The following is a 57,671-nucleotide window of genomic DNA, read 5'->3' as shown; positions in this document are numbered from 1 at the left end:
CGGTCCGCCGGGCCGCGGCTCAAGCACGAGCGCGGTCCCGGCGGACTCGATGTGGACGATGGACGGTGTGCTGACAGCGGTCTGGTCGGTCACGTCATCCCTTGGTCGCACCGAGCGTCAGCCCGGCGACGAAGTGTCGTTGGAGCACGAAGAAGATCACCGGGGTCGGGATCGCGATGATCATCGACCCGGCGGCGACGAGGTTGTTGTCGGTGAAGAACTGGCCGCGTAGGTTGTTGAGCGAGCTCGTCACCGGGAACTTGTCGCCCTGCTGGAGCAGCACCGTGGCCCAGAAGAACTCGTTGTAGACCCACGTGGTCTGGAGCACCGCGAGGGCGGCCAGGGCCGGGCGGCAGAGCGGCAGCGTGATCTGGAAGAACTGCCGTGTGACGCTCGCACCGTCGATGACGGCCGACTCGTAGAGCTCCTTCGGCAGCGCCTTCATGTAGTTGCTGAGCACGAAGGCGCAGAAGCCGGTCTGGAAGGCCACGTTGACGAGGATCAGGCCCTGGAAGCTGTTGAGCAGCGTGCCCGACTCGCTGAACCAGAACGGCACCTCGATCGACCGGAACATCCGGTACACCGGGATGAGGAGCGCCTGCGGCGGCAGCAGGTTCGCGGCCATGAAGAAGCCGAGCAGCGCGACGTTGATCTTCCACGAGAAGCGCGCGACGACGAACGCGACGCAGGCCGAGAGAAAGAGCGTCAGCAGCACGGCAGGGACCGTGATGATCGCCGAGTTCCAGAAGTGCAGGCCGAAGTCGCCCTGCTCCCAGGCGTTCTTGTAGTTGTCGAGCGTGAAGCCGCCCCACGAGATGTAGCCGTTCTTCGCCGTGTACGCGTAGTCGCGGAAGGAGTTGACGAGCGCGAGCAGCAGCGGGAACAGCCAGATGAGCGAGACGATCGTCAGCACGACCGGCAGCAGCCAGCGGCGGCCCGACCGGGCACCGCCCTCGCGCGGCCTCAGCAGCGCCGCCTCCCGTGCGTGCACGGGATCGACCGGGTTGGACGTCAGTGTCTGGTCGGACATCTCAGTCCTCCTTCATGGCGATGCGCAGGTAGACGAAGACGAGCACGCTCGAGATGAGCAGCATGATGGTCGCGAGCGCCGACCCGAAGCCGATGCGGCTCGCCTCGCCGACGACGTTCTGGGTGACGAGGGTCGAGATCAGCTCGAGGCCGTTGCGGCCCTTGTTGATGACCCACACGAGGTCGAACGCGCGGAGCGACTCGATGAAGGTCACGACGAGGACGATGATGTTGATCGGGCGCATGACCGGCAGCACGACCCGGAAGAAGGTCGTCGTCTCGCTCGCGCCGTCGACCTTGGCCGCCTCGCGCAGCGACGGGTCGACGCCCTTGAGGCCGGCCAGGTAGAGCAGCATGATGTAACCCGAGTGCCGCCAGCTGGCCGCCAGGAGCGCGGCCCACAGGTTGACGTTCGGGTCGCCGTACCAGTCGGTCGACCCGCCCGTGATCGCGTTGAGCAGGCCTTGGTCACGGGAGTAGATGAGCTGCCACACGAAGCCGATGAGAGCCAACGAGAGCACGACGGGCAGGTAGATGCTCGTCTGATAGAACCGCGTGCCCACCGCGCCGCGGTCGATGAGCACCGCGAAGAACATGCCGAGCGGGGTCGCGATGAAGAACATCACCGCGAGCCAGATGAGGTTGTGCTGGATCGCCGGCCAGAACGGCGGGTAGATGGTCGCGATGTCCTGGTAGTTCTTGAGCCCGACCGTCTTGATGCCGGAGAGCGGCCCGATCCCGTCCCAGTTGGTGAACGAGAGCAGGACCGAGCCGATCGCCGGGAGCCAGACGAGCCACAGGACGATGAGGGTGGGCACGACCACCATCAGGGCGACGACGATCTTGTCACGTCCTGATAGATGGTCGATCCCCTTGTACTTTCGGGTGGTCGCCATGGCGTGCCTCCTCAGGACGTGAAGATGCTCTTCTTCTGGGCCTCGATCTTCGTGAGGAGGCCGTCGATGTCCTTCGGGTTCTTGATGAAGTCCTGGATGGCGGGGATCATCACGGTCGAAGCGAAGTCAGGGCGCGTGTCGCGGTCCATGAACTGGGCGATCGACTTGGCGGACTTCACGAACTCGACCGACTTCTTCTGCAGGGCGGTGTAGCCGCTCGTGTCGGCCTTGTCGTTCGTCGCGATGACGCTCGGGTCGGCCTTGAGGGCGAGCAGCTGTGCCTCGGGCTGCGAGATGTACTGCAGCAGCTTCTTGGCCGCGGCCTCGTTCTTCGGGCGGGCGCTCATCATGTAGCCGTCGATGGGAGCCTCGATGGCGTCGGTGCCGATCGTCGAGTCGACCTCGGGGAAGGTGAAGAAGTCGAGGTCGTCCTGCTCGGCGCCCTTGGTGAACTGCTGGGCGACGAACGCACCGAGCAGATACATGCCGGACTTCTTCTGCTGCAGCGACTGCGCAGCCTCCTGCCAGGTGCGGCCCAGCGAGTCGGCCTGGTGCAGCGGGAGGATCCCGGCCCAGGTGTCGAAGACCTTCTTGACCTTGGGGTCGGTCCAGGACTCCTTGCCCGCCATCAGGCTGACGTGGAAGTCGTAGCCGTTGACGCGCAGGTTGATCTGGTCGAAGGTGCCCATGGCCGGCCAGCCGTCCTTGTCGCCGAAGGCGATCGGGTCGAGGCCGTCCTTCTTCATCTGGGCGCCGAGCGCGTTGAGGTCATCGAGGGTCTTCGGGACCTCGTAGCCCTTCTCCTTGAAGAGGCTCTTGCGGTAGAAGATCGCCCAGGGGTAGTTGGTGATCGGCACGAAGTACTGCTTGCCGTCCTCGGCCGTCGACGCCTTCTTCATGGCGTCGCTCATGCCCTGCATGTTGGCCCAGACGTCCGAGATGTCGCCGACGAGGCCCTTCTGGGCGAAGAACTGCATGCGGTAGCCGGCGAACCACGTGAAGACGTCGTCGGGCGAGCCCTGCAGGTAGTTGTTGATGTTCTCCTGGAACGTGTTGTGGTCGACGGTGTTGATCTTGACCGTCGTGCCCGAGTTGGCCTTGGAGAAGGCGTCCATGTACGCCTTGACGGCGGCCTTCGGCACGGCGTCGGACTGGTTGGAGCCGACGGTCACCGTGCCGGTCACGGCTCCGGTCGGGACACCCTGTCCGCTGGTGCCGCCGTTGCCGCAGGCCGCGAGGCCACCTGCTCCGAGAAGGGCTCCGACGCCGAGTGCGCCGCGCAGCAGGGTCCGACGGTCGACGCCGCGGACGGAGGGGGGAACCATGCGCGCGAGGTACTCGGCCTCGCTCGTGGGGCGGGTCATTGCGGTCTCCTTTGACGCTGTGCCGGGAAGGTGTCGAACGCTCCATGGCGACGGATTCCAACATCCGCCATCAGAAACCTCCAACAACAAACAGAGAATGTCGAGGGGCACCACCCCCTGTCAAGAGATCGGTGGAAGGTCGCGGCGTCCGAGATGCAACCGAGACCATGATCGCCACCTGACGTGCAGTTTTACACCGTTGCAAAGAGATTCGCGGGCCATGGCCGACCCGGACGAAGCGCCCCAATCAGGCGCAACCCGCCTCTGGGCACGACCAGATCGGTCGCGGGTCGGGGTGTTCGAAATTGTTGACATCGGGCGTCGCGGGCCGACACTCTGTGTGCCATGCGTTCATGGCCGACGAAGACCCTCGCACTCGGTGGCGACTACAACCCCGAGCAGTGGCCCCGATCCGTGTGGGACGAGGACGTGGAGCTCATGCAGCGCGCGAACATCTCGTTCGTCAGCCTCGGGATCTTCTCGTGGAGCTGGCTCGAGCCCGCCAAGGGCGAGTACGAGTTCGAGTGGCTCGACACCATCATGGACAAGCTGCACGCGGGTGGCATCGCGGTCGACCTCGCGACCGCTACGGCCACCCCTCCCCCGTGGCTCTCGGCCGCGCACCCCGAGATCCTGCCCGTCGACGTCGACGGCCACACGCTGTGGCCGGGCAGCCGGCAGGCGTGGTGCCCCACGTCGCCGGTCTTCCGCGAGTACGCCGTCGCCCTGACCCGGCAGATGGCGACGCGCTACCACGAGCACCCGGCGCTGGCGATGTGGCACGTCTCCAACGAGTACGCGTGCCACAACCTGCCCTGCTACTGCGACGAGTGCGCGCGCCACTTCCGCACCTGGCTCGAGCGCCGCTACACGAGCCTCGACGCGCTCAACGACGCCTGGGGGACGGCCTTCTGGAGCCAGCGCTACACGGCGTGGGACCAGGTGCTGCCGCCGCGCCGTTCGACGACCTTCAACAACCCGACCCACGTGCTCGACTACAAGCGCTTCTCCTCCGATGCGCTGCTCGACCACTTGCGGGCCGAGACGAGCGTGCTCGCCGAGCTGTCGCCGGGCGTTCCCGTGACGACGAACTTCATGACGCTCGACCACTTCCGCCACCTCGACTACTCGCAGTGGACCCCGCTGGTCGACGTCGTCAGCACCGACCACTACATCGTCGACGCCCTCAAGCACCCGCGGTCCGAGCTCGCGTACAGCGGTGACCTGACCCGCGGCCTCGCCAGCGGCGCGCCGTGGATGCTCATGGAGCACTCGACGAGCGCCGTGAACTGGCAGCCGACCAACCACGCCAAGGCTCCCGGGCAGACGATCCGCGACGCCGTCGCCCACGTCGCGCGCGGTGCCGACACCATCGGCTGGTTCCAGTGGCGCCAGTCCCGGGCCGGGTCCGAGAAGTTCCACAGCGCGGTCGTGCCCCACGCCGGCGCCGACAGCGCCCGGTTCCGCGAGGTCGAGGAGCTCGGCCGCATCGCCGGCCGTCTCGGTGAGCTCGTCGGCAGCCGCGTCGAGGCCAGGGTCGCGGTTCTCCATGACTACCAGGCGATCTGGGCCGCGGAGGGCCCGTGCATGCCGAGCTCCGAGCTCGAGGCGCTGCAGGCGGCGTCCACGATCCACCGCCTGCTCCACGACCGCGGCGTCACGGCTGACGTCGTGCACCCGTCGGCCGACCTGACGGCATACTCCGTGGTGGTGGTGCCGCAGCTCTACCTCGTCACCGACGCGCACGCAGCCGCCGTGGCCGCTGCCGCGGAGGCAGGCGCCCAGGTCGTCGTCACGTACTTCTCCGGCATCAGCGACGAGAACGACCACGTGCGCCTCGGCGGCTACCCCGGCGCGTTCCGCGACCTGCTCGGCGTGAGGGTCGAGGAGTTCTTCCCGCTGGGTCCCGGTGGCGAGGTCGCCCTGGCCGACGGGACGGGGACGTGGTGGAGCGAGGACGTCACGGCGCTCGAGGGCACCGAGGTGCTGACCACGTATGCCGCCGGGCCGCTCGCGGGACGACCCGCGGTCACGCGTCGCGACGTCGACGGCGGTGGCGCTGCCTGGTACCTCAGCACGCTGCCGGACGATGCCACCCTCGGGCGGCTGCTCGACAACGTCCTGGCAGCAGCCTCCGTCGACCCGGCCGTGGCAGGCCTCCCCCGTGGTGTCGAGGCGGTCCGGCGCAGCGACGGCTCGCGGTCCTGGCTCTTCCTGCTCAACCACACCGACGTCGAGCAGGTCGTGTCGGCCAGTGGGTACGACCTCGTCACCGGGGCCGTCGTCGACGGCTCCGTCCGGCTCGCCGCCGGCGCCACCGCCGTCATCAGGCAGGAGTGAACATGCTTGCCAGTCAACGCCGCTCGGTCATCCTCGAGCTCGTCGAGGAGTCGGGGGCGGTCAAGGTCTCCGACCTCGTCGAACGCCTGGGCGTCTCCGACATGACGATCCGCCGCGACATCGAACGGCTGTCGAGCGACGGGCTTCTCGAGCGCGTGCACGGCGGTGCGCTCGCCCTCAACGACTCGCGGAGCAGCGAAGAGCCCGGGTTCTCCGCCAAGTCGCTGCTCCAGCTCGCGCAGAAGCAGGCGATCGCCAGGGCCGCGGCCCGGCGTGTCGAGGCCGGCAGCGCGATCGGGATCTCGGCCGGCACCACGACGTACGAGCTGGCCCGCGCCGTCAAGGACGTGCCGCAGCTGACCGTCGTCACGAACTCCGTGCCCGTCGCGCAGCTGCTCCACGAGTCCGGCGCTCCCGGCCAGACCGTCATCCTCACCGGCGGCGTGCGCACGCCGTCCGACGCGCTCGTCGGACCCGTCGCCGTCGCGGCGCTGCGCTCGCTCCACGTCGACCTGCTCTTCCTCGGCGCCCACGGCGTCGACGACCGCAGCGGCCTGACCACCCCGAACCTCGTCGAGTCCGAGACCAACCGGGCGCTCGTCTCGTCCGCCCGGCACGTCTGCGTGCTCGCCGACTCGTCGAAGTGGGGCACCGTGGGCCTCAGCACCTTCGCCGACCTCACCGAGGTCGACCTGTTCGTCACCGACGTGGGGCTACCCGGACGGGCCCGCGAGACCCTGCGCGAGTCGGTCGGCTCCCTCGAGACCGTGGAGGCATCATGACCACCCCGAGCCGCGCCCCGAGCAGCACGAGGAGCCGCATGACGACGAGGCACCTCGCCGACGGCCGCGAGATCATCTACGTCGACGAGCCGGGCACCCCCGAGCGCACGGCGGACGACCAGCGTCCGGTGGAGCCGCGGGTGCAGTCGGGCGAGGTGCGCCACGACGCCCTGGTCGACGACTGGGTCGCCGTCGCGGCGCACCGCCAGCACCGCACCTTCATGCCGCCCAAGGACGAGTGCCCGCTCTGCCCGGCCGGGCACGGCTCGGTGCCGTCGGAGATCCCCGAGAGCGACTACCAGGTCGTCGTCTTCGAGAACCGCTTCCCGTCGTATGCCGTCACCTCACTCGGTGCCGACGTGCCCGACCCGTCCGGCATCTTCGGGACCCGCCCTGCCGTCGGGCGCTGCGAGGTCGTCTGCTTCACGAGCGACCACGAGGCGTCGTTCAAGGACCTGCCCGTCGAACGGGTGCGCACGGTCATCGACACGTGGGCGCAGCGCACCGAGGCGCTCGGCGCCATCCCCGAGGTGGAGCAGGTCTTCGCGTTCGAGAACCGCGGCCGTGAGATCGGCGTGACGCTCCCGCACCCGCACGGCCAGATCTACGCCTACCCCTACGTGCCCGACCGCACCAAGGCGCTGCTCGAGGCGGCCCGCCGCCACCACGAGCGCACCGGCCGGCTGCTCGGGGCCGACATCCTCGCCGCCGAGCAGGCCGACGGCTCCAGGGTGGTCATCTCGGGCAAGCACTGGACGGCCTACGTGCCCTTCGCGGCCCGCTGGCCCGTCGAGGTGCACCTCGCACCGCACCGCGACGTGCCCGACCTCGTGGCGCTCGACGACGAGGAGCGCGACGAGCTCGCCGTCGTCTACCGCGACCTGCTCGGCCGGCTCGACCGCTACTACGTCGCCGAGGACGGGTCGCCGGTCACGCTGCCCTACATCGCGGCGTGGCAGCAGGCCCCGGCCAAGACGGGTCGCGACGTGTCGCGCCTGCACCTGCAGCTGATGTCGGTGCTCCGCGGACCGGGCCGGCTGAAGTACCTCGCCGGCTCCGAGTCGGGCGTCGGTGGCTGGGTCAACGACGTCGCACCCGAACGGGCGGCGGCCCGGCTGCGCGAGGTGGCGTCGTGATCGACGAGCTGACGGCAGCGTTCGAGCACACCTTCGGCGCGGCCCCGACCGGCGTCTGGTCGGCGCCCGGCAGGGTCAACCTCATCGGTGAGCACACCGACTACAACGGTGGCCTGTGCCTGCCGATCGCCCTGCCGCAGAGAACGTATGCCGCCGTGTCCCGGCGCGACGACGGCGTGCTCCGCATGGCGTCGGCGCAGCAGGACGGGCTCGTCGAGGTATCGCTCGACGAGATCTCGCCCGAGCGCCCCGGCGGCTGGAGCTCCTACGTCGCCGGCGTGCTGTGGGCTCTCGCGAAGGACGGCCACGACGTCGGCGGCCTCGACGTCCTCGTCGACTCGACGGTGCCGCTCGGGGCGGGGCTCTCCAGCTCGGCCGCCCTCGAGTGCGCCGTGGCCGCTGCGGCCAGCGACCTCTTCGCGCTCGGGCTGCTCGAGTCGGCGGAGGGCCGGGCCCGCCTCGCGGCGCGCTGCGTCGAGGCGGAGAACACCATCGCGGGCGCACCCACCGGTGGCATGGACCAGTCGGCGTCGCTGCTCTGCGACGAGCGGTCGGCGCTGCTGCTCGACTGTCGCTCGGGCGACACCCGCCAGGTGCCGTTCGACCTCGGCGGCGAGGGGCACGTGCTGCTCGTCACCGACACCCGCGCCGAGCACGCTCTCGTGGACGGCCAGTACGCCGCCCGGCGGGAGGCGTGCGAGCAGGCCGCCCGCGAGCTCGGTGTCGACACGTTGCGTGAGATCGACCCGTCGGGGCTCGACGATGCGCTCGCGCGGCTCGACTCCGACGAGGTGCGCCGCCGAGTGCGCCACGTCGTCACGGAGATCGAGCGCGTGGAGGCCGCGGTCCGCGCCCTCGAGTCCGACGACCTCCGCGAGGTCGGTCGCCTGTTCGACGCCTCGCACGCCTCCCTGCGCGACGACTACGAGGTGTCGTGCGAGGAGCTCGACGTCGCCACCGAGACTGCCCGTGCCAACGGTGCGCTCGGCGCCCGCATGACCGGCGGCGGGTTCGGGGGCTCGTGCATCGCCATCGTCCCGGCCGAGGTCGCCGACGCGGTCGCCTCGGCGATCGAGGCGGCCTTCGCCGACGCGGGTTTCGCGGCGCCGCAGTCGTTCACGGTGACCGCGGCAGGCCCCGCGGCACGCGACCGCTGACACATCCGAGTCACCCAGCCGCGCGCGGTTCATTGCCGCCCGGGATTGTGGCCTACGGTCGCGAGGACTCAGCGCGCAGAGGTTCTTGTTGGCGCCCAATCCGTCCAAGCCCTTGCGAGAATCCTAGGCAGGCAGGGCCGTGAGTGCTGAGTCAGGGCGACGGGACGTGCTAACGCCTGCGTCCGGCCGCGCGTTCCTTCACTAATTGCGTGACTGCCAGCTTCGCGGATGCATGGATCTGCCCGAGCGCCTTCGAGCGTGACCTAGGAACCGCGTCGTCGCGGGACCAGAAGCAATTTAAGAGCTCAGAATACGCCGCACGATCCTCATTCCAGTCGGCAGTCACCCTTTCGCAGCGAATCCAGCGCTCGAGCATTGCCTGACCAATGGCGTTGTTCACTGTCCTAACGACGTCCATGCACGACCCCGCAGCTTGGTCAAGTTGAGGCGCGTCCAGGCGGACGACCGCGCCACCAGAACCACTAGGCGAAATGTGCCGAACATTTCTCGAGCTCAGATGCCCTCCAGAATGGACAATGGCATGACGCATTTGACATACCGGTGCATAGTTCAGTAGGGCCGCTTTCAGTGCGGGATTTGAGTCGCCATTGAAGCCCCAGTACTTCATCAGGAAGGTCCCTATTACCTTGACGTCGGTAAACGACGCCCGCTCAGTCAAGGCTGCCTCGAGACCGCGCGGATCACAATAGTCCAACGCAATGAATGGTATCGACTCCTCCTCGGCTTTGGCCCTCGTCACACTACACATCTGCATGCACACCGTGTGAACACGCTTGAAGTAGAGCTCAGTCGCAGAAACGTAGCCCAGAAGAAGTAGCTGACGCTGGAGGTCCGACTGAGCGCCAGAGCCAAGCGCAATCATTCTGAGGTCTCGATGGCGGCTATAGAATTCATCGATCGGCGGCACGCCAATTGTCGGACCCGCTGGCGCAATGCATTTCGACCAGTCAGGGGAGACCGCGGGGGCAGCCGCACAGAACGCCACATCCGCGATTCCCTTTAGCCTAGACATTGACATATTCCACCGCCAATGACGTAATGCGTCGCGACCACACGGCGCCCACGCCCTTGGCCTTTCGCAGCCGCTCACCGCCATGGTCATTCAATACATCTTCGACGGTGGAAAAGCCAACCTTCTTAATCTCCACGAGCTTATTCTTGGTCATCAACAGCTCATCCACTGACGCCTTGACGAGCTGGGCATACCTACTTTGATCCTTGAGTTCGGCACCGCAATTGAAACAGAATCTAGCTTCAATCGTAGGTCGCAACTGCCCGCAATTTTCGCACTTGCCCATCTTTAGAACGCACCGCTCCGCGACCTCTGGCGGAAGCAATTTCGCATCGGTTACTCGCTTTGATGAGTGTTGCCTAGTTTGCCGCAACCCAGCGGTAGCCCTTGCGCGCAGAGACGGGTTCTTTCCGTGCCACAGCGCACGGCGCGCCATCAGCACCGCGCTGTGAATGGCCACCCTCTCGTAGACAGACTCTCCGTAACTAACCGTCTCGCCAGTGCGCCTTACTATGCCGGAATACTCCAGCAGGGCCAGTACTTGGTTCAACTTGGGACTGATTGGCTTACGCACCGCGACCTCAACGGCCTGTTCTGAGACGGAGGTGCCGATTCGCGAGTGATTTAGGTCCCGCAGTTCGGAACATACATTCTTCTCAACCTCCAAGCCTGCCTCAATATAGTTGCTATAGGCAGGAACTTTGCGGGCGAGTTGGTTGAATGAGTGTTCAACCTGGCCAGCGTGCTCGTTGACGATGGTCACGGCCGCACTCGTCGTTCTGCCCGGCTCAGGATTGTCGTACATGAAGCGCTCAACCATGGCGAGAAAACCTCTTGGGATCCCGAAAGAGGCCACGGCGAAGAGGTCTAGACAATCGTCGGTGAGCCCGGAAGGCAAGGCCGACCCTAAACGCTTGTTCAGTAGGCCGTGCATGAATGCAAGATAATCTGGCCCGCTAGGTACCCAAGCGTCAACTTTCTTAGCGTCGTGGCCGAGATTATAAGTAGGCGAGTACTCGGTCACCCCCGGATAGATGGCCGCTTTGTACGTCACCCCGGGTGTTCGGAGACTCTGCAAGAAATCAAAGAAGATCCGCTGTTGCTCTGGGACAAATGCCTGCGCCGCATCGTCGAGGAGCAAAACAACACCCGCACGCCCCTTCTCACGTGCCCACTCCTCTAGAAGCCTAGCGAGGGCGGCTGGACCGGGAAGTCCAAGAAGCTCAAGCCGCGGATCTCGCTCTGCTCTCTCGACAAAGACTTCGCAGTCCATTCCCAGTTCCGACAGCTCAGGTATGCCAGAAAAGCCTGCAGCTTTGGACGACGCGGCGAGAATTCGAGCGACGAGCCACTCTTGAAAAAACTCGTTGGCATCGGGCCGCATTGTAAACGCTGGCTCGATGAACATCGACTTTCCGTAATTCACGTACACGGGGATCGCGCGGTTACGCTGCTGTAGGCGCTCAGCCGCGAGGAGCATAAGGGTCGACTTGCCGCAGCCTCGCGGGCCTACCAGCAGCCGTGGGCTCATGCTCGTAAGCTGGCTGAGGACCTTCTCTTCGAAGGAGGTGACATTCGTCCAGGCTGCGAACTGTTCGGCGCTAAGATTCTCCGCGCGTTCCTCAAAGTGAGGATCGTCTGCGGTCAGATCCGGCAAAGCTGGTGCCACGAATCCCATCCTTTGTTAATGGGGGTGCCATCTGAGAACCACTCACTCCGTTCGAAGCGACGCCCACCTACCAGAAGCATTTCCATGCCGCTGACACAGTTGAGGGACCGTGTCGGCAGGATTGTTTCACGCGGGCACGACGGAGGGCGGCCACCCCACCGTGGTGACCGCCCTCCTCAGGTGTGTCGTGCTCAGGCCGGGATGATGAGGCCCGTGGTGGCCTTCGCGCGCTCGAGGCGGGCGGCTACGTCCTCCCAGTTGACGACGTTCCACCAGGCCTTGACGTAGTCGGCCTTGACGTTCTCGTACTGCAGGTAGAACGCGTGCTCCCACATGTCGAGCTGGAGCAGCGGGATCTGGCCGACGGGGATGTTGCCCTGCTGGTCGAACAGCTGCATGATGTGCGGCCGCTGCGCGATGGTGTCCCAGGCCCAGATGGACCAGCCGGAGCCCTGGATCGCGTTGGCGTTGGCGTTGAAGTGCGCCTGGAACTTCTCGAAGCCGCCGAAGTACTCGTCGATCGCGGCCTTGACCTCACCCTCGGGCTGGCCACCACCGTCGGGGCTCATGTTCTTCCAGAATACGGAGTGGTTCGTGTGACCGCCGAGGTGGAAGGCGAGGTTCTTCTCGACGCCGTTGACGGAGGCGTAGTCACCCGACTCGCGAAGCTCCTCGAGCTTGGCGACCGCGGCGTTCGCACCGTCGACGTAGGCCTTGTGGTGCTTGCTGTGGTGCAGCTCCATGATGCGAGCGCTGATGTGGGGCTCGAGGGCTGCGTAGTCGTAGTCGAGATCGGGAAGCGTGTAAGCCACTTGTCGTTCCTTTCTGGAGACCATCCGGCTCCGCCCACTCTATGCCGGGGCAAACCGCCGTCGACAGGGTGTCCGTGGGCACGGGCTGTGGGTCACGTACCCACTCCGCCACTCTCAGACCTCAACCCCGCTTGAGGTCAAATCCTTGCGGCTCAACCGTTCTCGAGGAACGCGCGCAGCACGTCGACGACGAGGCGGTGGTCCTCGACCTGCGGCAGGCCCGAGACGGCGATCGTTCCGACGCAGCCGACGTCGCGCACCGTCACGGGGAAGGCCCCGCCGTGGGCGGCATACGTCATCGGGTCGAGGCGCGAGTCGCCCTCGAACGACTTGCCCCTCGCGCGGAAACCCTCGCCGACACGCAGCGACGACTGGCCGTAGCGGTCGACCACCGCGCTCTTGCGCTGGAGCCAGCCGTCGTTGTCGGCAGAGGCTCCGGGCAGGGCGGCATGGAAGAGGCGCTGGCCGTTGCGGCGGATCGAGATCGCGACGGGGTGACCCGCCGAACGGGCCGCCTCGCGCAGGGCGACACCGAGGCGCCAGGCCGTGTCGTCGTCGAACCGGTCGAAGACGAGCTCGGACTCGTGGGCGGCCAGCTCGTCGAGGGTGAAGTTCTGGGTCACGAGCCCCATTCTCCACGCTCGCCGGCAGCCGGGTCAGGGCAGGCCGAGCAGGTCGCGCACGTCGTCGGCGGTGATGGCACCGGAGAGGGAGCCACCCTCGTCGACGACGCGCTGGAAGAGGTCGCGCTTGCGCTCCTGCAGGGCGACGACCTTCTCCTCGATGGTCGCCGCCGACACGAGGCGGTAGACGGTGACGGGGCGGTTCTGGCCGATGCGGTGGGCCCGGTCGATGGCCTGGGCCTCGGCGGCAGGGTTCCACCACGGGTCGAGCACGTAGACGTAGTCGGCCTCGGTGAGGGTGAGCCCGAAACCCCCTGCCTTGAGGCTGATGAGGAACGCCGTCGCGTCGCCCTCGCGGAAGCCGCGCACGACGGCCTGCCGGTCGGTCGTCGACCCGTCGAGGTAGGCCGTGTCGATGCCTGCCCGGGTCAGCGCGCTCTCGACGATGCGCAGGAAGCCCGTGAACTGGCTGAAGACGAGCGCCCGGTGCCCCTCGGCGGCGAGCTCGCGCAGCTGGTCGACGAGGAACTCGATCTTCGACGCGGTGCCCTTGCCGGCGTGCACCTCGTCGACGAGCACGGGGTCGAGGGCGAGCTGCCGCAGTCGGGTGAGGGCCGCGAGGATCGCGACGCGGTTGGCGTCGGGGTCGTCGAGCAGGCCGAGCACGCGCTGCCGCTCGCGCTGCAGGTGCTGGTCGTAGATGTGCCGGTGGACCGGGTGCGGGTCGAGCGCCACGACCTGGATCTGCTTGGGCGGCAGGTCGATCGCGACCTGCTCCTTGGTGCGGCGGAGCATCAGCGGCCGGATGCGCCGGCGCAGCAGGTCGAGCAGCTCGGGCCGTTCACCCGACTCGATGGGCTTGCGGTAGCTCTTCGTGAAGACGTCGGGGCGCGGGTAGAGGCCCGGGGCCGTGAGGGACAGCAGTGACCAGAGGTCCATGAGGGAGTTCTCGAGCGGCGTGCCGGTGACCGCGATGGTGAACGGGGCGCCGAGGCGTCGCGCGGCGACGTGGGTCTTGGCCTGGCGGTTCTTGACGAACTGGGCCTCGTCGAGCACGACGCCGCCCCACCGCACACCCCGGAACGCCTCCTCGTCGAGGCGCAGGACGGCATACGAGGTGATGACGACCTCGGTGCCCGCGACGACGTCGGCGAGCGGCACCCCGCGCTTGCGCTCGGTGGCGGTGACGGCCACGGCCGCGAGGTGCGGCGCGAACGTCTCGAGCTCGCCCATCCACGTGCCGACGACGCTCGTGGGCGCGACGACGAGCACCGGCCCGCGGGCGTCGGCGCCCACCGACCCGAGCTCGCCGCGGTCGTGGGCGCGCACGAGCGTCGCGATGACCTGCAGCGTCTTGCCGAGGCCCATGTCGTCGGCGAGGATGCCGCCGATGCGGGCGTCCCAGAGGCGGGAGAGCCAGCGGAAGCCGTCGAGCTGGTAGGGCCGGAGGGTCGCCCTGAGGTCGGGCGGCACCTCTGCGACCGGGCCCGACTCGAGCGATCCGAGGGCCTCGACGCTCGCGGCCCACCGGGCGCTCTGCTCGTCGACGACGCCGAGTGCGACGAGCTCGTCCCAGAGGTCGGCGTGGTGGGCGCTGAGCCGCAGCTCGCCCGTCTCGGGGTCGGCGATCTCGCGGGCCTCCTCGATGAGGTCGCGCAGCCGCAGCAGCTCGGGGCGGTCGAGGCGGAAGAAGGACCCGGAGTCAAGGAGCATGATCTCGTCGCCGCGGGCGATCGCGGCGAAGAGCGGCTCGAACGGCACCTCCTCGCCCTCGACCTCGACCGAGACGTGCAGGTCGAACCAGTCGCCGGCGTCGGATCCCCGCTCCTGCTCGGGGGCCGGCTGCCGCTCGCCCGTGCCGAGGCGCACGACCGGCGCGGAGGTGACCTCCTCGTAGGGCGGCAGCTCGCCGTCGACCTCGACGGTGACGTGCTCGTCGGACTCGAGCTCGGCGAGGGTGTCGCCGACGAAGCGCGCGGCCTGAAGCCCGGTCAGCACGACTCGCGGCACGAGGTACGGGTGACCGCCGAGGTCGGAGCGCAACGCCCCCGGCACCCGGCGCAGCGAGGTCGCCGCCCGCACCGCGGCGGCCTCGGCGTCGCGGTCGCGACCTCCCACCGTGCCGAACCGGGCGGTCGTGAAGGGGCGCGGGCGCCCGTCGTAGGCGTGGCCCAGGTCGAGGCGCACCTCGCCGGGCACGTCGCTGACGACGCGAACGTGCACGGTGACTCGCTCGGGGGCGGCGGCCTCGGCCACCTCGGGCGCCGGCAGCGGCACCTCGGACCGGATGCGCAGCCGCTGCCGCAGGCCGGGCACGACGGACCGCAGGAAGCGGGCCCGCTCGTCGGCGGGCACGCGCAGGCCGGCGAGCGCCGACTCGAGGGCGGCCGGCCCGAGGTCGAGCTCCTGCTCGAGCGGCACGAACGTCAGGGCACCGTCGTCGGACTCGACGGCCACGGCGTGCACCGGGTCGCCGAGCAACAGCCGCTCGCCGGTCGCTTCGGGTGGCAGCCCGTCGAGCTCGACGTCGAGGTCGAGGTCGCCCGTGCCGTCGGCGGCCCGCCTCACGTGGAGCACGAGGGTGGCGGGCTCGTCGACGACGTGGACCGGCCCCGTGACGCCCTCGCCCGGCAGGATCTCGATGCCCACGGCGCGGGCCTCGCGCAGCAGCGGCCACACCTCGGCGCTCGCGTCGAGCGAGAGCGGCGGCGTCGCGGAGAAGTACGTCGTGCCGCCCGAGCCGTGCCGGGCGACGTCGTGCAGCCGGCCCATGATGCGCTCGTGCTCGGGCAGGAAGCGGATGCCCGGCCGCCACTGCGGCAGGGCGTCGTGCCAGGACAGGGTGCGGTGCCACGTGCCGGCGCGGGTCCACCGCGTGGGGCGCAGCCCGTAGCTCAGCTCGGGCACGCCGCGGCGGCCCCGCTGGTCGCGGTAGACCGTGTCGACGAAGAGCCCGGCGGGCATGAGGTCGCCGCGCGGCTCGGGGCGCGACGCGGTGGGGGCGACCTCGGCCGGGCGAGGCCGGATGTGCCCGAGCACGTCGGCCCAGTGGGGCGGCACGACGAGACCGGGAGAGCTGACCGCCTGCACCGCTGCCGCTGCGTCACCGGCCGCCGCCGTGTCGTCCTCGTCGGGCGGGCCGAGCGTGACGCCGCGCGCGACGTCGCGGGCGGTCAGCATCAGCGCGACGACGTGCTTGCAGTCGGTGCCCACCGGGCAGCTGCACCGACCGTGCCAGAGGTGGGCGCGGCCCTTGGGATGCGGCCGCGCCTCGATGATCGTCTGGTAGGTGTCGGACGCGCTGCCCTCGATGGTGCCGAGGAGCATCAGTCCGTCGGGGCGCGTGGCGAGCGAGCGCACCCGGCGCTCGGCGGCGTAGGCCAGGCCGCGGTCGAAGGTGCGCGTGCCGACCTGCTGCGAGATGTCGGGGTCGGTGACCTCACCGACCCACGTCGCCCGCCCCACGCTCCACGCCACCTCTGAACTCTACGTTCGGGCGCCGACACCGCCGGGCCTCGTCCACAGGCTCGGGCAGGATGGGCCCCATGCCCGGCACTCCCGACCTGAGCGGCCCCGAAGACCCACGAGTCCCGCACGACCCGCAGGACCCACGGGACCTGACCCTCGCGGACTTCCCCGTCCACCGTCGGGTCACGACGCGGTGGTCCGACAACGACATGTACGGCCACCTCAACAACGCCGTGTACTACGAGCTCTTCGACTCGGCCATCAACGGCTGGCAGGCCGAGCACGTGACGGTCGACCCGCTCACCGACGCGACGCAGGGCGTCGTCGCCGAGTCGGGGTGCGCCTTCTACGCCGAGGTCGCCTTCCCGACCCCGCTCGTCGTCGGCATCCGGGTGACGCGCATCGGCACGAGCAGCGTCACCTACCAGCTCGGTCTCTTCGTCGACCCCGACGCCCCGCACCGGGCCGGCACGAGCGACCCCGAGACGTCAGACCCGGCCATCAAGGCCCTCGGCCACTGGGTGCACGTCGAGATCGACTCCGTGACGCGTCGCTCGACCCCGATCCCCGACCACCTGCGCCGCCTCATGGAGACGGCGGTGGTGCCGGTGCCGGCATGAGCGACCCGCTGGACCCCCTCGACGAGACGTGGGAGGCGTGGACCGCCCGCGTCGCCGCCGACCTCGCCGCCCTCGCCGACGAGGACTGGGTGACGTTCACCGTCCACGTGCAGTCGCGCGCCTCGAGTGCGTATGCCGCCAAGCGGGCCCCTGCGCGTCACCGCGGGTGGCGACGCACGCGCCCGCCGGCCGACCACCCGGCCCACGTCCCCGACGTCTTCGTGCAGGCCCGGCGCCTCGGGTCGGTCATCGCGCTGGAGTGCATCGCCGACACGGAGTTCGAGGGGCTCACCGACCTGACGGGCGAGCAGCAGCAGGCCCTCCTCGCACTCGGCTGGGAGCTCGACGACGAGCCGGACCTCAGCCGCACGTTCGACGTGGACGGCCTCGCCGCGGCGCAGCTGCTCCGGGCGAGCCTCGAGGGCGTGCTGGGTGCCGGCTCACCGGCAGAGGTCGACGTCCGGCGCGCGACCCGGCGCTAGCGCGTCACCGTCCCCGGGCGACGCGACGAGCCGCCCGTTTCATGACCGCGGTGTAGGCCGGTCGCGCGAATCGCTTTGCCCGCCAAGCGATCTGACCGTCGCGGTCGGTGAGGATGATCTCCTTGCGCGCGTCGATGCCGCGCACCACCGTGGCCGCGACCTCGTCGGCCGAACGCTTCGAGCCGCTCACCATCTTCTTGCCGGCGTCCTCCATCTCGGTGTCGGCGCCCTGGAAGGACGTCCCGAGGTTGGTCCGGAAGAACGACGGGCAGACGACCGAGACCGTGACACCGTGCGGCGCCAGCTCGTGCGACAGGGTCTCGCTCAGCGCGACGACGCCGGCCTTGACCGTGTTGTAGGCCGACATGCCGGGCGCGTGCACGAGCCCGGCGAGCGAGGCGGTGTTGACGATGTGGCCGCTGTGCTGCTCCTTGAAGAGCGGCGTGAACGTGCGGCAGCCGCGCACGACGCCGAGCAGGTTGATGTCGACGATCCAGTGCCACTCGTCCATGCTCGCGACGTCGATGCGGCCGCCGGCGGCGACACCGGCGTTGTTGACGAGCAGGTCGAGGCCGCCCCACGTCTCGCGCACGTGGGCGAGTGCCGCGGCCCACGCGTCGTCGCTGCGCACGTCGAGCGCGAGGTAGTCGGCCGCTGCCGGCAGCACCGCGGGCCGCTCGGGCTGCACGTCGGTCGCGAGCACGTGGTCACCGCGGGCGACGAGGGCGCGCACGAGCGAGAGTCCGAGACCGGACGCGGCACCGGTGACGAGGACGCGACGGAGAGGGCGAGACGGCATACGGCCGACCCTAGGGGGTGCGCTCCGGCACGCCCACCGGTGCCCGCGAACCGGTACTAGCACCAACGTCCGATGGTCGCTACGTCCGAGCCGCGATGAGACTGGCGCGCACGTTCTTCAGCCGTTCACCTCGCGTTCCCCCGTCGGCAAGGAGGCATCATGGGTCGCTACGTGTTCTCGTCGCATGACGGGTTCGGCCTGGGGCACACCCGCCGCAACGCGCTCATCGCCCGCGAGGTCGCCCGGCTCGACCCGACCGCCGAGATCGTCCTCGTCACCGGGGTGCAGCGCCTGCCGGAGTGGCTCGACGACCCGCGGTTCTCCGTCGTGCGCGTCCCGTCCCTCCTCAAGGACCAGACCGGGCGCTACGGCTGCGACGGCATGGGACTCGAGGCGGCGGTCGCCGAGCGGGCCCGCGTCTTCGGCTCTCTCGTGGCGGACCTGCGGCCCGACGTCGTGGTCGTCGACCGGCACCCCTTCGGCACCGCCGGCGAGCTGCGACCCGGCCTGGCCGAGGCCCGCCGGCAGGGCGCCACGATCCTCCTCGGCCTGCGCGACGTGCTCGACGACACCCCGACCGTCCGCCGCGAGCTCGACGGCCCCGGCTGGAGGGGCGTGCGCGACGTCTACGACGAGCTGCTCGTCTTCGGCAGCCCGCTGCTGTGCGACCACGAGCGCGACTACGGTCTGCCGTTCCCGGTCCGCTACTGCGGGTGGGTGGTCGAGCGCCCGTCCCGCCGCGTCCGCGACAAGGACCTGGTCGTCGTCAGCGCTGGTGGGGGCGGTGACGGAGAGACCCTCTTCCGCCTGGGGGTCGAGGCGCTGCGGCGCCGCCCGGGCCTGCGCGGCGTAGTGACGGCGGGCCCGTACGCCGGTGACTGGCTGCGCCGGATCGTCGGTGACGACCGCGAGCTGGAGGCCCGGCTCGAGGTGCGTCACGGGGGCGGCTCGACGGTCGACCTCTTCGCCGGCGCGGGCGCCGTCGTGCAGATGTGCGGCTACAACAGCACCGTCGAGGCCCTGGCGGCCGGTCAGCGGGCCGTCCTCGTGCCCCGCCGCGCCCCACGCCGCGAGCAGGCCATCCGCGCCGGCCGACTGGCGTCGCTCGGCCTCGCCGACGTGCTCGACGAGACGGCCACCCCGGAGGAGGTCGCCTGGCTGCTCGACCAGCCCCGGCGGCTCGCCCCTGCCGCCTGTGCCCGGGCCGGCATCTCCTTCGACGGAGCGGCCATGGCCGCCAGGGCCGTGACCTCCCGCGCGCTGGAGGCCGTCGCATGATCCAGACCCTCCGTCTGCTGCGGCCGTATGCCGCCCGGCACCGTCGCGCTCTCGCCCTCGGTGCGCTGCTCGCCGTGGTCGAGGTGCTCGTCGGACTGGCCCAGCCGTGGCCGGTGTCGCTGCTCGTCGGCGACGTGCTCACCCGCGCGGCCGACGGCTCGGGAGGCACCTCGGGCATCGCCCGCGGCCTCTCCCCCGCGGTCGCCGTCGCCCTGGGTGTCGCCTCCCTCGTCGTCGTCCACGTGCTCGCCGCCGTCGTCGACTACTGGTCGACTCGGCTGCTCTCGTCGACCGGGCTGCGGATGGCCGCGGACGTGCGGGTCGACGTCTACACCCACCTGCAGCGGCAGTCGCTGCAGTACCACGCCCACCAGCGCGTCGGGGACCTCACCTCCCGCGTCACCTCCGACGTCGACCGCATGCAGGACCTGCTCGTGCAGACGCTCGCGGTGCTGCTGCCGAACTCGATGCTCGTCGTCGGCATGGCGACCGTCATGGTGCTGCTCGACCCGACCTTCGCCCTCGTCGCCTTCCTCGCGACCCCGGTGCTGGCGTACGTGGTCTTCCGGTCGACGCGGGCGCTCAAGTCCGCGGCGCGCAGGGCTCGGACGGCTGACGGACAGGTGGCAGCAGCCGCCGCGGAGGGCCTGTCCGTCATGCCGCTCGTGCAGGCGTCGGCGCTCGAGGAGCGGATGCGCGACCGCATGGAGTCGCTGTCCGAGACGAGCCTGCACCAGGGCCTCGAGGCGACGCGGCTGCAGGCCCGGTTCAGCCCGGTCGTCGACGTGGCGAGCGCAGCGTCCATCGCGGTCGTCCTGGCCGTCGGCTCGTGGCGGGTGCTCGAGGGGCGGCTCGGCGTCGCGGTGCTGCTCGTCTTCCTCGGCTACGTCTCCAGCCTCTACAAGCCGCTCAAGGCCCTCGCCAAGCTGTCGACCATCACCTCGAAGGGCACCGCGGCCGCCGAGCGGGTGGCCGACGTGCTGAGCCTCGTCCCGGCGGTGCGCAGCTCCCCCGACGCCGTCCTTGCCGGGCGGCTCACCGGCCGCATCGACCTCGTCGACGTGACGTTCAGTTACGGCCGCGAGCCGGTGCTGCGCGACCTGACCCTGCACGTCGACGCCGGCGAGACACTCGCGGTCGTCGGGCGCACGGGTGCCGGCAAGAGCACGGTGGCTGCACTCGTGCCGCGTCTCATGGACGTGCAGTCGGGCCGGGTCATGCACGACGGACGCGACGTGCGCTCCCTCGAGCTCGCGAGCCTCCGGTCCCAGGTCTCGCTGGTGCTCCAGGACTGCGTGCTGCTCCACGGCACCCTCTACGACAACATCGCGTGCGGCCGGCCGGGCGCGACCCAGGCCGAGGTGATGCGCGCGGCGAAGCTCGCGCTCGTCGACGAGTTCGCGCACCGGCTGCCCCGCGGCCTCGACACCCCGGTCGGCGAACGCGGCGTGATGCTCTCCGGCGGCCAGCGCCAGCGCATCGCCATCGCCCGGGCGATCCTGCGCGACACCCCGGTCCTCGTTCTCGACGAACCCACGAGCGCCCTCGACGTCCAGTCGGAGCAGCTCATCGTGCAGGCCCTCGAAGGCCTGCCGCGCGACCGCACGATGCTCGTCATCGCGCACCGGCTCTCGACGGTGCGCCGCGCCGACCGGGTTGCCGTCATGGAGAGCGGACGTCTCGTCGAACAGGGAGCCCCCGAGTGGCTCCTGCGTGGTGGTGGACACTTCGCCCGGCTCGCCGGAGCCGGCGAGGGGCTGTTCGTCACCGACACCGCACTACCGGCCGACGGGGGTCGGCGATGAGCCAGGCAGCAGTCACCACCCCGGTCGCCGCCCCCGCGGCCGGGTGGGTGGCCGCGGCACCTGGCCCCTCGGCCCCCGTCGGTCCGGTCCTCTACGTGCTCAAGCGGTTTCCGCGGCTGTCGGAGACGTTCGTGCTCCGCGAGGTGCTCGGTCTGGAGGCCGCCGGGGTCCGGGTGCTCGTCGACGCGCTGCTGCCGCCGGAGGACTCCCCGACCCACCCCGAGCTCGAAGCCGTCCGCGCCGAGGTGCGGTACGTGCCGAGGCACGCCCGGTTGCGCGACCCCGCGACCCTGCGCGCCCACCTCGGGCTGGCGCTCCGGCGCCCCGTGCGGTGGTCGACGCTGGCGCTGCGGGCGCGACGTGACGGCACGTGGCGGCGTTTCGTCCAGGGCGGCATCGTCGCCGACCGCGTATGCCGTGAGGGCGTGACCCACGTGCACGCGCACTTCGCCACCGCGTCGTCGGAGGTCGCCGTCGTCGCGGCCGCCCTTGCCGGAGTGACCTGCTCGGTGACGGCCCACGCGAAGGACATCTACCACCACGACAACGCACCTCACCTGGCCCGGCGGCTGTCGAGGGTCGACACCGTCGTCACGGTCTCGAGCCACAACGTCACCCACCTCGAGTCGGTCGTGCGGGAGGGCGGCATACGGGCCTCGGTGCGGCACGTCGCCAACGGCGTCGGCGTCGGACCGGTCGCCGACCCGGCGGCCAGCACGTCACTACTGTGCGTGGCACGGCTGGTGCCGAAGAAGGGCGTCGACCTGCTCGTCCGCGCGGCCGCGCTTCTCACCGAGAGGCACCCGGGCCTCGTCGTCGACGTCATCGGCGACGGGCCACTGCGGCCCGAGCTGGCCTCTCTCGCAGACACGCTGGGACTCGACGGGCGAATCCACCTACGCGGCTCGGCCACGGGTGACGAGGTGCAGGCCGCGCTCGCGGGCTGCAGGGCGTTCGTGCTGCCCTGCCGCATCGACGCCGACGGCGACCGCGACGGCATGCCGACGGTCCTCGTCGAGGCACTCGCCCGCGCGGTGCCGGTCGTGTCGACCGACGTCGTCGGCATCGGCGAGCTCGTCGTCGACGGGGTCACCGGGCTGCTCGTGCCGCCCGACGACGTCGAGGCCCTCGCCGCAGCGGTCGACCGGCTGCTCGTCGACCCGGCGCTCGCGGTGCGTCTGGGACGTGCGGGTCGACGTCTGGTCGCCGAGCGCTACAGCCCGGCCGACGCCACGTCGGCCCTGCTCGACGTCTTCGCCGGTCCGGCCGGTCGGACGGGAGGTGCGGCATGAGGATCCTCGTGGTCTGCTCCGACACCGGGGTGCGGGTCGGCGACGGCAAGGGAGCCGCCCTGCACCTGCTGGCGATCACGTCGGCGTTCGCGGCCCTCGGCCACGACGTCGAGGTCGTCGGCGTCGCCGCCAACCCGAATGGCCCGCTCGAGGCGTGGCCCGTCCCGTGCCACGTCGTCGACCACCCGGGCCGCGCGGAGGGCGAGCTGCGGGAGCGCCGCAAGCGCGAGACCGTGGAGCGGGTGGTCGAGCTGGCGTCGTCCGTCGCCGTCCGTCTGCAGCCCGACGTCGTCTACGAGCGGCTGTCGCTCTTCGGGTCGGCCGGCGCCCGGGTGGCTGGGGCCGCAGGGGCCGTGCACGTGCTCGAGGTCAACGCCCTGCTGGCCGCAGAGGAGGCGCGGTGGCGTGGTCTGGTCGCCGGCGACCTGGCCCGTTCCGTCGAGGACGCTGTGCTGCAGTCCGCGGACCTGCGGGTCGCGGTGAGCGAGGAGGTGGCCCGCGACGTCCGGACCGTGGCGAGCGGGCCGACCCGGGTCGTGCCCAACGGCTTCGACTCGCGCCTCTTCCACGGTGACCGCCACCGCGGAACCGCACGCGCCGCCCGAGCCGCGCTGGGCCTCGGGCACGACGGCCCGCTGCTCTGCTTCACCGGGTCGCTGCGACCCTGGCACGGGCTGGACGTCGCGGTCGAGTCCCTGCCGCTGCTCCCCGGGTCCGTGCACCTCCTGGTGGCCGGCGACGGCCCGGTGCGGCACGAGATCGCCAGTCGCTCGGTCGAGCTCGGCGTCTCCGAGCGCGTGCACTGGCTCGGCCAGGTGCAGCACTCCACCGTCCCCGTGGTGCTCGCGGCGAGCGACGTCGCGCTCGCGCCCTACCCGGCCCTGACCGACTTCGCCTTCTCGCCGCTCAAGCTGTACGAGTACCTCGCCGCCGGCACCCCCGTCGTCGCGAGCGCGATCGGCCAGCTGCCCGAGGCGCTGGCCCACGGCCGGTGGGGGCGTCTCGTGACCCCGGGCGACCCGGCCTCGCTGGCGGACGGCATACGCGACGTGCTGGCCGACCCGGCCGCTGCGCAGGCCCGCGCGGCGCTGGCACGAGACCACGCACACGCCGAGCTCTCTTGGGAGAGCAGGGCTTCCGAGATCGTGCGAGCGGTTCGCGAGCTGGAGATCGGGGCAGGCCGTGCCGTTCCCAGGTGACCACCCCGTCGTCCTCGACCCCGCGCTCGCGGAGTGGGCCGGCGGGCTCGACGAGGCTGTGCCCGGGGCGGCGCCCGGGCAGGTGCTGCGGCACCTGCCGGGGCGCCGGATCGCCGTGCTCACCGAGGCGGGCGGCAGGTCGGTCGTCGTCAAGGTGTTCGCGTCTCCGCGGGCACGCGGCAACGCCCGCCGACTGCTGGCGCTCGCGGGCACCCCCGTCGCCGATCTCGTGCCTGCCGTCGTCGGCTGCGACCACGCGGGCCACGTGCTCGCCGTGACCTACCGCGAGGGCACGATCCCCGACCACCTGCCAGACAGCACGTATGCCGGTCACTTCGCCGACATCGGCTGCGCGCTGCGGGCGCTGCACGACAGCGGCGCCGAGCTCGACCGCGAGTGGGGCCGCGACGAGGAAGTCGCTCAGCTCGTGCGCCGGCACGTCCGGGCGACAGCGCAGCTCGTGCACGACCTCGAGGCGACCACCCTGTGGCTCAGGGACCTCCCCACCGTGCCGTCGCACCGCGACTTCCACCCGCGCCAGGTGGTCGTGACCCCTGACGACGGGATCGCCCTCATCGACCTCGACGACGCGGCGATGGCCCCGCGGGGGCTCGACGTCGGCAACATGGTCGCCCACCTGGTGCGCGAGCGCGTCACGGGCCGCCGGCCTGCCGCCGTGACCGAGGCGGCGACGGCGGCGTTCCTCGACGGCTACGGCTCCGGCGACGACCTCGACCCCAGGGCCCTGGAGGCGTGGACGACGCTGTCGCTCGCGCGGCTCGCCGCCCTCGCGGAGACGCGCCACCAGGACCCGGCGCAGCGCGACGCGCTCATCGCGCACGTGCACGGCCTGGGCGTCGACGCCTTCACCGGAGCGTGAGCGTCACCTTGCCGTGGGCGCGGCGCTCGTCGATCTCGGTCAGTGCCGCGGCGACGTCGTCGAGCGCGTGGCGAGCGCCGATCGGCGGTGCGAGCTCGCCGTTCTCGAGCAGCGGGAGGATCGCCTCCCACTGGGTGCGCAGGTAGCTCGGGTCGGGCATCCAGAAGGCGCCCCAGCCGACACCGACGACGCTGAGGTTGCCCAGGAGCAGTCGGTTGACCTTCACCTCGGGGATCTGGCCCGCGGTGAACCCGATGACGAGGAGCCGTCCCTCGGGCGCGAGGCTGCGGAGGCTGTCGGTGAAGCGGTCACCGCCGACCGGGTCGACGACGACGTCCACCCCGCGTCCGCCCGTGAGCTCCTTGGCCTGCGTGAGGAACTCGTCGGCGAGCACGACGTGGTGGGCCCCGGCAGCCTCGGCCGTCGCGATCTTGTCGACCGACGACACGACGGCGATGACGCGGGCGTCCATGGCCCGGGCGAGCTGGATCGCGGCGGTGCCGATGCCGCCGGCGGCGCCGTGGACGAGGACGACCTCGCCTCGCTCGAGCTGGCCGCGCCGGGTCAGGGCGAAGTGGACGGTGAGGTAGTTCATCGGCAGCGCCGCGCCTGCCTCGAAGGTCACCGAGTCGGGGAGCGGGAAGACCATCGCCTCGGGCACGGCGACGGTCTCGGCGAACGCACCGAGGACCGGGAACGCCGCGACGCGGTCGCCGGGCCGGAACGCGCTGCCGGGCGCCGCCTCGCGCACGATCCCGGCGCACTCGGCGCCCGGCACGAAGGGCAGGTCGGGCCGCATCTGGTAGAGCCCCTTGCTCATCAGCACGTCCGGGAAGCTGACGCCCGCCTCGTGCACGTCGACGAGCACGTGGCCCGGTTCGAGGGTCGGCTCGGGCAGGTCCTCGACGACGACGCTGCTGGGCCCGTCGAGGGTGGTGACTCGTGCGGCGCGCATCATGCTCCTTGGCTGGCGGTGGGGACGACGGTGAAGGGGGTCCTGAGGAGGTCGGAGTCGCGGGAGCTGGGCCCCACGAGCAGCTCGAACTCACCGGGCTCGACGACGCGACGGCCTGCGGCGTCGACGACGGTGCACGCTGAGACGGGGACCTCGAGCTCCACCGTCACCGTGTCGCGCGGCGGCACGACGACTCGACGGAAGGCCTTGAGCTCCTTGGTTGCCCACGTGACGCTGGTGACGACGTCGTGGACGTACGCCTGGACGACCTCGTGCGCGGGACGGTCGCCCTCGTTGGTGATCGTCACGCGCGCGCGGACGGCCTCGTCCGCGCTGAGGGCGGCGTCGGCGAGGGTGAGGTCCGACCACGTCGTCGTCGTGTAGGTGAGGCCCTCGCCGAAGACGAACTGCGGCTCCTGCGTCAGGTCGGCGTAGCGGTGGCCGTGCTGGCCCCGGACCTGGTTGTAGTACGTCGGCTGCTGGCCGACGTGGCGCGGGACCGACAGCGGCAGGCGCCCGGAGGGCTCGATCCGGCCGAGCACGAGCTCGGCGACGGCTCGCCCCCCGCGCATGCCGGGGCTGAAGGCCTCGATGACGGCGGCGGCGGCCAGGGCGCTCGGCGGCAGGACGGCCGGCTTGGTGTGGAGCAGCACGACCACGGTCGGGGTGCCGGTGGCGACGACGGCGTCGAGAAGGGCGACCTGGCCGCCCTGCAGCTCGAGCGTCGCCGTCGAGCAGCCCTCTCCCGTCAGGGCCATCGTGTCGCCCAGCACGACCACGGCGAGGTCCGCGGCACGCGCGGCCTCGACGGCCTCGAGGAGCTGGTCGGCGTCCACGGGTGCCGGACTGGAGACGGGCGGACGCGGCTGGCCGTCAGGGAAGAGCGGGCCGTCGGGGTCGGGCACGAGCTGCTCGATCTCGGCGCCGCGGGCGTGGGTGACGGTCCAGCCGTCGGGCACGACGGCACGGAAGCCGTCGAGCACGGTCTCGACCGTCTCGCGCGGGTGGCCGTCGGGCATCCAGTCGACCTGACCGGAGGCGCCGGCCCAGTCGCCGAGATTCGCCTGCGGGTCGTCGGCGTTGGGGCCGAGAACGGCGACCGTGCGGACGGTCGTGTGGGGCGTTGCGGCGGGGCCATCGGCATACGGCAGGGTGCCGTCGTTGGTGAGGAGGACGAGCGAGCGGCGCGCGACGTCGAGGTTGAGGGCGGCGTGCTCGGCCGAGCCGATGACGGCGGCCTGGCGCGCGCGGTCGGGTGGACGCGGGTTCTCGAAGAGGCCGAGCTCGAGCTTGACGCGGAGGATGCGGCGGACTGCTTCGTCGATCTGCTTCTCCTCCAGCAGGTTTCGAGCGACTGCCTCTTGCACGGCCTCGAAGAAGGCAGGTGTCGTCATGACGAGGTCGTTGCCCGCCCGCACGGCGACGGCGGCCGCCTCGACGTCGTCGGCGCAGACCTTCTGCTCCCAGACCATGCGGCCGACGTTGTCCCAGTCGGTGACGAGGGTGCCGGTGAAGCCCCACTGCTGCTTGAGCACGTCGTCGAGGAGCCAGCCGTTGGCGGTGACCGGCACACCGTCGATCGACTGGTAGCCGAGCATGAAGGTGCGGCAGCCCTCCTGCACCGCACGCTCGAACGGTGGGAGGAACCAGGAGGTGAGCTTGCGGCGGCTGAGGTCGGCCTCGCTCGCATCGCGGCCACCCTGTGTCTCGGAGTAGCCGGCGAAGTGCTTGGCACAGGCGAGGACCGCGGTCGGGTCGGTGAGGCCGTCGCCCTGGTAGCCGCGCACCATGGCCGCCCCGAGCTCGCCGATGAGGTGGGGGTCCTCGCCGAAGGTCTCGCCGACGCGACCCCAGCGCAGGTCGCGGGTGATGCAGAGGACGGGCGAGAAGGTCCAGTGGATGCCGGTCGCCGACACCTCGACGGCGGTGGCGCGGGCGGCCCGCTCGACGAGCTCGGGGTCCCACGTGCAGGCCATGCCGAGCTGGGTCGGGAAGATCGTCGCGCCGGGCCAGAACGAGTGGCCGTGGATGCAGTCGTCGGCGGTGAGCAGCGGGATGCCGAGGCGGGTGGCGGCGGCGAGCTCGATGGCGCGCGGCATGTCGTCGGGCGCGGTGTGCAGGATCGAGCCGGCGAGCTTCGTGCTCACGATGTCGTCGAGGTCGCCGCGGGCGTCGAGCTGGAGCATCTGGCCGACCTTCTCGGGCAGCGTCATGCGGGCGAGGAGGTCCTCGAGCCGCTCCTCCACCGGACGCGCGGGGTCGCGGTAGGGCGCGTCGGCAGGCAGGTCTGCGGGCAGGTCTGAGGTGTCGTCAACGGCCACGGTGCGACGCTAACCCACCTAGGCTGGGAGCGTGGTCGAGCCCCTGGTGCGCCTGCCCGACGGCACCATCAAACAGGTCAACCCGCTGACCGGGACGAAGGTCTGGACCCTGCCGGGCCGGGCGGCGAGACCCTTCGGGGTGCCCAGCCACCACCCGCTCCCGCTCGACCCTGACGACCACGACCGGCACTGCGCGTTCTGCTGGGCCCGGATGCTCGAGACGACCCCGGAGATCGCGCGCGTCGTCCGCGACGGCGGCGGCGACGGCGTCACTGGCGACGGCTGGCGCGAGGTGCGAGCCGTCCTCGCGGAGGACCTGCACGCGACCCGGCCGGAGTTCCGGCTCATCCCCAACCTCTTCGAGATCCTCAGCTACGACTACTGGCACCTCAGCCACGGCTTCGAGCCGACGGCAGCGTCGCTAGCGCACCGGACGGCATACCTGGGCACGGCGCAGGGACGCGAGCACGTCACGGCTCTCGCCCGCATCCGGATGCGGGCCCGGAGCGCGCCCGGCGCCGACGCCGAGCCGCTCGCCGAGGAGGACCTCGAGCGCGAGGCGGTCGGGCTGTTCGCGGGCAACCACCAGGTCGTCATCGCGCGACGGCACTACGTCGACGGCGCCACCGAGGACACGCAGCTCGCCGGCTCGGGCACGCTGACGCCCGAGGAACACTGGCGCTACACGCAGCTCACGGTGCGGGCGATGCGCGACCTCTACCGCGACAACGCCTGCGCCCGCTACGTGTCGGTCTTCCAGAACTGGCTCTCGGCAGCCGGCGCGTCGTTCGACCACCTGCACAAGCAGATCGTCGCGATCGACGAGCTCGGCGCGCAGAAGGAGCGTGAGATCGAGCTGCTGCGCACCGAGCCCGGCGTCTTCGCCAGGTGGGGCGCCCAGTACGCCGCCGAGCAGGGACTCGTCGTCGCCCGCAACGAGCACGCGGTCGCCTTCGCCGGCGTGGGCCACCGCTACCCCGCCCTCGTGGTGCACGTGACCGACGGTGAGGGCTGCCCGTGGGAGCTGGACGAGGAGCAGCTGCGCGACTTCTCCGACCTCGTCCACGCCTGCCACGCGGCCACGGGCGTGCACGTGCCGTCGAACGAGGAGTGGCACCACCGGCCGCCCTCCGTGGACCAGCCGATGCCGCTGCGGGCCGTGCTCAAGTGGCGGATCTCCACGCTCGCCGGCTTCGAGGGCGGCACGAAGATCTACGTCAACACGATCGACCCCTGGACGGTGCACGACCGCGCCGTCGCCCGGCTGCGCGAGCTCGTCGAGGCCGGCGCCGTCTCCGACGGCGTCGAGATCGGCTGAAGGCCTCGGTCCCAGCGAGGCCTGGCACCACCGTTGACGCGTGCCGGCGGCGTATGTATACAAGAGAGATTCCTGCATACATCCGACCCAGGAGGACACGTGACCCAACGCCCTTGCTTCCACCTCGCCGTGCCCGTCGACGACCTGGCCCGGGCCCGGGACTTCTACGGCGGGGTCCTCGGGCTCGAGGAGGGGCGGTCGGCCGAGCACTGGGTCGACTGGAACTTCTACGGCCACCAGGTCGTGACCCACGTGGCCCCGGGAGGTTCACCCGGGCCGGCCGCACACAACGCCGTCGACGGCCACAGCGTGCCGGTGCCGCACTTCGGGTGCGTCCTGGCCGTCGACGACTTCCACGACCTGGCGTCGAAGATGAAGGCGGCCGGCGCGTCGTTCGTCATCGAGCCCTACCTCCGCTTCGCGGGCGAGCCCGGCGAGCAGTGGACGATGTTCTTCCTCGACCCGGCCGGGAACGCCATGGAGTTCAAGGCGTTCGCCGACGAGTCGCAGATCTTCGCGAAGTAGTGGGGACGGACGGCAGGGACACCAAGGCCGCCCGCGTCTACGAGGCCCTGCGCGCCGGGATCCTCTCGGGCGAGCTCGTCGCCGGGAGCGCGCTCGACGAGGTGTCGCTGGCAGATGCGCACGGCGTCTCACGCACTCCGGTGCGCGAGGCCCTGCGGACGCTGACGAGCGAGGGACTGCTCGTGCCCGGGAGCCGCCGACAGCTGCTCGTCGTCGACGTGTCGGAGCGGCACCGGTCCGAGATCGTCGCGATCCGGGTCGCGCTCGAGGGTGCTGCGGCTGCCGAGGCGTGTGCCCGTGCGACACCGGACGACGTCGACGCGCTGCGGCTGCTCACCATCAAGCAGCGTCGGAGCGCCGACACGGACGATTCCGAGTCCTTCCTGCGGCTCGACGAGGAGTTCCACCGGGCGCTGGCGGCAGTGGCTGCCATGCCGACGCTCTCCCGCCTGCTGACGCAGCTCGGGGCCTTCGTGCGCCTCACGCGCCTCGGTGAGCCGACGGGTCGCCGGCACATGCGCGGCCTGACGCGCGAGCACGAGCACCTCGTCGACCTGCTCGAGGCCCGAGAGGCGGCCGGGCTGCGCGAAGCCCTCGAGGCCCACATCTCCTCCACCGCCCAGCGACGCTGACCCGTGCCGCGGGCCGTCTCAGTCGGACGCGCCGCGACCCGTCTGGGCCTGGAGCCGGTCGATGTGCTCGCTCGCCTCGGCCTTGGTCAGGTCTGCGGGGAGCGTCTCGCCTGCCTCGCGGGCGAGGGTCTCCAGGTAGCTGCGCTGCGCACCGGTCATCGCCTCGTCGCCGGTGACCCAGTCCTCGGGGTCCTTGATCGTCGAGTCGCCCGAGGCGCCACCGATGACGTCGTCGTTCGAAGGTGTGTTCGATGTGGTCATGAGGTCGGCGTACCCGATTCGCGGCGCCGAACCACCACCCTCTTCAGTCTCAGAAGGGCGGCGGATCGTCGCCCGGCGGGCCGATGCCTTCGCGCCAGTCCTTGGGGTAGGTCGTGTGGGTGCGGCCGGTCAGGGTGGTCCACTGCAAGCCGCCGTCGGCGACGGGGGTGCTGGTCCAGACCTGGTGGGTCTTGAGGTTGTGGTGCCGGCGTTCCTTGGCGTAGAAGTTCGTCACGGCTGTCTCACCGGCCGGCCACGGGATCTCGTGGTCGAGGTCGCAGCGGGTGGCCGGGGTGGTGCAGTCGGGGCCGCGGCAGGTGCCGTCGACGGCGCGGACGTGCTCGACCATCGCCGTGGTGGGCCGGTAGGCCTTCGTCGGGCGGCTGATCGCGTGGCCGTCGCGAACATTCACCGGCAGGGTCTGCCACACCGACCCGGGGCGGGTCATGAGCTCGCGGGCATGGGCGGCGGTGACCCAGCCGTGCCCGGGCAGCTCGCACGCCGCGTCGCTGTGGCCGGTGGCGACCTCGAACGGCACGACCAGCCACACCCGCGCCGCCGCGTCACCGGTCATCTCGTCCGTCACTTTGGCGGGGTCGAGGTGGCCACTGAGCAGGGCTGCGGTGGCCAGGTCGCAGCGCAGCTGGTCCAGGGTGCGCGGGTCGCCGGAGCCGCGCCTGGCGCGGGCATCGGCGTCGAGCCGGTCCATGACCCCCGCGATCGTGCCCGCGTCGGCGGTGATCGTCAGGCAGCCCATACCGTCCTCGACCATCCGCCCGAACACACCCCGCCGGGCCTTGGCCTGCGCGCGCCGCTCGTCCGCGCCGCGGGTGTCGACCGAGGCGACGGCCCGCCGCAACCGGGCCGAGAACGTCCGCTGCCCCACCGGCCGCCCGTCCCGAGACGGCGCGAGCACCGCCTCCTCCACCGTCGCGACGTCCGCGTCCGAGAGCTGCACCGTCTCGCACGCGACCTGCACCGCCCGGTAGAGCGACGTCCCGCCCTCACGCAGCGCGGCCAGCAGACGCCGGTGTCGCCGTGGGGCCGTCGCGAGCGTCAACCGGCGCCCCACCTCACCGGCCCCGACGCCGGTCCCGAGGGCGATCTCCTCCGCGACGACCCGCACCGGCGACACCAGCGCCGCAGCCCGCCGCGAGGACCCCGCCGGCAGGGCGGCGATCTGCTGCTCCGCGATCGTGTGCAACGCCCCGTACGCCGCGATCAGGTCCGCCTCGACGCGGGCTTTGGCCGCCTCGAGCGCCTCGATCTGCGCCATCACCCGTTCACTCGAACGCAGCAGGCTCTCCGTCGCCGCCACCGACCGCGTCCGTTCGTCCGGCACGCAACGATGACCGGTGTCGGCCGGGGCGTACTCCACCTCGGCGTGCAACCGGCCCAGCCACGTCGACTCGGCAGGGGTTCGCGATGACGCGACGTACGGCATACGAACCCTCCCCTGTGCGGCGTTTCGACTAATCCATTAGAACACGTGTTCGACAAATCGGGAAGGGGGAATGCGTATCTGTGGAGAACGGATTGCTTTGCCACGCAAGCCGTCTCACCGCGAGAAGGCCATCGCCTCGGTGACGTCGCCCCTGAGCATGTCGCGCCGGTCGAGCAGGTAGTTCTGCCGCATCAGCCACGGCGCGGCGTCACCCTGCTGCGGCAGCTCGCCCGCGGCCCGCTCGACGTAACCCGAGCGCAGCGGCAGCAACGGCCGCCCCTCCATCCCCTCCGGCGCCCGGGGTACGGCGACGCGCCAGCCGTTGCGCTCCATGTGGTTGAGCAGGCGGCAGACGTAGCGGCTCGCAAGGTCGGCGCGCAGCGTCCACGAGGCGTTGACGTAGCCGATGGTGACGGCGAGGTTCGGCACGTCGGCGAACATCGCGCCGCGGTAGACGGTGAGCTCGCCTGTGGGCCGGCGTTCCCCGTCGACGGTGAACTCGATGCCGCCGGCAACCTTGATGCGCAGGCCGGTAGCCGTGACGACGACGTCGGCGGCCAGCTCGCGCCCCGACCGCAGCCGTATGCCGTCGGGCGTGAACGTCTCGATCGTGTCGGTGACGACGTGGGCGCGTCCCGAGCGCACCGCCTCGAAGAGGTCGCCGTCCGGGACGACGCAGAGGCGCTGGTCCCAGGGGTCGTAGGTGGGGGTGAAGTGGTCGCTCACCAGCGTCGTCGACCCGAGCGCGCGGGCGGCGCCCTTGGACAGCAGGGACTTCGCAACGGCCGGCCGCCGCCGGCTCAGCTCGTAGAAGGCCATCGTCGCGAGGACGTTCTTGTAGCGGGCGACGACTCCGCCGGCGCGCGACGGCAGCACCTGCTGCACCACGTCGCGCACGCGGTCGCGTCGTGGCAGCGCCGTCACCCACGTCGCGGTGCGCTGGAGCATGGTGACGTCGGCCCCGAGGTCGGCGAGCGACGGCACCAGCGTCACGGCCGTCGCGCCGGAGCCGATGACGACGACCTTGCGGCCCGCGACGGGCAGCCCCTCGGGCCAGAACTGCGGGTGCACGACGTCCCCGGCGAACGAGCCGATGCCCGGAAGCTCGGGATCGTGGGGCCGCTCGTAGTCGTAGTAGCCGCTGCACAGCTGGAGGAAACGGCACGTGAGCTGCTCCGAGCCACCACCCGCGCGCTCCACCGTGACCGTCCAGCGAGCCTCCACGGACGACCACGAGGCAGCCACCACCTGGTGCCCGAACCGGATGTGCCGGTCGATGCCGTGCTTGCGAGCCGTCGACTCGAGGTACGCCAAGATCTTCGGGCCGTCGGCGATGGCGTCGGGGTCGGTCCACGGCTCGAACGGGAAGCCGAGCGTCATCATGTCGGAGTCGGACCGCACTCCCGGGTAGCGGAACAGGTCCCACGTGCCGCCGAGGGAGGCGCGCGCCTCGAGGATCGCGTACGTGCGGGTCGGGGCCTCGGTCTGAAGGCGGTAGGCCGCCCCGATGCCGGACAGGCCGGCGCCGACGACGAGGACGTCCACGTGCTCGATCTGGCTCACCCCGACATTGTGACCCACGCCGCGCTCGCCCTACCCGCGGGTAACCGAGCGGCTACGCTCGACCGCGTGACGGCACTTCCCGCGACCTCCACCGCCTACCCGCACCTGCTCGAGCCGCTCGACCTGGGGTTCACGACGCTGCGCAACCGCGTCGTCATGGGGTCGATGCACACGGGGCTGGAGGACCGCGCGAAGGACTTCGACCGCCTCGCCGCCTACTACGCGGAGCGCGCCCGCGGCGGCGTCGGCCTCATCGTCACTGGCGGCTTCGCCCCCAACCTCGCCGGAGCCCTCTACCCCGGCGGCTCGGTGCTCGTCACCGAGCGCCAGGCCCGTCGGCACGAGGTCATCACCAACGCGGTGCACCGCGAGGGCGGCAAGATCGCCCTGCAGATCCTCCACGCGGGGCGCTACGCGTACCACCCCCTCGCGGTGTCGGCCTCGGCCACGAAGGCCCCCATCTCGCGCTTCACCGCCCGCGCGCTCAGCGCCCGCGGCATCCGCAGCACCATCGGCGCGTACGCGCGTTGTGCCCGTCTCGCGAAGCGGGCCGGCTACGACGGCGTCGAGATCATGGCGTCCGAGGGCTACCTGCTCAACCAGTTCCTCGCGCCGCGCACCAACCACCGCACCGACGAGTGGGGCGGCTCCGCCGCGAACCGCCGCCGCCTGCCCGTCGAGGTCGTGCGTGCCGTGCGCGAGGCCGCCGGTCCCGACTTCGTCATCGTCTACCGCCTCTCGATGCTCGACCTCGTGCCCGACGGTCAGACGTGGGACGAGATCGTCGCACTCGCCAAGGAGGTCGAGGCGGCCGGCGCCACGATCATCAACACCGGCATCGGCTGGCACGAGGCCCGCGTGCCCACCATCGTCACCTCGGTGCCGCGCGGCGCCTTCACGCGCGTCACGGCCAAGCTGCGTCCCGAGGTCTCCGTGCCGGTCGTGACGAGCAACCGCATCTCGATGCCCGACCTCGCCGAGCAGGTCATCGCCGACGGCACGGCGGACCTCGTCTCGATGGCGCGCCCGTTCCTGGCCGACCCCGACTGGGTGGCCAAGGCCGCGAGCGACCGGGCCGACGAGATCAACACCTGCATCGCCTGCAACCAGGCCTGCCTCGACCACACCTTCGCGAAGAAGACGGCGACCTGCCTCGTCAACCCGCGGGCCGTCCGCGAGACGACCCTCGTGCTCGCCCCGAGCCGGCGCAGCAAGCACGTCGCCGTCGTCGGTGGCGGCCCGGCCGGTCTCGCCGCGGCGGTCGCCCTCACCGAGCGCGGCCACCGGGTCGAGCTGTTCGAGGCGTCCGACGACCTCGGTGGCCAGTTCGCCATCGCGATGCGCATCCCGGGCAAGGAGGAGTTCGCCGAGACGATCCGCTACTACCGCAGGCGCCTCGAGCTGGGCGACGTCAAGGTGCACCTCGGCCGCAGGGCCGGCGCCGATGACCTCACCGACTTCGACGAGGTGGTCGTCGCCACGGGGGTCGAGCCGCGCATCCCGGACGTGCCGGGCGTCGACCACCCGAAGGTCGTCACGTATGCCGCCGCGGTCCGCGGCGAGGCGCCCGTCGGTCGGCGTGTGGCCGTCATGGGCGCGGGCGGCATCGGTGTCGACGTCTCGGAGTTCCTGACGCACGTCGAGTCGCCGTTGACCGTCGACGCGTGGATGGCCGAGTGGGGTGTCGGGTCCCCCGACGCGTCGCGCGGCGGCCTCGTCGCCGCGGCACCCACCCCCTCGCCGCGGGAGGTGCACCTGCTCCAGCGCAAGGCCACCCCGATCGGCAAGGGGCTCGGCAAGACGACCGGCTGGGTCCATCGAGCGGCCTTGAAGGCCAAGGGAGTCCACCACCACGTGGGCGTCAACTACGAGCGCATCGACGATGCCGGCCTGCACATCACGCACGGCGAGCAGCGGTCCGACCCGCAGGTGCTCGACGTCGACACGATCGTGCTCTGCACCGGCCAGGAGTCGGTCGACACCCTCGGCCCGGCCCTGGCCGAGCGCGGCGTCAAGGTCCACGTCATCGGCGGCGCCGACGTCGCAGCAGAGCTCGACGCGAAGCGAGCCATCCGGCAGGCGACAGAGCTCGCCGCCACGATCTGAGGTTCCGCGTCGTGGGCGCGCCTCACGTTCTCTCACGGTCGAGCAGGAACGTGCGCATGGGGCCCTTGCTCTTCACGGCGATCGTGCCGCGTGGTCGCAGCACGAACGCGTCGCCGAGGGCGGCCGCGACCCGCTCGGTCACGTGGATCTCGCCCGGGAGGCCGTGCGACTCCATGCGGCTGGCCGTGTTCACCGTGTCGCCCCACAGGTCGTAGATGAACTTGCGTCGTCCGATGACCCCGGCGACGGCCGTCCCGGTGTCGATGCCGATGCGCACCGCGAGCCACTCGCAGCCGGGCTCGCGGGCGATGGCGGCGATCTCGGCGCGCATCGCGAGCGCCACCCGGGCCACGGCCTCGACGTGGCCGGGCCGCCGCTCCGGCAGTCCACCCGCCACCATGTACGCGTCGCCGATCGTCTTGATCTTCTCGACCGACTGCGCGTCCACCTCCTGGTCGAACGCGGAGAAGATGCGGTCCAGCATGGCGACGAGCTCGTCGGGGGGCATGACCTGCGTCTGCGCCGTGAATCCGACGAGGTCGGCGAAGAGCACCGTCACCTCGTCGTAGTGCTCGGCGATGATGCCCGGGTCGCGCTTCAGGCGTTCGGCGATCGCGCCGGGCAGGACGTTGAGCAGCAGGCGCTCGGACCGCTCCTGCTCGGCCTCGAGGGCGACGCGTGCCCGCTCCCGCTGCTCCACGAAGTAGCCGAGCATCACATAGGCGCTGATGGTCACACCCATGACGTTGAGCACGAAGAACGCGATGACGAAGCCGGCCGGCAACCCCGCCGGGTGCTGCGACAGGCGTGGGTCGAGCAGCGCGAGGACGACGACCTCGACGAAGAACGCGAGCAGCCAGCCGAGCGAGTGGCGGACGCCGAGCAGGGCGAGCGCCGCGAGCGGCACGAAGATCGCCCACAGCACCATCCCGCTCGAGGCCACGAAGCCGCCCAGCGACGCCTGGAGCAGGGCGGGCAGCACGAGGTACGCGACGAGCTGGGTCGTGCGGAAGACGGCGAAGCTCCCGGTGCGCGCGAGGACGACGAGCCCGAGCGCGGTGAGGACCTGGTAGGTCGCGGGGATCGCGGCCGACAGCAGGTGGCCGTGGACGGCATACGTGACGACCCAGATGAACGAGAGCAGCGTGATGAGCACCGACGCGAGGACGAGCATCCCCTGGCGCAGCGCGTCGTCGTGCGACCGCTCCGGGCGCCCACCGATCTCGGCCAGGCGCTCGACGATGCGGATCACGGGCGCGCCGAGGCGGGTCCGGGAAGGGGCGAGCACGCGGGATGCGCCCATGCCGTGATGCTACGGCCGGCGCTCGCGCCTGAGGAGCGAGTCGACGAGTTCGGCAGCGTGCCCGGCGCCGTCCTCGGACCGGACCTGCTCCCCGAGGGCGGATGCCGCCCGCCGGGCCTCCGGGGCCAGCGCGACCTCGAGCGCCGCGCGGAGGCGTGACGGCGTGAGGTCCTTCCGGGCGATCGGTGGCGCTGCCACCCCGAGCGCCGCCAGCCGCCGGCCCCAGTACGGCTGGTCCGCCGCGTGCGGCACGACCACCTGCGGCACCCCCGCGCGCAGGGCCGCTGCCGTCGTGCCCGCCCCGCCGTGGTGCACGACGACGGAGCACCGTGGCAGCAGCAGGTCGTGGGGTGTCGCGCCGACGCCGATGACACCGGGTGGCAGCGTGTCTCCCAGCCGGTCGAGCGAGAGTCCGGCGAGCCCCTCGCTCACGATCCCGCGGACCCCGAGCGACCCCAGCACCTCGGCGACGCCGCGCAGCACGGCCTCGGGGTCGGGTGTCGGCATCGACCCGAAGCCCACGTAGACGGGGGCCGGGCCGTCCGCGAGGAAGCCCTCGAGGGGGGCGTCGAGGGGACCCGGCGTCGGCGATCGGAACCAGAAGCCGGTCTGCCGCAGGGCAGGCGGCCAGTCCGTCGCCCGAGGGACCACGAGCGGGCTGGCGCCGAGGATCGTCGGGGTGCGCGTGGCGGCAGCCGAGTACGACCGAAATGTTCTGCGCGGCAGGCCTTTTCGCGCCCGCACGAGGTCGCCGGCCGGCCGGAACAGGTCCAGTGCCACCCGCCCGGCCAGGCTGCTCCACCAGAGGTTGAGCGGCGAGACGCGTCGCGGCAGCAGGGTGAGCGCGGTCGACGCCCCGGCGGCGCTCGGCCACACCGGCGCGAACACCGCGTAGACGTGCGGCTTTGCCGCCCCGGACGACAGCAGCGCCTCGACGAGGTCGAACGTCAGGGGACCCGACACGACGGCATCCGCGCCGTCCACGAGCCGGGTCACGTCGTCGGCGAGAGCCTCCGCGGTCTCGGCCATGACCTGTCGCATGAGCCGCGCCTCGCGCACCCGCGTCGTGCCCGAGCCGCGCAGCCCGTCGCGCCCGAGGCCGTCACGCAGCGGGCCCTCGAGGTCGAACGACAGCGGCTCGAAGCCGACCCCGCTCCCGGCCACGACGTGACCGAGGTCGGCCGGCGCGGCGAGCGAGACGGCATACGCCCGCTGCCGCAGGCGCTCCCCCAGCGCGACGAGGGGCTGCACGTCACCGCGCGACCCCATGCCGAGGAGGAGCACCCTCACGTCAGGCCTCGTCGAGCATGGCGCGTACGCGCGGCGCGACCTCCTCGGCGTAGAGGCGGATGCACTCCGTCCGCCGGTCGTGCGGGAGGGTGCCCATGGAGTACTTGAGCTGGAAGCGCGAGACCCCGAGCACCTTCACGGTGTCGGCGATCTTGGCGGCGACGGTCTCGGGCGACCCGCAGTAGACGGCGCCGTCGGGACCGAGCCGGGCCAGCGCCTGCTCGTTCGTCATCGGCGCCCAGCGGCGCTCACGCCCGATCTTGTTCATGTAGGGCACGAAGTGGGGCATGAACTCGTCGATGGCCTGCTCGTCGGTGGCGGCGACGTAGCCGGGCGAGTGCACGCCGACCGGGAGCTCCGGCTTGCCCATCTGCGCGAGCGCCTGGCGGTAGAGGTCGGCGAGAGGCGCGAACTGCCGGGAGGCGCCGCCGATGATCGCGATGACGACCGGGAAGCCGTAGTGCGCCGCCCGCACGACCGACTGCGGCGTGCCGCCGACCCCCACCCAGACCGGCAGGTGGCCGGACTCCGTTGCGGGCATGACCTGCTCGACGTCCACCGGCGGCCGGATCGAGCCCTTCCAGTGCACCGGCTTCTCCGCCACCACGGCGGCGAGCAGGTCGAGCTTCTCCTCGAAGAGCGTCTCGTACTCCGAGAGGTCGAGCCCGAAGAGCGGGAACGACTCGATGAACGACCCTCTGCCGACGGTGATCTCGGCGCGCCCGTTGCTGATCGCGTCGACCGTCGAGAACCGCTGGAAGACCCGGATGGGGTCGTCGCTGCTCAGCACCGTGACCGACGTGCCGAGGCGGATGCGCTCGGTGCGGGCGGCGAGCCCGGCGAGCAGCACGTCGGGGGCGCTGACGGCGTAGTCGTCGCGGTGGTGCTCGCCGACGCCGAAGAAGTCGAGACCGAGGCGGTCGGCGAGCTCGCCCTCGGCGAGCACCTCGCGAAGGACCGTGGCCGCGTGGAGCGGGGCCCCGTCGGTCCCCAGTGCGATGTCGCCGAACGTGTCGAGGCCCAGCTCGAGGCGGCCGTGGGGTCCGAGGCTCATGCGCCCATCGTAGGTATGCCGTCCACCCGCCAGGTGCGCCCGGCCGTGGGGTCCCAGCGCCGCACCGACGCGAGCGAGCCGTCGAGCAGCGGCACGCGGCCCAGCGCCGCGATCGCCTCGCCGACCTGCCCGGGACCGAGACCACGCCCGAGGGTGACGTGCGGGAGCCACCGGCCGATCTCCACGTGCTCGGGCACGTCGCCGGCAACGTCGAACGCCTCGGTCACGCGCGCGTGGAGGCCGAGCAGCGCCGGGCTCGGCAGCACGAGCCGGGCCAGCACGAGGTGACGGGAGCCGAGCACGACGAGGGCACCGAGGCGTACCGGGACGGGCTCGTACGAGCCCAGCGCCTGCGCGAGCCGCGTCTCGGCGACATCGGGCACGTCTCCGGCAGCGCAGAGCGTGACGTGCGGGGCGTTCGACTCGCCGCGGTGGCTCGCCTGGCTCGGCAGCCCGGCCGCGGCGAGCAGGTCCCACTCGTGGCGCACCCGCTCGTCGGTGGCCGTGTCGAGCACCGCCTCGACCGAGTGGAGGGGCACGTCAGGCGACCCGGCTCGGCTCCGGCCGGTCGTCGAGCTGAAGGTGCTCGGCGAGGAAGGCACGCACCTGCTCGAGTCTCGCCGGCCCGGCGCCACGGTGGTCGGCGTCGACGCCCACGACGAGCGTGGGCAGGTCGAGCGATGCGACGATGTCGAGCTCCATGGCCCTGCGGTGGCGCATGAAGTCGACGTAGCCCTCGAAGCCGCGCAGGCCCATGCGACGGCCCAGGCCCTGCCCGGTGTGGTACTCGACGACCGCCTCGACCCATTCGCGGGGGCGCTCCGCGGCGGCGGTCTCGAGGACGCGGAGCGGGTCGCCCGCGTCGAGGTAGACGAGCACCGGGTCGTGGGAGCGCACCGCGTCGACGAGACCTGCGACGTGCGCGGCGAGGACGGACGCGGGCTGGTCGGCGCGCGCCACGAGTGCGCAGCCGGGGTTCTGCAGCAGCACGCACTCCCAGACCTGGACCGGGTGGGAACCGGGGGTCGTGCGCCCGAACCGGCGCCAGCTCTCGGTGAGCACGCGCGAGTGCACGTCGTGGGCGACCGCGCCGTCGTACGCGTCGTGTCCCCTGAGCCGGTCGACGACGCTCGCCGGCAGCGACGGGTGCAGGGCGTGGCGCACGACCCACTCGTCGCCGTGCCGCTCGGCTGCCGACAGGAGCGCCGACGCGGTCTCGGGCGACTCGGCGGCGATGGCGAGCACCTGCTCGGTGCTGAGCACCGCGACCTGCTCGAAGTCGACGGGATGGTCGAGCCGGCCCTCGGTCCAGTGCTCGGCCGCAACGCCTCTCGCGCCGAGCCAGCCGGCGGTGTCCGCGGCCGTCGTGCTCTTGCCCGAACCGGGCAGTCCCTCGACCAGCACCAGTCCAGTCACGCCGTCACCGCTTCCACGCTCGCCCTTGCTGACAAACCCTGTCGCGAACTGCCGCAGCCTCGCGTCCGCCCGGTGGGCGGCAGCGCAGTCTAGAACGGTGCGGGGTGGCGGTGTCACCTCGAACGACGGGCGTCGAGGCGCGCGAGGACGGCTGCGACGGAGGCACGCTCGCGGTCGGTGAGATCGGCGACCGGTCGCCGCCTGGCCTCGCAGGTGTGACACCGTGGGCCCGTGGAGGCAACCGACCGCGATGGGGGCGCGCCTGCCGTGCTGCGTGAGCCGGCCGAGCGGGTGTCGCGCCGCGCGATCCTGATGTGGACCGTCGAGGCGCTCCTCGTCGACGTGGTCCTGCTCGCAGGGCAGGTCGTGTGGTGGTTCGTCGACTCCTCCCCCACGCGTACCGCCCACTGGGCCGTGGGTGGCGTGTGGCTCGCCGTCGCGGCCGGCTACGCCGCGGTCATGCCGCGCTGGCGCTACCGCGTGCACCGGTGGGAGTCCACGCCGCGGGCGGTCTACACGCAGACGGGCTGGCTGTGGCAGGAGCGGCGCATCGCCCCGCTCAGCCGCGTGCAGACCGTCGACCTCGAGCGCGGTCCCGTCGCCCAGCTGCTCGGCCTCGCGTCGGTCACCGTCACCACGGCCTCCGCGGCGGGTCCGGTGCGCATCCACGGCCTGGACCTGCCCGTCGCGACGGCGCTCGTGCAGTCGCTCACTGCGGCGACCGCCGCGGAGACGGACGACGCGACGTGACTGATCCGCCCGAGGGTGCGTCTGCGCCGTGGCGCCGACTCGACGCCCGCATGCTGCTCATCCACCCGCTCGAGACGCTCGTCCGCTTCCTGCCCGCGCTGCTCGCGGTCTTCGTCGCCCGGCTCGGTTCCGACGGCGACGACCGGTGGGAGCTCCTCGCGCTGCCGGTGATCCTCGCCTTCGGGGTGCTGCGCTGGGCCACGACGCGCTACCGCATCGGCGACGGGCAGATCGAGCTACGGCGTGGTCTGCTCAACAAGCAGACGACGACGGCACGGCTCGACAAGGTGCGCGCGGTCGACCTCACCGCGAAGGTGCACCACCGGGTGCTCGGCCTCGCCAGGGTGGAGATCTCGACCGCCGGGAGCACCCGCGAGCACCTCGTGCTCGACTCCCTCGGCATCGACGCCGCCCGGGCACTGCGCGCCGAGCTGCTCCACCGGGTCGAGGCGGTCGACCCGTCCGTGGCCGCCCTCCCGGCCCCCAGCGGCGCCGCCGCGCCCGAGCCGACCGACGAGCTGCTCGTGCGGCTCGACCCCGCCTGGGTGCGGTTCGCCCCGCTCACGGTCACCGGTCTGGCAGGGGCGGCCGCGGTCGTCGCCTTCGTCTCCCAGGTGCTGTCGCGCTACTCCGAGGAACGCACCGCCGTGCGCGACGGGGCCCGCTGGGTCGCGGGGCTGGCGTGGTGGGTCGACGTGATGGTCGTCCTGGCGATCGTGTCGTTCCTCGCCGTCGCCGGCTACGTGCTGACGTTCTGGGGGTTCCGCCTCACTCGCAACCGGCTCGGCACGCTGCACACCCGCCGCGGCCTGCTCACCACCCGTGAGACGAGCATCGACGCCTCACGCATCCGCGGCATCCGCCTCGACGAGCCCCTCGGCCTGCGTCTCGCCGGCGCGCGGCGCCTCAAGGTCGTCACGACCGGTCTGGCGCACGAGCAGGGTGGCGGCGGAGGTGGCGCCGACTGGCTCTGCCCGCCCGCTCCGGCGTCCGTCGTGACACCGCTCGCGGCGCTCATCCGCCCCGACGAGGACGCCGTCTCGGGCCCCCTTGTCGGTCACGGACCCGCCGCCCACCGCCGGCGGCTGACCCGCGCGCTCCTGCCCGCCGCCGCCCTGGCCGCCGTTCTCGTCGTCGCGTGGGCCGTCTGGGACTGGAGCCCCACCGTGCTCGTGATCGTCCCGCTGCTGCTCGTCGCGGCCCTGGGCCTCGGGCTCGACCGGTCGCGAGCCCTCGGCCACCTCGTGACCCCCGACCACCTCGTGACGCGACAGGGTTCGCTCGACCGGACGCGGGTCGTGCTCGACCGCCCCGGCATCATCGGCTGGACGATCCAGCAGTCGCCCTTCCAGCGCCGCGCCGGCCTCGCGACCCTCGTCGCGACGACTGCAGCGGGTGGCCAGCACTACGACGTCGTCGATGTGCCGGTCGACCGGGCGTATGCCGTGCTGGCCGAGGTCAGTCCCGAGCTCGTGCGCGAGTTCCGCTGAGGGAAGATCGACCTCGGGCAGCCCGAGGTCGATCAGTCCTCGAAGACGGACCAGCAGATGTCGTTGCGCCGCGCCTGGTCCTCCAGGACGAGCGACCGGACGCGCGGGTCGAGCTGCTCACGCTGCCAGTCGCGTTCACGCCGCCCGGCATCAGCATCGTCCGGACTCGCGGCGCGCACGGCCTTGATCGCGTAGGCGGCGGCGCCGAGGTCGTGCTCGGGGACGTGCCCCACGCAGGCGGCCTGCCCGGCGGCATACGCGGCGAACCTGGCGGCTCCGCGCAGCGGACGCGCAGCCCCCATCGCGTGCCCGCCGAGCGCGCGGGCGTCCATCATGCGCAGCTCACCGGCAGCCCACGCCCGCGCCGCCTCCACCGCCTCGCGAGGACGCCGGTCCGACGGCTCCTGCCGCTCGAAGAGGTGCAGCACGTGCTCGGCACACATCGCAGCCCACAGCGCCAGCAGCCGGTGGTCGGCGTCCGTGAGACTGCCACCACGGCGGATCGTGACCAGCCGCGGGTCTCGCACGTCGGGGAGGATCACCCGACCAGCGTGCCAGCCCCAGCCGTCGTCACGGCTGCTCGAGGAGCCGCGCGATGGCGGTGTACCCCTTGGACCTGGCGTGCTCGAGAGCGGTGACGCCCTCCTTGTCGCCGACGGAGCGGTCGGCCCCGGCCGCGAGCAGGATGCGGACGATCTCCTGATGGCGCGGGCCGCCGTCGCCGAGGATGACCGCCTCGAGCAGCGCGGTCCAGCCGAGGTCGTTGACGTGGTTGACGTCGATGCCGGTCTTCACGACGCGACGCACGTAGTCGACGTGACCCCGCTCGCTCGCCGGGATGACGGACACGCCGCCGTAACGGTTACGGATCGTGAGGTCCGGACCGGCGGGGAGCAGCGTCTCGAGCATCGCGACGCTGCCGGTCACGCCGGTGACGAGCCACGGGGTGTCGTGCCGGTCGTCGAGCGCGTCGGGGTCCGCACCCATCGCGACGAGCACCCTTGCGGCGTCGACGTGGTCGCCCGTCACCGCGAGGAGCAGGGCGGTGCGCCGCTTCGCGTCCCTGGCCTCGAGGTCGGCACCGGCTCGCAGGGCCGAGGCCACCGCGTCGGCATCGCCACGCTCGGCGGCCGCGAGCAGCGCGGCATCGGGGTCGGCAACGGTCTTGGCGGCGGTCGCCTTCACGAGAACTCCTGCCAGTCGGTCGAACCCGCGCTCGCGGGCCATCTGCAGCGGGGTGAGGCCTTCGCTCCCCGAGGGTCGGGTGAGCTCGACGCCGCCAGCGACGAGGACGCGCAGCGTGTCCACGTAGCTCGTCGTGTCGCGCCCGAGCCACACGGCCTCGTGGATCGCCTGGTAGCCGATCCGGTTGACGTGGTCGCGGTCGATGCCGGCCTGCAGCAGCTCGCCGACGACGAGCCCGTGGCCCCTCTCGGCGGCGCGGATCAGGCCGGTGCCGTTCCAGCTGTCCTTGTCGTCGACCTTCGCGCCGTTCGCGAGGGCGAGCCGCAGCAGGGCGAGCCGCCCCTCGCTCGTTGCCACGAGGTACGCCGACTGCTGGGTCTCGTCCTTGGCGTTGACGTCGGCACCACGGGCGACCAGGGCCTTGGCGCGGGTCACGTCGTTCTCCCACGCGGCGTCGCGCAGATCGGCGTCGAGGCGCGCCTGCTCGGCCGCCGTCGGCTGCGTCGGCTTCGGCCGCGACGGCTGCGCCGGCTTCGAGGGCTCCGTCGGCGCGGCGGACGTGCTCGGCAGGGGCGTCGAGGTCACGGGGCTCGTCTCCGGTGTCGGCGACGGGGAGCAGGCGGCGACCGCGGCGAGGGCGAGGGCCGCCGTCGCGACCCTCGCTCCACGCGTGTGCCGCATACGACTCATCGTGCCACTGGGTCGGTGACGACCTCGTACGGCGGGGTGGCCAGGGTCTCGTCGAACTTGCTGTCCACGAAGAGGATCCGGCCGCGCACCACCTTCGCCGTCGTCAGCACGCGCGTCGGGTCGGTGGCGACCTGCGACACGGGGCGGGCCGTGCGGCCGTCGGACGAGAGCTGCAGCGTCGCGATGGAGCGCGCGAAGTTGCGCACCACGGTGAGGCGCGAGCCCTGGCGGACCAGGCCGTCGGCGTCCGTGAGCGCGATGTCGCCGCTGTCGACGCGGGTCACCGCAGCGCTGGCCAGGTCGAAGCGCCACAGGATGCCGCGGTTGCCCTGGGCGACGACGAGAGCCGAGCGGTCGGCACTGGCGACGATGCCGCCGAGGTTGAAGCCGGCCGCCTGCGTGACGGTGCCGGTCGCGTCGGCCCAGCGGGTCGCCGACCAGCCGTCGCCGCCCAGCGCGACGCGGAAGACCTGCGGGGCGTTGGAGTTCGTGAAGTACGCGGCGCCGTCGGGGCCGATCGCGACGTCGTTGAGGAAGACGTTGTCGCCGGGGGCGCGCAGGGCGGCGAGCAGCTCGCCGTCGGCCGAGTAGACCCAGAGGTCGGGGCGGCCCGTACCGATGCCGTTCGGGCCGCCGGCGATGTAGACGCGGCCCTGCCTGTCCGTCGTGATGCCACGGGCCGTGAAGCGCCCGTCGGTGCCGTCGCCGGCGAGCCACTCCTGCGTCTGCGCGTCGTTCGCCGTGCCGCGGTGGATCTCGCCGCCGGTGACCTCGCTGACGTAGAAGACGCCACGGCGCTCGTCGGCGCCAATCCCCTCGAACTTCGAGCCTCCGGCGTCGCCGTGCAGCTCGTAGACCGAAGGCCGCCCGGAGGCGGAGGCGGTCGGGCCGGCGACGAGCGGGAGCGTGGCGGCCACGGCGAGGGCGGCGAGTCCGGCGATGGTGCGCTTCATGGTGGTCTCCGGTGGTCGGGGGTGTCGATGCTCGGTTCCCCTCCACTGTCGCCTCGCGTGGCACGCGTCCGCGTCGGGCGACCGGCCACACCCGGATAGCCGATCGGATGATGCCGCCGCGCCCCGTCCGTGCCTACGCTGCCCTCGTGCAGGAGGGCATCCTCGCCCCGGTGGCACGCCTCGACCGCTGGCTCGACGGCGTGCTGCTCGTGCTGCTCGTGACGTGCTCGATGCGCTACCTGCTGCGGCACGACCTCGACGTGACGGCGGCGCTCATCCTCTGCGGCGCGGTCGTGCTCGGCGTCGCCTACTCCACGCGTCGCCTCGTCGCCGACCGCGAGGCGTGGCCGACGGTGTGGGTCGGCGTCGTGGTCGTGCTGTGGGTGGCACTCACGCTCGTGGCCCCCTCGTTCGCGTGGACGGCCGTGCCCGTGGCGTTCGCCGTGCTCCAGGTGCTCCCGTTCGCGTATGCCGTCACGGTCGTCGTCATGATGACCGCGGTGGTGAGCGTGGCGTGGAGCCGCATCACCGACGACCTCGACCCGACGGTGTTCGTCGGCCCGGTGGGCATCGCCCTCGTGACGGTGCTGTCGTACCGCGCGCTCGAGCGGGAGGCGCGCACCCGCCAGGCCCTCATCGACGAGCTGACGGAGGCTCAAGCCGATCTCGCTGCGGCCCAGAGACGTTCGGGCGCCCTCGCCGAGCGGACGCGCCTGTCGAGGGAGATCCACGACTCGGTCGGCCAGGGCCTGTCGAGCATCACGCTCCTGCTCGGCGCCGCGGAGCAGGACTGGGACCGTCGACCGGCGACGGCCCGCGAGCACGTGGCCGCCGCCGGCAGCGCTGCTCGCGAGGGGCTCGACGAGGTGCGCCAGATCGTGCGTGACCTCGCACCCGCCGGCCTCGAGGACGACCGGACGGGTGAGGCCCTGCCGGCCGCGCTGCGACGCGTCGCGGCCACCGGCGCGCACGGCGTGGACGTGCAGGTGCGGGTGCACGGCGAACCCGCCGGCGTCCCGGCGGCGGTCGCCAGCGCGCTCGTGCGGTCCGCGCGCGGCGCCCTGGCCAACGTCGTCGAGCACGCGTCCGCCCGCCGCGCCGTCGTCAGCCTCACCTACCTCTCCGACGAGGTGCTCCTCGACGTGCGCGACGACGGCAACGGCTTCGACGTCACGCTTCTCGACCGACCGGCGCCGCGCGGCGACCGCGGGAGGGGCCTCGACGGCATACGCCATCGGGCCGCCGACCTCGGCGGTAGCGCGGACGTCGAGAGCGCGCCCGGTGAGGGCACGACGGTGTCGGTGCGCTTTCCCCTCGACGGTCAGGAGGCCCCGCGTGGGTGACGGCTCCCCGGTCCGGGTGGTCCTCGTCGACGACCACCCCGTGGTTCGCGCCGGTCTGCGGGCGCTCGTCGACGGCCAGGACGGCATCGAGGTGGTCGGCGAGGCGAGCGACCTCGCGAGCGCCGAGGAGGTCGTCGACGCCACCAGGCCCGACGTGGTCCTCATGGACCTCAACCTCGGCGACGGCCCGGGTGGCGTCGAGGTGACGGCGCGGCTGCGCGGCCTGCCCGGCCCGCCCAACGTGCTCGTGCTGACGACGTACGACACGGAGGCCGACATCCTCCGGGCTCTCGACGCCGGTGCGGTCGGCTACCTGCTCAAGGACGCGCCACCCGACCAGCTCTTCGCCGGCATCCGCGCCACGGCCCGCGGCGAGACCGTGCTCGCGCCCTCCGTGGCGGCCCGGCTGGTGCGGCGCACGGCCGCACCGGGACCGGTCGTGACCGAGCGCGAGGTCGAGGTGCTCGAGCTGCTGTCGCGGGGACTCGGCAACCGCGAGATGGCCCGGGAGCTGCTCGTGTCGGAGGCGACCGTGAAGTCGCACCTGTCGCACATCTACACCAAGCTCGGCGTCGACACCCGTGCCGGCGCCGTCGCCGCCGCGATCGAACGACGGATCATCCGGTCCGGCGCCTGACGCAGGCGTGCGCCCCGCCCGGGAACCGGGGGGACGCACGACCTGTGGGAGGCAGAGGGTCAGAGGCGCATCGAGGCGCCGACCTTCTCGGTGTGCTCGGTGACCTCGTCGGAGCCGCGGTCGACCGGCTTGACGGGCTCGACGACCTCGGCGGGGTCGACGGCCTCGACCGGCTCGTCGACCGGCTCGGTCTGCACCATCTCGCCCACGCCCTCACCGGGCGCCGTCTCCTGGACGGTGAGCGAGAAGTCGTCGCCGTGCTCGCTGACGCCCGCGACGACGGCGTGCTCGACGGCCGCGACGGCATACTGCCGGCGGACGACCTGCGGGTCGCGCGCCAGGTCCTTCACGAGTGACACGGCGAGCCCGACCATGATCACCAGGAAGGGCAGGGCCGCGACGATCGTGACGTTCTGCAGGCCCGAGAGCGCGTCCTCACCGCCGATGAGCAGCATGATCGCGGCGACCGCACCGGTCGCGGCCCCCCAGAAGACGACGGTCTTCTTCGACGGCTCGAGCGTGCCCTTCTCCGAGAGCGTGCCCATGACGATCGACGCGGCGTCGGCACCGGACACGAAGAAGATCGCGACGAGCACCATGACGACGATCGCGGTGACGGTCGGCCACGGAAGGTGGCCGAGCATCGCGAAGAGCGAGCCCTCGGGCGTGGACTGCCCGGCGATGTCCTGGCCGTTCTGCTGCTGCTTGATGCCCGCGCCCCCGAAGATGGCGAACCAGATCAGGGAGACGACGGACGGCACGAGCAGCACGCCGGAGACGAACTGGCGGATGGTGCGGCCGCGCGAGATGCGGGCGATGAACATGCCCACGAACGGCGTCCAGCTGACCCACCAGGCCCAGTAGAAGATCGTCCAGCCGGCGAGCCAGTCCTTCATGCCGTCGCCGCCCGCGGCGTCGGTGCGGGCCGACATCATCGCGAGGTCCTTGAGGTAGGAGCCGATGGTCGTCGGGACGAGGTTGAGGATGAAGATCGTCGGGCCGACGACGAAGACGAAGAACGCCAGGGCGAGGGCGAGCACCATGTTGATGTTCGAGAGCCACTGGATGCCCTTCTCGATGCCGCTGACGGCCGAGAGGATGAAGCAGATCGTCAGCACGACGATGATGCCGATGAGCACGCCGTTGCCGACCTTGCCGATGCCGCCGACGATCTCGAGACCGGAGCCGATCTGCAGGGCGCCGAGGCCGAGCGAGGTGGCCGAGCCGAAGAGCGTCGCGAAGATCGCGAAGATGTCGATGACCTTGCCGGCCCTGCCGTTGGCGCGCTTCTCGCCGAAGAGCGGCGCGAAGGCCGAGCTGATGAGCAGCGAGCGGCCCTTGCGGAACACTCCGTACGCCACGGCGAGGCCGACGACGGCGTAGATCGCCCACGGGTGCAGCGACCAGTGGAACATCGTCGTGGCCATCGCGGTCTGGACGGCCTCGGGGTTGCCCGCAGCGCCCGTGCCGGGCGGCGGCTTCACGAGGTGCGTGAGCGGCTCGGTGACGCCGTAGAACATCAGGCCGATGCCCATGCCGGCGGAGAACATCATCGCGACCCACGACGACGTGCGGAACTCGGGAGCCTCGCCGTCACCGCCGAGCGGGATGTTGCCGTACTTGCTGGCCGCGAGCCAGATGACGAAGGCGACGAAGCCGGAAGCGACGAGCGAGAACAGCCAGCCCGTGTTGTGCACGACGAAGTCGAGGCCGTTCGAGGCGCTCGTGCTGAGGCTCTCGGTGCCGAGCGCGCCCCAGAGCACGAAGCCGATGGCGACGGCCGCGGCGACACCAAAGACGGTCTTGTCGACCTTGGAGGGCGCTGCCTCCTCGTGGTTCACCGGTGGCGGCTCGAGGGCCGGGTGCAGCACCTCGTCGGAAGTCTTGGTCAGTTCACTCATGCATCATGACGGCGCCCCGACGAAGGGCGCCGTCTTCTCCTCACGTTGCGTGTCACAGATGTCTCGTAGAACCCTCAACTGTGCCGGTCGGTTTCGCGCATGGCAAAACGAAAGCCGTTGAACAACGGCCGGAACACGGCAGTCGTTCCCGAAAAACTCTGTGGCACATAGGTTCCCGCGCGTGCCAACCGGGCCACGTGAGATGGGACACGACAGGCACGAAGCAGCACGACCCGGCATACCGAGTCGGTGTGCCGGGTCGTGCCGTTCGTTCAGGTCGTGCGCGTCGAGTTCGTCGCTCTCAGCGGCTGCCGACGAGCTGCGGCTCGCGCTGCGGGCCGTCGGCGTCGACGGGCACCGGCTGGTGGTCGGCGTCGAGCATGCTCGCCTCGTCGAAGCGGTCCTCGCCGGCCAGCACGCGTGCGGCCTTGCCGCGGTCGATCTCGCCGACCCAGGTGCCGATGATGACCGTGGCGATGGCGTTGCCAGCGAAGTTCGTCAGGGCGCGCGCCTCGCTCATGAGGCGGTCGATGCCGACGATGATGCCGACGCCGGGCACGAGGTCGGGGCGGTGCGACTGCAGGCCGCCGGCGAGGGTGGCGAGGCCCGCGCCGCTGACGCCCGCGGCGCCCTTGCTGGCGATGATCATGAAGACGAGGAGGCCGATCTGCTGGCCGATGCTGAACGGCTTGTCCATGGCCTCGGCGATGAAGAGGCTCGCCATCGTCAGGTAGATCGCGGTGCCGTCGAGGTTGAAGGAGTAGCCGGTCGGCACCGTGATGCCGACGACCGGGCGAGAGACGCCGAGGTGCTCCATCTTCGCGATGAGGCGCGGCAGGGCCGACTCCGACGACGAGGTCGACAGGATGAGGAGGAACTCGCGGGCGAGGTAGCGCAGCAGCGAGAAGACGTTCATGCCGGTCGTCAGCTTGAGGATGGCTCCGAGGAAGACGAAGACGAACAGCGCGCAGGTGACGTAGAAGGCGAACATCAGCAGACCGAGGCTCTTGAGCGAGCCGAGGCCGGTGGCGCCGACGAGGGCGGCCATGGCGCCGAAGGCGCCGATGGGGGCGGCCCACATGACCATGGCCATGAGACGGAAGACGAGCCGCTCGAGGTGCTTGATGCCGCCGAGGATCGGCTCGCCGGCCTTGCCCATCTTCTGGAGCGCGAAGCCGACGAGGAGGGCGATGAGCAGCGCCTGGAGCACCGAGCCGGACGTCAGGGCCGAGACGAGCGTGTCGGGGATGAGGCCGAGCAGGAAGTCGACGGTGGTGACCGCCTCCTTGCCGACCTGCTCCTTGCCGGAAGCGGCCATCTCGGCCGTGAGGTTGAGGCCCGCACCGGGCTTGACGATGTTGCCGACGACCAGGCCGATGGCGAGCGCGACCGTGGACATCGTGATGAAGTAGCCGAGCGCGAGGCCGCCGACCTTGCCGACCTGGGCTGCGCGGCGGACCGAGCCGATGCCGAGGACGATCGTGCAGAAGATGATCGGCGTGATCATCATCTTGATGAGGTTGACGAAGCCGGTGCCGAGCGGCTTGAGGCTCTTGCCGAACTCGGGGAACAGCGCCCCGACGGCGATGCCGGCGACCATCGCCACGATGACGGCGATGTAGAGGAGATGGGTGCGGTCGCGCTTGGGGGTCGGGCCCGGCTGGGCGTCGACGGCGCTGTCGGCGGTGGAACTCACGGTGACCTCCGTTGGCTGGGTCCGTGCGGGGGCACAGGACCGGTGAATGTGTCGAGGCTGCCGTGGCCAGTGACTAGGGTCACGATTGTGTTCATTGAGTTCTCGCGGCCGGACGTGTGCCGTTGAGCTCGCCTCCCAGATCCCTTACCCGCGTGCTGGGTGCACCCGGTCGCTGGAGCGTCGCCGGGCAGACCTTCGCGCTGCAGGTGATCGTCGCCGTGCTCGTCGTCGCAGCCGGGCTCGCGGGCGCGTTCGTGCAGGCGCAGCGGGCGGGCGACCAGGAGGCCCTGGCTCGCGCCCTTGCGGTCGCGCGCACGATGGCGGCCACCCCCGACGTCGTCTCCGCGGTGCAGGGGCCCGACCCGACCGCCCTGCTCCAGCCGTACGCGCTGCGCGTGCAGCAGGAGTCGCAGACCGACTTCGTCGTCGTCATGAGCCGCGACGCCATCCGGTGGACCCACCCGGACCCCGCGCAGATCGGCAGGAGGTTCATCGGTCACACCGAAGCCGCCCTGGCGGGCGGCGTCGTCGAGGAGGACTACACGGGCACGCTCGGGCCGTCGACGCGTGTCGTCGTGCCGGTCACCGACCGGGGCAGGGTCGTCGCGCTCGTGTCGGTCGGCATCCGCAAGTCGGCCGTCGGTGAGCGGGTGCGTGCCCAGCTGCCCGGCCTGCTGCTCGCCGGGGTCGTCGCCGCGGCACTGTCGGGTCTCGGCACCGCGCTCGTCGCGCGCCGCATCCGTCGCCAGACCCACGGCCTCGGCGAGAGACAGCTGCGCGAGATGTACGAGTACTACGACGCCGTGCTCCATGCCGTCACGGAGGGGCTCATCATCACCGACCTCGACGGACGTCTCCGGCTGGCCAACGACGAGGCCACGAGACTGCTGTCGCTTCCGGCCGACGCCGTCGGTCGCCCCGTCTCCGAGCTCGGCCTCGCCGCCCCGCTCGCGGCCGCGCTGACCGACGACGCCCCCCACGAGGACGAGCTGCACGTCACCCAGGCCCGCGTGCTCGTGCTCAACCGCGGCCCCGCCCGCTGGAAGGGGCGCCTGCTCGGGCACGTCGCGACGCTGCGCGACCGCACCGACCTCGAGGCCCTCACCGGCGAGCTCGACTCGGCGCGCGGCCTCACCGAGGCGCTGCGCTCGCAGGCGCACGAGTCGGCCAACCGGCTGCACACCATCGTCAGCCTCATCGAGCTCGGCCACACCGACCGGGCCATCGCCTTCGCCACCGAAGAGCTGCAGGTGTCACAGCTGCTCACCGACCGCGTCGTCGGCGCCGTGGACGAACCTGCCTTGACTGCAGTGCTGCTCGGCAAGGCGGCCGAGGCGCACGAGCGCGGCATCGCCTTCGGCATCGAGCCCGGGGCGCACTGGCCGCGAGACGTGGCACCCACGCGCGACGTCGTGACGATCGTCGGCAACCTCATCGACAACGCGCTCGACGCGGTGGGCGGCGACACGGGATCGCCGCGACCCGAGCGGAACGTCACGTTCGACTCGTGGGTCGAGGACGCGTACGCCGTCCTCGAGGTCTCTGACGACGGGCCGGGCCTGCCGCCGGGCGGGGTCGAGGACGCCTTCCGGCGCGGCTGGTCGACGAAGGACCAGGGCAGCGCCGGGCGACGGGGCATCGGGCTCGCCCTGGTGAGCCAGACCGTCGAGCGCCTCGGCGGCGCCCTCGAGGTGCAGGGGCTGCCGGGAGCCACGTTCACGGTGCGCCTGCCCCTCGCGCGGGACGAGGGGAACGGCCACGGCAGAGGTGGCCACGATGGGTGACGACGAGCTGCTGCGCGTGCTCGTCGTCGAGGACGAGCCGATCGCGGCCGAGGCACACACGGCCTACGTCGGACGGGTCCCCGGTTTCGAGGTCGTCGCCACGGTAGGCACATCCCAGGCGGCGCTGAAAGCACTGCAGGACAAGCCGATCGACGTCGTGCTGCTCGACATGAACCTGCCCGACCGACATGGCCTCGACGTCGTGCGGGCGATGCGGGCAGCCGGCCACCGGGCCGACGTCATCGCGGTGACGTCGGCGCGCGACCTCGGCATCGTGCGGGCGGCCGTGTCGCTGGGCATCGTCCAGTACCTGCTCAAGCCCTTCGTCTTCGCGACGCTGCGCGACCGGCTGCTCGCCTACCGGGCCTACCGGGAGCAGGTGTCGAGCGGCTCGGAGCTCGGCACGCAGGCCGAGGTCGACGAGGTCTTCGCCGGAGCGCGCGTCGCCACCGAGACGCGCCTGCCGAAGGGGATGGGCGAGGAGCTGCTCGCGCGGGTCTCGCAGGCGCTGCGCGACGCCGACGGCGGGCGCTCTGCGACCGAGCTCGCCGAGGCGCTCGGCGTCAGCCGGGTGACGGCGCGCCGCTATGCCGAGCACCTCTGCGAGACCAGGGTGGCTGTGCGCCGGTCGAGGTATGCCGGGGCGGGCCGTCCCGAGGTCGAGTACCTCTGGGCGCGCTGACGTCACACGCTCCCGCGCTCACAGGGAATGTCCAGCAGCCCCTCGGGCAGGAGCCGGTGAGCGTGCAGGAAGGTCGCAGCCGACGACCAGCCTGCCGTCATCGTCGCCTGGTCTCCTGATGTCATGGAGTTGGGCCTGACGGACCAGGGGCTGCCGGTCCTGCTCGGCGTCCTCGCCGTCGTCGTCTTCGTCGTCGTCGCGGCGGGCTGGCCGCACCCGCGCCGCAGGGCCGTGCGGGTCGCGGTGCGGGCCGGGCAGACCGTGGTGCTCAACGCGCTCGTGCTGCTGCTCGCCGGCGTCCTCCTCAACGACCAGTACCTCTTCTACGTGTCGTGGGCCGACCTCTTCGGATCGGGCGCCGACCAGGTGGGCCACGTCGTCACCGCCGGCGATCCGCACGCGGGCGGCACCGTGCGCCTACGCAACGCGCTCCACGGCTCGGCGGTCCTCCCACCACTCCCGAGCCCGGGTCAGCGCGTGCAGACCTACACGATGACCGGCGGGCGCTCTGGTCTGACCGGGCAGGTGATCGTCCTGCTGCCCAAGGGCTACGACCCCGCGAAGGCCACGACCTACCCCGTCATCGAGTCGCTGTCGGGCTACCCCGGCACGCCGCGCTCCAACTTCCACGGCTTCGCACTCGACACGACGTTCCAGGACCTCGTCGACCGGCACACCGTGCGAGCCCCGATCATCGTGATGCCCCAGATCAACACTCCCAACTCGCTCGACACCGAGTGCGTCAACGCGCCCGGGCGCACGGGCCTGCAGACCGAGACGTGGCTGGCGCAGGACGTGCCGCTCTGGACCGCCGCCCACTTCAGGGTGGCCGTCCAGCGCACGTCGTGGGCCGCGATGGGCTTCTCGTACGGCGGCTGGTGCGCCGCGATGCTGGCCATGCACCACCCCGAGACCTACGGCGCCGCGATGTCGCTCATGGGCTACTTCCGACCCGAGTTCGGACCCGCCTACGACCCGCTGACCAGGGGCGTCGGCAGCTACGACCTCGCCCACCTGGCCCGCACCGCCCCGCCGCCGGTGTCGCTGTGGCTCATGGCGAGCAAGGACGACCCGACGGCCTACCCCCAGCTCGTGGCGTTCCTCAAGAGCGTGCGGGCCCCGATGTCGGTGACGTCGGTCGTGCTGCGCACCGGGGGTCACCGCGTCGACACGATTCCCCCGGTGCTGCCCGGGATGCTGGCCTGGCTGCGCGGGGCGATGCCCGGCTTCACCCCCTGACGCCGTCGGGCACCGGCACCCGTCGGCCGAGGCGTGCGAGAACCCGCTCCTGACGGTCGGCGCCCTGCGTCGGCGACACGCCCGGACGGCATACGCCCTCGTCGTAGAGGTGGTCGCCGAAGCCGTCGGCCGACTGCTCGACGACGTCGAGCTCACCGTCCGTGAAGCGTTCGTCGAGGCCCGCCGCGGCGGCGACGTCCCACCGGTGGACGAGCAGGTCGAAGCCGTGGAAGTCGACGAGCGACCGGCCGACCGTCGTGGTGCCGAAGACGCCGTCGTACGCGTGGTCGCGCACCTCGGGTCTCGCGAGGAGCTGCTGCACCCGCTCGTCGTGCTGGTGCCACGCCGCAACCGGGTCGCTCGCCACCGTCGGATCCGCACCCGTCGACGCGAGCGCGATGCCGCGCTCGGCGAGGAAGCCGCGCTGGGACGACATGACGTGGTCGAGCACGTCCCGCGCAGTCCAGCCCTCGCAGGGACTCGGGGCGTTCCACGCTGCTGCAGGCAGCCGGTCGACGACGGCGGTGAAGGGCGCGGCTCGGCGCGCGTACGTGGCGGGGATGTCGTTGGAGGTCATGCCGACGACGGTAGGCAGCCCGTCGTCGGTGGGTCTTGATACTTTCCGACACGTGACGACCTCAGCGGGCGCTCCCGGGGGGCGCTCGTCGACGCGGGACGACATCGAGCGCGCCCACCTCGTCGACCCCACCGACCGCACGTGGTCGATCTCGCGCGCCTCCGTGTCACCCGCTCTCGCCGACCTCGCCCGGCGCTTCTGGATCCCGGTCTGGGACGTGCCCGAGGGACACGACTCCGAGCAGCACGTGCTGCAGTACCCCGTCTGCCTCATCGTCGTCTCCGACACGTACGCGCGCTTCTACGGCGTCGTGGCAGGGCTGTCGCGCACCGCTCTCTCGGGCCGCGGCTGGGCGGTCGGGCTCATGCTCCAGCCGGCCGCCGGCCACCTGTTGACCGGAGCGCCGGTGCGCGAGATGACCGACCGCTTCGTCGATCTCTCGACACTCACGACCGTCGACGGCGCGGGCCTGACCGCCGGCATCCGGGACGCCATGACGCCCGACCCGTCATCGCCCGCGGCGCAGGCAGAGGCTCGCGAGCTCGTCGAGGCGACGCTGGCCCGACTGCTACCGGTCGACGAGGAGGGTCTCCTCGTCAACGCCATCATCGAGGACGTCGAGACCTCGCCCGAGCTGCTTCGCGTGGACGACCTGTGCGCGAGGTTCGACATCAGCGAGCGCACACTGCAACGCCTGCTGCACAAGCGGATCGGGCTCGGGCCCAAGTGGCTCATCCGGCGTCGCCGGCTCCAGGAGGCAGCCGACCGGCTGCGTGACTCCGACGCCGAGCTCGCCAGCATCGCAGCGGAGCTCGGCTACGCCGACCAGGCCCACTTCACCCGTGACTTCAGGCTGGCGACCGGTCTGACGCCGGGCGAGTTCGCGGCCCGGTTCCGCTGAGGCGCAAGGGCACTCACTCACGAGCTGCTGCGTGCTCGCCGTCGGCGTAGCGGTCGAAGGCAGCGGCCCAGAGGCGCGCGAACACCAGCCGGCCCAGCGGACCGTGGTGCAGCACGAACAGCATCGGCTTCTGCAGCGGACGCGCCCCGGTGCTCTCCCACCAGGCGTGCGCACGGCTCCCACCGGTCGGGCGCGGCTCAATCGTCAGCGTCCCGCTACCGCCCCCGCCGTAGCTGCTCTCCTCCACCGTCCACCGGACTACCGAGGGATCCGACCAGTCGTAACGACTCACGACCCAGAACGGTGAGCCCGGGCTGCTCTCCCGCGCGACGGCCCAGGTGTCCCCCAGCCCGCGCACCTCGTACGCCTTGGGGTCGAGCGTGCTCCAGATCTGGGGCCGGCGTTCGCTGAAGTCCGTGAAGGCGCGCAGCACCTGCTCGGGCGTGGCCTTGGTCTCGACGTCGAACCGCACCCCGACATTCGAGCACGCCTGTGTCGCAGGGGTCCAGAGCCGCGCGAGGATGGTGGCATGAGCACTCGGGTCACCATCCAGTACTTCGACGGCTGCCCGGGCTGGACGGTCGCTCGCGACAACCTCGCGGCCGCAGCCCGTGAGCTCGGCGTGACGCTGGACCTCTCCGAGCAGCGGGTGGAGACGGTCGAGGACGCAGAGCGACTCGGCTTCGTGGGCTCGCCCACGATTTTGCTCGGCGGCGTCGACCCGTTCCGTCCCCCGGATGCTCGACCCGCGCTCGCCTGCCGGCTGTACCCCACTCCGGAGTGTCCCTCCCCCTCGGTGGCCCAGCTCGTGGCTGCCATCGAGGGCGCGGGGCTGGCCCCAGGGGAATCTCCTCACTGAGACTTCACCAATTCCATTGATACGCATGGGATTTGCCGTGGACAACCCTTTCCCGATGATTCGAACACCTGTTCTGCATATCTGCTTAGGTGAAGTCCGGTATGCCGGTTTCTGGCTTGAGCAGTTCTTTGA

50 protein-coding genes (1 of these 50 running past the window's edge) are annotated in these 57,671 nt (G+C 71.5%); 24 read left to right on the top strand and 26 right to left on the bottom strand.

From position 1 onward, the window contains the following. The 4 genes in view from ACYVNR_RS02985 to ACYVNR_RS02970 are tightly spaced (at most 11 nt apart) and all read right to left on the bottom strand, a layout consistent with a single transcriptional unit that may run on beyond the window. Positions 1-93, bottom strand: the 5' end (the start) of a protein-coding gene (locus tag ACYVNR_RS02985; RefSeq protein ID WP_461046475.1) for an alpha-galactosidase. 2,109 nt of this gene lie to the left of the window's left edge; the window shows 93 of its 2,202 coding nt (coding positions 1-93); its start codon is at positions 91-93; its stop codon lies off the left edge, out of view. A gap of 1 nt (position 94) precedes the next feature. Next, positions 95-1,030: a carbohydrate ABC transporter permease gene (locus ACYVNR_RS02980; protein WP_461046473.1), complete on the bottom strand. Its 936-nt coding sequence runs from the start codon at positions 1,028-1,030 to the stop codon at positions 95-97. 1 nt (position 1,031) lies between these two features. Continuing rightward, a complete protein-coding gene (locus tag ACYVNR_RS02975) occupies positions 1,032-1,925 on the bottom strand; it encodes a carbohydrate ABC transporter permease (protein ID WP_461046471.1) in 894 nt (297 codons plus the stop codon). A gap of 11 nt (positions 1,926-1,936) precedes the next feature. After that, positions 1,937-3,289, bottom strand: a complete 1,353-nt coding sequence (locus tag ACYVNR_RS02970; protein ID WP_461046470.1) for an ABC transporter substrate-binding protein — start codon at positions 3,287-3,289, stop codon at positions 1,937-1,939. A 345-nt stretch (positions 3,290-3,634) separates the two neighbouring features. Here ACYVNR_RS02970 and ACYVNR_RS02965 point away from each other — a divergent pair, with 345 nt between their 5' ends. The 4 genes from ACYVNR_RS02965 to galK are packed head-to-tail and all read left to right on the top strand — an operon-like array spanning position 3,635 to position 8,704. Further along, positions 3,635-5,629, top strand: coding sequence for a beta-galactosidase (locus ACYVNR_RS02965; protein ID WP_461046468.1), 1,995 nt, complete (start codon positions 3,635-3,637; stop codon positions 5,627-5,629). Between the two features lie 2 nt (positions 5,630-5,631). Beyond that, a complete protein-coding gene (locus tag ACYVNR_RS02960) occupies positions 5,632-6,411 on the top strand; it encodes a DeoR/GlpR family DNA-binding transcription regulator (RefSeq protein ID WP_458803246.1) in 780 nt (259 codons plus the stop codon). Between the two features lie 38 nt (positions 6,412-6,449). Continuing rightward, a complete protein-coding gene (galT, locus tag ACYVNR_RS02955; protein ID WP_461046466.1) occupies positions 6,450-7,547 on the top strand; it encodes a galactose-1-phosphate uridylyltransferase in 1,098 nt (365 codons plus the stop codon). Beyond that, positions 7,547-8,704 carry a galactokinase gene (gene galK, locus ACYVNR_RS02950; protein WP_461048277.1) on the top strand — a complete coding sequence of 386 codons (1,158 nt, stop codon included), beginning with the start codon at positions 7,547-7,549 and terminating at the stop codon, positions 8,702-8,704. Before galT ends, galK begins: the two co-directional genes overlap by 1 nt. Positions 8,705-9,729: 1,025 nt before the next feature. Here galK and ACYVNR_RS02945 read toward each other — a convergent pair. From ACYVNR_RS02945 to ACYVNR_RS02930, 4 genes are all read right to left on the bottom strand, one after another. Continuing rightward, the gene (locus ACYVNR_RS02945) at positions 9,730-11,406 is read right to left on the bottom strand and encodes an ORC-CDC6 family AAA ATPase (RefSeq protein WP_461046464.1); all 1,677 of its coding nucleotides are present in this window, start codon (positions 11,404-11,406) and stop codon (positions 9,730-9,732) included. Positions 11,407-11,597: 191 nt separating this feature from the next. Further along, entirely contained in the window at positions 11,598-12,242 is a 645-nt protein-coding gene (locus ACYVNR_RS02940; RefSeq protein ID WP_045191142.1) for a superoxide dismutase, read from the bottom strand. 128 nt (positions 12,243-12,370) lie between these two features. Further along, positions 12,371-12,841 carry a heme-degrading domain-containing protein gene (locus tag ACYVNR_RS02935; RefSeq protein WP_461046461.1) on the bottom strand — a complete coding sequence of 157 codons (471 nt, stop codon included), beginning with the start codon at positions 12,839-12,841 and terminating at the stop codon, positions 12,371-12,373. A gap of 33 nt (positions 12,842-12,874) precedes the next feature. Then, the gene (locus ACYVNR_RS02930) at positions 12,875-16,318 is read right to left on the bottom strand and encodes a DEAD/DEAH box helicase (protein ID WP_461046459.1); all 3,444 of its coding nucleotides are present in this window, start codon (positions 16,316-16,318) and stop codon (positions 12,875-12,877) included. 68 nt (positions 16,319-16,386) lie between these two features. Here ACYVNR_RS02930 and ACYVNR_RS02925 point away from each other — a divergent pair, with 68 nt between their 5' ends. Both ACYVNR_RS02925 and ACYVNR_RS02920 read left to right on the top strand, forming a co-directional pair. Next, complete coding sequence (locus tag ACYVNR_RS02925; RefSeq protein WP_461046457.1) at positions 16,387-16,929, top strand: acyl-CoA thioesterase; 543 nt, start codon at positions 16,387-16,389, stop codon at positions 16,927-16,929. Next, positions 16,926-17,411 (top strand): hypothetical protein, encoded by a 486-nt coding sequence (locus ACYVNR_RS02920; protein WP_461046455.1) that lies wholly within the window; start codon positions 16,926-16,928, stop codon positions 17,409-17,411. Before ACYVNR_RS02925 ends, ACYVNR_RS02920 begins: the two co-directional genes overlap by 4 nt. Before the next feature lie 4 nt (positions 17,412-17,415). On the opposite strand, the gene ACYVNR_RS02915 is transcribed toward ACYVNR_RS02920, so the two are convergent. Then, positions 17,416-18,210: an SDR family NAD(P)-dependent oxidoreductase gene (locus tag ACYVNR_RS02915; protein ID WP_461046453.1), complete on the bottom strand. Its 795-nt coding sequence runs from the start codon at positions 18,208-18,210 to the stop codon at positions 17,416-17,418. A gap of 159 nt (positions 18,211-18,369) precedes the next feature. On the opposite strand from ACYVNR_RS02915, the gene ACYVNR_RS02910 reads away from it, so the two are divergent. The 5 genes from ACYVNR_RS02910 to ACYVNR_RS02890 are packed head-to-tail and all read left to right on the top strand — an operon-like array spanning position 18,370 to position 24,664. Beyond that, entirely contained in the window at positions 18,370-19,488 is a 1,119-nt protein-coding gene (locus ACYVNR_RS02910) for a glycosyltransferase family protein (RefSeq protein WP_458803261.1), read from the top strand. Next, on the top strand, positions 19,485-21,293 hold the full coding sequence (locus ACYVNR_RS02905) for an ABC transporter ATP-binding protein (RefSeq protein WP_461046451.1): 1,809 nt from the start codon (positions 19,485-19,487) through the stop codon (positions 21,291-21,293). The genes ACYVNR_RS02910 and ACYVNR_RS02905 overlap by 4 nt, the downstream gene beginning before the upstream one ends. Beyond that, positions 21,290-22,585 carry a glycosyltransferase gene (locus ACYVNR_RS02900; RefSeq protein ID WP_052677304.1) on the top strand — a complete coding sequence of 432 codons (1,296 nt, stop codon included), beginning with the start codon at positions 21,290-21,292 and terminating at the stop codon, positions 22,583-22,585. The genes ACYVNR_RS02905 and ACYVNR_RS02900 overlap by 4 nt, the downstream gene beginning before the upstream one ends. Then, entirely contained in the window at positions 22,582-23,784 is a 1,203-nt protein-coding gene (locus ACYVNR_RS02895; RefSeq protein ID WP_461046448.1) for a glycosyltransferase family 4 protein, read from the top strand. Before ACYVNR_RS02900 ends, ACYVNR_RS02895 begins: the two co-directional genes overlap by 4 nt. Beyond that, positions 23,768-24,664 carry a phosphotransferase gene (locus ACYVNR_RS02890; protein WP_045191136.1) on the top strand — a complete coding sequence of 299 codons (897 nt, stop codon included), beginning with the start codon at positions 23,768-23,770 and terminating at the stop codon, positions 24,662-24,664. Before ACYVNR_RS02895 ends, ACYVNR_RS02890 begins: the two co-directional genes overlap by 17 nt. Here the strand turns inward: ACYVNR_RS02890 and ACYVNR_RS02885 are convergent. Beyond that, on the bottom strand, positions 24,651-25,619 hold the full coding sequence (locus ACYVNR_RS02885) for an NADPH:quinone oxidoreductase family protein (RefSeq protein ID WP_461046446.1): 969 nt from the start codon (positions 25,617-25,619) through the stop codon (positions 24,651-24,653). The genes ACYVNR_RS02890 and ACYVNR_RS02885 overlap by 14 nt on opposite strands. Next, complete coding sequence (locus tag ACYVNR_RS02880) at positions 25,619-27,940, bottom strand: exo-beta-d-1,3/1,6-glucosidase (RefSeq protein WP_461046445.1); 2,322 nt, start codon at positions 27,938-27,940, stop codon at positions 25,619-25,621. Before ACYVNR_RS02880 ends, ACYVNR_RS02885 begins: the two co-directional genes overlap by 1 nt. A 31-nt stretch (positions 27,941-27,971) precedes the next feature. Between ACYVNR_RS02880 and ACYVNR_RS02875 the strand changes: the two genes are divergently transcribed. From ACYVNR_RS02875 to ACYVNR_RS02865, 3 genes are all read left to right on the top strand, one after another. Next, entirely contained in the window at positions 27,972-29,258 is a 1,287-nt protein-coding gene (locus ACYVNR_RS02875) for a DUF4921 family protein (protein ID WP_461046443.1), read from the top strand. Between the two features lie 99 nt (positions 29,259-29,357). Then, on the top strand, positions 29,358-29,783 hold the full coding sequence (locus tag ACYVNR_RS02870; protein WP_045191132.1) for a VOC family protein: 426 nt from the start codon (positions 29,358-29,360) through the stop codon (positions 29,781-29,783). Further along, positions 29,783-30,415 (top strand): GntR family transcriptional regulator, encoded by a 633-nt coding sequence (locus tag ACYVNR_RS02865; protein WP_461046441.1) that lies wholly within the window; start codon positions 29,783-29,785, stop codon positions 30,413-30,415. Before ACYVNR_RS02870 ends, ACYVNR_RS02865 begins: the two co-directional genes overlap by 1 nt. 18 nt (positions 30,416-30,433) lie before the next feature. Here the strand turns inward: ACYVNR_RS02865 and ACYVNR_RS02860 are convergent, their stop codons facing one another. The 3 genes from ACYVNR_RS02860 to ACYVNR_RS02850 form a co-directional block, all read right to left on the bottom strand. Next, the gene (locus ACYVNR_RS02860) at positions 30,434-30,676 is read right to left on the bottom strand and encodes a DUF3072 domain-containing protein (RefSeq protein WP_461046440.1); all 243 of its coding nucleotides are present in this window, start codon (positions 30,674-30,676) and stop codon (positions 30,434-30,436) included. A gap of 49 nt (positions 30,677-30,725) precedes the next feature. Further along, entirely contained in the window at positions 30,726-31,952 is a 1,227-nt protein-coding gene (locus ACYVNR_RS02855) for an HNH endonuclease signature motif containing protein (protein WP_461048276.1), read from the bottom strand. A 282-nt stretch (positions 31,953-32,234) separates the two neighbouring features. Beyond that, entirely contained in the window at positions 32,235-33,683 is a 1,449-nt protein-coding gene (locus ACYVNR_RS02850; protein ID WP_045188680.1) for a flavin-containing monooxygenase, read from the bottom strand. Between the two features lie 66 nt (positions 33,684-33,749). Between ACYVNR_RS02850 and ACYVNR_RS02845 the strand changes: the two genes are divergently transcribed. Further along, positions 33,750-35,789, top strand: coding sequence for an NADPH-dependent 2,4-dienoyl-CoA reductase (locus ACYVNR_RS02845; RefSeq protein WP_045188678.1), 2,040 nt, complete (start codon positions 33,750-33,752; stop codon positions 35,787-35,789). Between the two features lie 22 nt (positions 35,790-35,811). On the opposite strand, the gene ACYVNR_RS02840 is transcribed toward ACYVNR_RS02845, so the two are convergent. Genes ACYVNR_RS02840 through ACYVNR_RS02820 form a run of 5 tightly spaced genes read right to left on the bottom strand, consistent with a single transcriptional unit; the run spans position 35,812 to position 40,852 of the window. Next, positions 35,812-37,092, bottom strand: coding sequence for an adenylate/guanylate cyclase domain-containing protein (locus ACYVNR_RS02840; protein ID WP_082080737.1), 1,281 nt, complete (start codon positions 37,090-37,092; stop codon positions 35,812-35,814). Between the two features lie 9 nt (positions 37,093-37,101). Then, the gene (locus ACYVNR_RS02835; protein WP_052677104.1) at positions 37,102-38,382 is read right to left on the bottom strand and encodes a glycosyltransferase; all 1,281 of its coding nucleotides are present in this window, start codon (positions 38,380-38,382) and stop codon (positions 37,102-37,104) included. Between the two features lies 1 nt (position 38,383). Further along, positions 38,384-39,436 (bottom strand): LLM class flavin-dependent oxidoreductase, encoded by a 1,053-nt coding sequence (locus tag ACYVNR_RS02830; protein ID WP_045188676.1) that lies wholly within the window; start codon positions 39,434-39,436, stop codon positions 38,384-38,386. Next, positions 39,433-39,975 carry a 2'-5' RNA ligase family protein gene (locus tag ACYVNR_RS02825; RefSeq protein WP_045188673.1) on the bottom strand — a complete coding sequence of 181 codons (543 nt, stop codon included), beginning with the start codon at positions 39,973-39,975 and terminating at the stop codon, positions 39,433-39,435. Before ACYVNR_RS02825 ends, ACYVNR_RS02830 begins: the two co-directional genes overlap by 4 nt. Before the next feature lies 1 nt (position 39,976). Next, a complete protein-coding gene (locus tag ACYVNR_RS02820) occupies positions 39,977-40,852 on the bottom strand; it encodes a P-loop NTPase family protein (protein WP_461046436.1) in 876 nt (291 codons plus the stop codon). A gap of 231 nt (positions 40,853-41,083) precedes the next feature. Between ACYVNR_RS02820 and ACYVNR_RS02815 the strand changes: the two genes are divergently transcribed. Together ACYVNR_RS02815 and ACYVNR_RS02810 are read left to right on the top strand one after the other, a co-directional pair. Then, entirely contained in the window at positions 41,084-41,602 is a 519-nt protein-coding gene (locus tag ACYVNR_RS02815) for a PH domain-containing protein (RefSeq protein ID WP_461046435.1), read from the top strand. After that, entirely contained in the window at positions 41,599-43,092 is a 1,494-nt protein-coding gene (locus ACYVNR_RS02810) for a PH domain-containing protein (protein ID WP_045188669.1), read from the top strand. Before ACYVNR_RS02815 ends, ACYVNR_RS02810 begins: the two co-directional genes overlap by 4 nt. Before the next feature lie 32 nt (positions 43,093-43,124). On the opposite strand, the gene ACYVNR_RS02805 is transcribed toward ACYVNR_RS02810, so the two are convergent. From ACYVNR_RS02805 to ACYVNR_RS02795, 3 genes are read right to left on the bottom strand one after another with little or no spacing between them, the layout of a single operon-like run. After that, positions 43,125-43,634, bottom strand: coding sequence for a putative immunity protein (locus tag ACYVNR_RS02805; RefSeq protein ID WP_045188668.1), 510 nt, complete (start codon positions 43,632-43,634; stop codon positions 43,125-43,127). Positions 43,635-43,662: 28 nt separating this feature from the next. Further along, a complete protein-coding gene (locus ACYVNR_RS02800) occupies positions 43,663-44,958 on the bottom strand; it encodes an ankyrin repeat domain-containing protein (RefSeq protein WP_045188666.1) in 1,296 nt (431 codons plus the stop codon). A gap of 5 nt (positions 44,959-44,963) precedes the next feature. Continuing rightward, positions 44,964-45,920, bottom strand: coding sequence for an SMP-30/gluconolactonase/LRE family protein (locus ACYVNR_RS02795; RefSeq protein WP_045188663.1), 957 nt, complete (start codon positions 45,918-45,920; stop codon positions 44,964-44,966). 146 nt (positions 45,921-46,066) lie between these two features. On the opposite strand from ACYVNR_RS02795, the gene ACYVNR_RS02790 reads away from it, so the two are divergent. Beyond that, positions 46,067-47,263: a sensor histidine kinase gene (locus tag ACYVNR_RS02790; protein WP_461046432.1), complete on the top strand. Its 1,197-nt coding sequence runs from the start codon at positions 46,067-46,069 to the stop codon at positions 47,261-47,263. Beyond that, positions 47,256-47,900: a response regulator gene (locus ACYVNR_RS02785; protein WP_045188661.1), complete on the top strand. Its 645-nt coding sequence runs from the start codon at positions 47,256-47,258 to the stop codon at positions 47,898-47,900. The genes ACYVNR_RS02790 and ACYVNR_RS02785 overlap by 8 nt, the downstream gene beginning before the upstream one ends. Positions 47,901-47,959: 59 nt before the next feature. On the opposite strand, the gene ACYVNR_RS02780 is transcribed toward ACYVNR_RS02785, so the two are convergent. Both ACYVNR_RS02780 and ACYVNR_RS02775 read right to left on the bottom strand, forming a co-directional pair. Beyond that, positions 47,960-49,801: a BCCT family transporter gene (locus ACYVNR_RS02780; protein WP_458803451.1), complete on the bottom strand. Its 1,842-nt coding sequence runs from the start codon at positions 49,799-49,801 to the stop codon at positions 47,960-47,962. A 301-nt stretch (positions 49,802-50,102) separates the two neighbouring features. Beyond that, a complete protein-coding gene (locus ACYVNR_RS02775; RefSeq protein ID WP_082080735.1) occupies positions 50,103-51,497 on the bottom strand; it encodes a cation:dicarboxylate symporter family transporter in 1,395 nt (464 codons plus the stop codon). A gap of 152 nt (positions 51,498-51,649) precedes the next feature. On the opposite strand from ACYVNR_RS02775, the gene ACYVNR_RS02770 reads away from it, so the two are divergent. The 3 genes from ACYVNR_RS02770 (at position 51,650) to ACYVNR_RS02760 (ending at position 55,202) form a co-directional block, all read left to right on the top strand. Further along, the gene (locus ACYVNR_RS02770; RefSeq protein ID WP_461046429.1) at positions 51,650-53,281 is read left to right on the top strand and encodes a sensor histidine kinase; all 1,632 of its coding nucleotides are present in this window, start codon (positions 51,650-51,652) and stop codon (positions 53,279-53,281) included. Next, positions 53,274-53,963 carry a response regulator gene (locus ACYVNR_RS02765; protein WP_045188703.1) on the top strand — a complete coding sequence of 230 codons (690 nt, stop codon included), beginning with the start codon at positions 53,274-53,276 and terminating at the stop codon, positions 53,961-53,963. The genes ACYVNR_RS02770 and ACYVNR_RS02765 overlap by 8 nt, the downstream gene beginning before the upstream one ends. Before the next feature lie 123 nt (positions 53,964-54,086). Continuing rightward, positions 54,087-55,202: an alpha/beta hydrolase gene (locus ACYVNR_RS02760; RefSeq protein WP_045188657.1), complete on the top strand. Its 1,116-nt coding sequence runs from the start codon at positions 54,087-54,089 to the stop codon at positions 55,200-55,202. Here ACYVNR_RS02760 and ACYVNR_RS02755 read toward each other — a convergent pair. After that, entirely contained in the window at positions 55,192-55,779 is a 588-nt protein-coding gene (locus ACYVNR_RS02755; protein ID WP_045188655.1) for a TIGR03086 family metal-binding protein, read from the bottom strand. The genes ACYVNR_RS02760 and ACYVNR_RS02755 overlap by 11 nt on opposite strands. Before the next feature lie 52 nt (positions 55,780-55,831). On the opposite strand from ACYVNR_RS02755, the gene ACYVNR_RS02750 reads away from it, so the two are divergent. Beyond that, complete coding sequence (locus ACYVNR_RS02750) at positions 55,832-56,680, top strand: helix-turn-helix domain-containing protein (RefSeq protein ID WP_045188653.1); 849 nt, start codon at positions 55,832-55,834, stop codon at positions 56,678-56,680. 13 nt (positions 56,681-56,693) lie between these two features. Here the strand turns inward: ACYVNR_RS02750 and ACYVNR_RS02745 are convergent, their stop codons facing one another. Then, entirely contained in the window at positions 56,694-57,152 is a 459-nt protein-coding gene (locus ACYVNR_RS02745; protein ID WP_052677103.1) for an SRPBCC family protein, read from the bottom strand. Positions 57,153-57,209: 57 nt separating this feature from the next. Between ACYVNR_RS02745 and ACYVNR_RS02740 the strand changes: the two genes are divergently transcribed. Beyond that, positions 57,210-57,539, top strand: coding sequence for a thioredoxin family protein (locus ACYVNR_RS02740; protein WP_461046426.1), 330 nt, complete (start codon positions 57,210-57,212; stop codon positions 57,537-57,539). Positions 57,540-57,671: the final 132 nt, after the last annotated feature.

The organism is Terrabacter koreensis (genome assembly GCF_054783315.1).
Note: the sequence above shows the minus strand (reverse complement) of the source record. Positions and strands in the feature narration are given on the sequence as shown.

Excerpts from the sequence above, each read along its gene's own strand:
- ACYVNR_RS02960 (WP_458803246.1), top strand. The coding sequence starts at position 5,632 with ATGCTTGCCAGTCAACGCCGCTCGGTCATCCTCGAGCTCGTCGAGGAG.
- ACYVNR_RS02755 (WP_045188655.1), bottom strand. The coding sequence starts at position 55,779 with ATGACCTCCAACGACATCCCCGCCACGTACGCGCGCCGAGCCGCGCCC.
- ACYVNR_RS02840 (WP_082080737.1), bottom strand. The coding sequence starts at position 37,092 with ATGGGCGCATCCCGCGTGCTCGCCCCTTCCCGGACCCGCCTCGGCGCG.
- galT (WP_461046466.1), top strand. The coding sequence starts at position 6,450 with ATGACGACGAGGCACCTCGCCGACGGCCGCGAGATCATCTACGTCGAC.
- ACYVNR_RS02920 (WP_461046455.1), top strand. The coding sequence starts at position 16,926 with ATGAGCGACCCGCTGGACCCCCTCGACGAGACGTGGGAGGCGTGGACC.
- ACYVNR_RS02895 (WP_461046448.1), top strand. The coding sequence starts at position 22,582 with ATGAGGATCCTCGTGGTCTGCTCCGACACCGGGGTGCGGGTCGGCGAC.
- ACYVNR_RS02800 (WP_045188666.1), bottom strand. The coding sequence starts at position 44,958 with ATGCGGCACACGCGTGGAGCGAGGGTCGCGACGGCGGCCCTCGCCCTC.
- ACYVNR_RS02980 (WP_461046473.1), bottom strand. The coding sequence starts at position 1,030 with ATGTCCGACCAGACACTGACGTCCAACCCGGTCGATCCCGTGCACGCA.
- ACYVNR_RS02965 (WP_461046468.1), top strand. The coding sequence starts at position 3,635 with ATGCGTTCATGGCCGACGAAGACCCTCGCACTCGGTGGCGACTACAAC.
- ACYVNR_RS02795 (WP_045188663.1), bottom strand. The coding sequence starts at position 45,920 with ATGAAGCGCACCATCGCCGGACTCGCCGCCCTCGCCGTGGCCGCCACG.
- ACYVNR_RS02885 (WP_461046446.1), bottom strand. The coding sequence starts at position 25,619 with ATGCGCGCCGCACGAGTCACCACCCTCGACGGGCCCAGCAGCGTCGTC.
- ACYVNR_RS02975 (WP_461046471.1), bottom strand. The coding sequence starts at position 1,925 with ATGGCGACCACCCGAAAGTACAAGGGGATCGACCATCTATCAGGACGT.
- ACYVNR_RS02970 (WP_461046470.1), bottom strand. The coding sequence starts at position 3,289 with ATGACCCGCCCCACGAGCGAGGCCGAGTACCTCGCGCGCATGGTTCCC.
- ACYVNR_RS02915 (WP_461046453.1), bottom strand. The coding sequence starts at position 18,210 with ATGCCGTCTCGCCCTCTCCGTCGCGTCCTCGTCACCGGTGCCGCGTCC.
- ACYVNR_RS02855 (WP_461048276.1), bottom strand. The coding sequence starts at position 31,952 with ATGGCGCAGATCGAGGCGCTCGAGGCGGCCAAAGCCCGCGTCGAGGCG.
- ACYVNR_RS02860 (WP_461046440.1), bottom strand. The coding sequence starts at position 30,676 with ATGACCACATCGAACACACCTTCGAACGACGACGTCATCGGTGGCGCC.
- ACYVNR_RS02925 (WP_461046457.1), top strand. The coding sequence starts at position 16,387 with ATGCCCGGCACTCCCGACCTGAGCGGCCCCGAAGACCCACGAGTCCCG.
- ACYVNR_RS02900 (WP_052677304.1), top strand. The coding sequence starts at position 21,290 with ATGAGCCAGGCAGCAGTCACCACCCCGGTCGCCGCCCCCGCGGCCGGG.
- ACYVNR_RS02740 (WP_461046426.1), top strand. The coding sequence starts at position 57,210 with ATGAGCACTCGGGTCACCATCCAGTACTTCGACGGCTGCCCGGGCTGG.
- ACYVNR_RS02780 (WP_458803451.1), bottom strand. The coding sequence starts at position 49,801 with ATGAGTGAACTGACCAAGACTTCCGACGAGGTGCTGCACCCGGCCCTC.
- ACYVNR_RS02760 (WP_045188657.1), top strand. The coding sequence starts at position 54,087 with ATGGAGTTGGGCCTGACGGACCAGGGGCTGCCGGTCCTGCTCGGCGTC.
- ACYVNR_RS02765 (WP_045188703.1), top strand. The coding sequence starts at position 53,274 with ATGGGTGACGACGAGCTGCTGCGCGTGCTCGTCGTCGAGGACGAGCCG.
- ACYVNR_RS02940 (WP_045191142.1), bottom strand. The coding sequence starts at position 12,242 with ATGGTCTCCAGAAAGGAACGACAAGTGGCTTACACGCTTCCCGATCTC.
- ACYVNR_RS02910 (WP_458803261.1), top strand. The coding sequence starts at position 18,370 with ATGGGTCGCTACGTGTTCTCGTCGCATGACGGGTTCGGCCTGGGGCAC.
- ACYVNR_RS02905 (WP_461046451.1), top strand. The coding sequence starts at position 19,485 with ATGATCCAGACCCTCCGTCTGCTGCGGCCGTATGCCGCCCGGCACCGT.
- ACYVNR_RS02830 (WP_045188676.1), bottom strand. The coding sequence starts at position 39,436 with ATGAGCCTCGGACCCCACGGCCGCCTCGAGCTGGGCCTCGACACGTTC.